The sequence below is a fragment of the Kitasatospora sp. NPDC034035 genome (assembly GCF_055575755.1).
In genome coordinates this window covers 462,565-516,448 of record NZ_JBVISA010000001.1, presented here as the reverse complement: position 1 = coordinate 516,448, position 53,884 = coordinate 462,565, and the positions used below count along the sequence as shown (strand labels likewise).

At 74.8% G+C, this 53,884-nt stretch carries 54 protein-coding genes, 1 tRNA gene and 1 pseudogene (2 of these 56 running past the window's edge); 28 read left to right on the top strand and 28 right to left on the bottom strand.

Annotated features, from left to right (window positions below; all coding sequences use genetic code 11):
• A protein-coding gene (locus ACZ52J_RS02475) for a hypothetical protein (protein ID WP_465615180.1) crosses the window boundary here: on the bottom strand, window positions 1-116 show its beginning. It extends 430 nt beyond the left edge of the window; 116 of the gene's 546 nt are visible here — the first part of the coding sequence; its start codon is at window positions 114-116; its stop codon lies beyond the left edge, outside the window.
• Window positions 117-387: 271 nt separating this feature from the next.
• Between ACZ52J_RS02475 and ACZ52J_RS02470 the strand changes: the two genes are divergently transcribed.
• From ACZ52J_RS02470 to ACZ52J_RS02450, 5 genes are all read left to right on the top strand, one after another.
• Window positions 388-1,041, top strand: a complete 654-nt coding sequence (locus ACZ52J_RS02470; protein ID WP_465615178.1) for a GOLPH3/VPS74 family protein — start codon at window positions 388-390, stop codon at window positions 1,039-1,041.
• Window positions 1,042-1,332: 291 nt separating this feature from the next.
• Window positions 1,333-1,758 carry a winged helix-turn-helix transcriptional regulator gene (locus ACZ52J_RS02465; RefSeq protein WP_465615176.1) on the top strand — a complete coding sequence of 142 codons (426 nt, stop codon included), beginning with the start codon at window positions 1,333-1,335 and terminating at the stop codon, window positions 1,756-1,758.
• Window positions 1,759-2,147: 389 nt separating this feature from the next.
• Entirely contained in the window at window positions 2,148-2,708 is a 561-nt protein-coding gene (locus ACZ52J_RS02460; RefSeq protein WP_465615174.1) for a carboxymuconolactone decarboxylase family protein, read from the top strand.
• Between the two features lie 191 nt (window positions 2,709-2,899).
• Window positions 2,900-3,193 carry a DUF1330 domain-containing protein gene (locus tag ACZ52J_RS02455; protein ID WP_465615172.1) on the top strand — a complete coding sequence of 98 codons (294 nt, stop codon included), beginning with the start codon at window positions 2,900-2,902 and terminating at the stop codon, window positions 3,191-3,193.
• A 394-nt stretch (window positions 3,194-3,587) separates the two neighbouring features.
• Window positions 3,588-3,800 (top strand): cold-shock protein, encoded by a 213-nt coding sequence (locus ACZ52J_RS02450; protein ID WP_360497374.1) that lies wholly within the window; start codon window positions 3,588-3,590, stop codon window positions 3,798-3,800.
• A 34-nt stretch (window positions 3,801-3,834) separates the two neighbouring features.
• On the opposite strand, the gene ACZ52J_RS02445 is transcribed toward ACZ52J_RS02450, so the two are convergent.
• Window positions 3,835-4,083 (bottom strand): hypothetical protein, encoded by a 249-nt coding sequence (locus tag ACZ52J_RS02445; RefSeq protein WP_465615170.1) that lies wholly within the window; start codon window positions 4,081-4,083, stop codon window positions 3,835-3,837.
• A gap of 439 nt (window positions 4,084-4,522) precedes the next feature.
• Here ACZ52J_RS02445 and ACZ52J_RS02440 point away from each other — a divergent pair, with 439 nt between their 5' ends.
• Complete coding sequence (locus ACZ52J_RS02440) at window positions 4,523-4,792, top strand: hypothetical protein (RefSeq protein ID WP_465615168.1); 270 nt, start codon at window positions 4,523-4,525, stop codon at window positions 4,790-4,792.
• 180 nt (window positions 4,793-4,972) lie between these two features.
• On the opposite strand, the gene ACZ52J_RS02435 is transcribed toward ACZ52J_RS02440, so the two are convergent.
• The 3 genes from ACZ52J_RS02435 to ACZ52J_RS02425 all read right to left on the bottom strand — a co-directional run bounded on the left by ACZ52J_RS02435 (window position 4,973) and on the right by ACZ52J_RS02425 (window position 7,560).
• Window positions 4,973-5,713 (bottom strand): VC0807 family protein, encoded by a 741-nt coding sequence (locus ACZ52J_RS02435; RefSeq protein WP_465615166.1) that lies wholly within the window; start codon window positions 5,711-5,713, stop codon window positions 4,973-4,975.
• Window positions 5,714-5,814: 101 nt separating this feature from the next.
• Window positions 5,815-6,414 carry a TetR/AcrR family transcriptional regulator gene (locus tag ACZ52J_RS02430; RefSeq protein WP_360497380.1) on the bottom strand — a complete coding sequence of 200 codons (600 nt, stop codon included), beginning with the start codon at window positions 6,412-6,414 and terminating at the stop codon, window positions 5,815-5,817.
• Between the two features lie 213 nt (window positions 6,415-6,627).
• Window positions 6,628-7,560 carry an MBL fold metallo-hydrolase gene (locus tag ACZ52J_RS02425; RefSeq protein ID WP_465615164.1) on the bottom strand — a complete coding sequence of 311 codons (933 nt, stop codon included), beginning with the start codon at window positions 7,558-7,560 and terminating at the stop codon, window positions 6,628-6,630.
• Window positions 7,561-7,713: 153 nt separating this feature from the next.
• Here ACZ52J_RS02425 and ACZ52J_RS02420 point away from each other — a divergent pair, with 153 nt between their 5' ends.
• Window positions 7,714-8,673, top strand: coding sequence for an AraC family transcriptional regulator (locus ACZ52J_RS02420; protein ID WP_465615162.1), 960 nt, complete (start codon window positions 7,714-7,716; stop codon window positions 8,671-8,673).
• A gap of 110 nt (window positions 8,674-8,783) precedes the next feature.
• Here ACZ52J_RS02420 and ACZ52J_RS02415 read toward each other — a convergent pair whose 3' ends face one another.
• Window positions 8,784-9,194, bottom strand: a complete 411-nt coding sequence (locus ACZ52J_RS02415) for a PPOX class F420-dependent oxidoreductase (RefSeq protein WP_465615160.1) — start codon at window positions 9,192-9,194, stop codon at window positions 8,784-8,786.
• 129 nt (window positions 9,195-9,323) lie between these two features.
• On the opposite strand from ACZ52J_RS02415, the pseudogene ACZ52J_RS02410 reads away from it, so the two are divergent.
• Window positions 9,324-9,719, top strand: a pseudogene (locus ACZ52J_RS02410) (pyridoxamine 5'-phosphate oxidase family protein); the annotation flags it as partial.
• An 81-nt stretch (window positions 9,720-9,800) separates the two neighbouring features.
• Here ACZ52J_RS02410 and ACZ52J_RS02405 read toward each other — a convergent pair.
• Complete coding sequence (locus tag ACZ52J_RS02405; RefSeq protein WP_465615158.1) at window positions 9,801-11,993, bottom strand: MMPL family transporter; 2,193 nt, start codon at window positions 11,991-11,993, stop codon at window positions 9,801-9,803.
• 351 nt (window positions 11,994-12,344) lie between these two features.
• Here ACZ52J_RS02405 and ACZ52J_RS02400 point away from each other — a divergent pair, with 351 nt between their 5' ends.
• Both ACZ52J_RS02400 and ACZ52J_RS02395 read left to right on the top strand, forming a co-directional pair.
• Window positions 12,345-13,619, top strand: coding sequence for a sensor histidine kinase (locus tag ACZ52J_RS02400; RefSeq protein WP_465615156.1), 1,275 nt, complete (start codon window positions 12,345-12,347; stop codon window positions 13,617-13,619).
• Window positions 13,616-14,314 (top strand): response regulator transcription factor, encoded by a 699-nt coding sequence (locus ACZ52J_RS02395; protein ID WP_465615154.1) that lies wholly within the window; start codon window positions 13,616-13,618, stop codon window positions 14,312-14,314. The genes ACZ52J_RS02400 and ACZ52J_RS02395 overlap by 4 nt, the downstream gene beginning before the upstream one ends.
• Window positions 14,315-14,466: 152 nt before the next feature.
• On the opposite strand, the gene ACZ52J_RS02390 is transcribed toward ACZ52J_RS02395, so the two are convergent.
• A complete protein-coding gene (locus ACZ52J_RS02390; RefSeq protein WP_465615152.1) occupies window positions 14,467-15,144 on the bottom strand; it encodes a hypothetical protein in 678 nt (225 codons plus the stop codon).
• A gap of 393 nt (window positions 15,145-15,537) precedes the next feature.
• Here ACZ52J_RS02390 and ACZ52J_RS02385 point away from each other — a divergent pair, with 393 nt between their 5' ends.
• Window positions 15,538-15,921: a ribosomal protein L7/L12 gene (locus tag ACZ52J_RS02385; protein ID WP_465615150.1), complete on the top strand. Its 384-nt coding sequence runs from the start codon at window positions 15,538-15,540 to the stop codon at window positions 15,919-15,921.
• 112 nt (window positions 15,922-16,033) lie between these two features.
• Here ACZ52J_RS02385 and ACZ52J_RS02380 read toward each other — a convergent pair whose 3' ends face one another.
• A complete protein-coding gene (locus tag ACZ52J_RS02380) occupies window positions 16,034-16,768 on the bottom strand; it encodes a hypothetical protein (protein WP_465615148.1) in 735 nt (244 codons plus the stop codon).
• 102 nt (window positions 16,769-16,870) lie between these two features.
• On the opposite strand from ACZ52J_RS02380, the gene ACZ52J_RS02375 reads away from it, so the two are divergent.
• A complete protein-coding gene (locus ACZ52J_RS02375; protein WP_465615146.1) occupies window positions 16,871-17,143 on the top strand; it encodes a hypothetical protein in 273 nt (90 codons plus the stop codon).
• A gap of 92 nt (window positions 17,144-17,235) precedes the next feature.
• On the opposite strand, the gene ACZ52J_RS02370 is transcribed toward ACZ52J_RS02375, so the two are convergent.
• Window positions 17,236-18,165: an LLM class flavin-dependent oxidoreductase gene (locus ACZ52J_RS02370; protein WP_465615144.1), complete on the bottom strand. Its 930-nt coding sequence runs from the start codon at window positions 18,163-18,165 to the stop codon at window positions 17,236-17,238.
• 89 nt (window positions 18,166-18,254) lie between these two features.
• Between ACZ52J_RS02370 and ACZ52J_RS02365 the strand changes: the two genes are divergently transcribed.
• A complete protein-coding gene (locus ACZ52J_RS02365) occupies window positions 18,255-18,725 on the top strand; it encodes a MarR family winged helix-turn-helix transcriptional regulator (RefSeq protein ID WP_465615142.1) in 471 nt (156 codons plus the stop codon).
• Between the two features lie 56 nt (window positions 18,726-18,781).
• Here the strand turns inward: ACZ52J_RS02365 and ACZ52J_RS02360 are convergent, their stop codons facing one another.
• Window positions 18,782-19,813 carry a glycosyltransferase family 2 protein gene (locus ACZ52J_RS02360; RefSeq protein ID WP_360497411.1) on the bottom strand — a complete coding sequence of 344 codons (1,032 nt, stop codon included), beginning with the start codon at window positions 19,811-19,813 and terminating at the stop codon, window positions 18,782-18,784.
• Window positions 19,814-20,184: 371 nt separating this feature from the next.
• Here ACZ52J_RS02360 and ACZ52J_RS02355 point away from each other — a divergent pair, with 371 nt between their 5' ends.
• The 5 genes from ACZ52J_RS02355 to ACZ52J_RS02335 all read left to right on the top strand — a co-directional run bounded on the left by ACZ52J_RS02355 (window position 20,185) and on the right by ACZ52J_RS02335 (window position 26,751).
• Window positions 20,185-21,834, top strand: a complete 1,650-nt coding sequence (locus ACZ52J_RS02355; protein WP_465615140.1) for an FAD-dependent monooxygenase — start codon at window positions 20,185-20,187, stop codon at window positions 21,832-21,834.
• Between the two features lie 71 nt (window positions 21,835-21,905).
• Window positions 21,906-22,724, top strand: coding sequence for a methyltransferase domain-containing protein (locus tag ACZ52J_RS02350; RefSeq protein ID WP_465615138.1), 819 nt, complete (start codon window positions 21,906-21,908; stop codon window positions 22,722-22,724).
• Window positions 22,725-22,918: 194 nt separating this feature from the next.
• The gene (locus tag ACZ52J_RS02345) at window positions 22,919-23,107 is read left to right on the top strand and encodes a hypothetical protein (RefSeq protein WP_360497798.1); all 189 of its coding nucleotides are present in this window, start codon (window positions 22,919-22,921) and stop codon (window positions 23,105-23,107) included.
• A 224-nt stretch (window positions 23,108-23,331) separates the two neighbouring features.
• Complete coding sequence (gene ligA, locus ACZ52J_RS02340) at window positions 23,332-25,392, top strand: NAD-dependent DNA ligase LigA (RefSeq protein ID WP_465615136.1); 2,061 nt, start codon at window positions 23,332-23,334, stop codon at window positions 25,390-25,392.
• A gap of 180 nt (window positions 25,393-25,572) precedes the next feature.
• Entirely contained in the window at window positions 25,573-26,751 is a 1,179-nt protein-coding gene (locus ACZ52J_RS02335) for a serine hydrolase domain-containing protein (protein ID WP_465615134.1), read from the top strand.
• 85 nt (window positions 26,752-26,836) lie between these two features.
• Here the strand turns inward: ACZ52J_RS02335 and ACZ52J_RS02330 are convergent.
• Window positions 26,837-26,905, bottom strand: a tRNA-Glu gene (locus ACZ52J_RS02330).
• 258 nt (window positions 26,906-27,163) lie between these two features.
• On the opposite strand from ACZ52J_RS02330, the gene ACZ52J_RS02325 reads away from it, so the two are divergent.
• Window positions 27,164-28,198: an AraC-like ligand-binding domain-containing protein gene (locus ACZ52J_RS02325; RefSeq protein WP_465615132.1), complete on the top strand. Its 1,035-nt coding sequence runs from the start codon at window positions 27,164-27,166 to the stop codon at window positions 28,196-28,198.
• 199 nt (window positions 28,199-28,397) lie between these two features.
• Here ACZ52J_RS02325 and ACZ52J_RS02320 read toward each other — a convergent pair whose 3' ends face one another.
• Both ACZ52J_RS02320 and ACZ52J_RS02315 read right to left on the bottom strand, forming a co-directional pair.
• Window positions 28,398-29,390: a DUF4232 domain-containing protein gene (locus ACZ52J_RS02320; protein WP_465615130.1), complete on the bottom strand. Its 993-nt coding sequence runs from the start codon at window positions 29,388-29,390 to the stop codon at window positions 28,398-28,400.
• Window positions 29,391-29,654: 264 nt separating this feature from the next.
• On the bottom strand, window positions 29,655-30,224 hold the full coding sequence (locus ACZ52J_RS02315) for an NADPH-dependent FMN reductase (RefSeq protein WP_465615128.1): 570 nt from the start codon (window positions 30,222-30,224) through the stop codon (window positions 29,655-29,657).
• 279 nt (window positions 30,225-30,503) lie between these two features.
• Between ACZ52J_RS02315 and ACZ52J_RS02310 the strand changes: the two genes are divergently transcribed.
• Window positions 30,504-31,175, top strand: coding sequence for a TetR/AcrR family transcriptional regulator (locus ACZ52J_RS02310; RefSeq protein WP_360497435.1), 672 nt, complete (start codon window positions 30,504-30,506; stop codon window positions 31,173-31,175).
• 55 nt (window positions 31,176-31,230) lie between these two features.
• Here ACZ52J_RS02310 and ACZ52J_RS02305 read toward each other — a convergent pair whose 3' ends face one another.
• From ACZ52J_RS02305 to ACZ52J_RS02295, 3 genes are all read right to left on the bottom strand, one after another.
• Window positions 31,231-32,283 (bottom strand): alpha/beta fold hydrolase, encoded by a 1,053-nt coding sequence (locus tag ACZ52J_RS02305; RefSeq protein WP_465615126.1) that lies wholly within the window; start codon window positions 32,281-32,283, stop codon window positions 31,231-31,233.
• 178 nt (window positions 32,284-32,461) lie between these two features.
• On the bottom strand, window positions 32,462-32,686 hold the full coding sequence (infA, locus tag ACZ52J_RS02300; RefSeq protein ID WP_360497441.1) for a translation initiation factor IF-1: 225 nt from the start codon (window positions 32,684-32,686) through the stop codon (window positions 32,462-32,464).
• A gap of 31 nt (window positions 32,687-32,717) precedes the next feature.
• Window positions 32,718-33,530 (bottom strand): GNAT family N-acetyltransferase, encoded by an 813-nt coding sequence (locus ACZ52J_RS02295; RefSeq protein WP_465615124.1) that lies wholly within the window; start codon window positions 33,528-33,530, stop codon window positions 32,718-32,720.
• 501 nt (window positions 33,531-34,031) lie between these two features.
• Here ACZ52J_RS02295 and ACZ52J_RS02290 point away from each other — a divergent pair.
• Window positions 34,032-34,322 carry a hypothetical protein gene (locus tag ACZ52J_RS02290; protein ID WP_465615122.1) on the top strand — a complete coding sequence of 97 codons (291 nt, stop codon included), beginning with the start codon at window positions 34,032-34,034 and terminating at the stop codon, window positions 34,320-34,322.
• A gap of 116 nt (window positions 34,323-34,438) precedes the next feature.
• Here ACZ52J_RS02290 and ACZ52J_RS02285 read toward each other — a convergent pair whose 3' ends face one another.
• Complete coding sequence (locus tag ACZ52J_RS02285) at window positions 34,439-35,536, bottom strand: baeRF3 domain-containing protein (RefSeq protein ID WP_465615120.1); 1,098 nt, start codon at window positions 35,534-35,536, stop codon at window positions 34,439-34,441.
• A 240-nt stretch (window positions 35,537-35,776) separates the two neighbouring features.
• Here ACZ52J_RS02285 and ACZ52J_RS02280 point away from each other — a divergent pair, with 240 nt between their 5' ends.
• The 3 genes from ACZ52J_RS02280 (at window position 35,777) to ACZ52J_RS02270 (ending at window position 41,579) form a co-directional block, all read left to right on the top strand.
• Window positions 35,777-36,997, top strand: coding sequence for an MFS transporter (locus ACZ52J_RS02280; protein ID WP_465615118.1), 1,221 nt, complete (start codon window positions 35,777-35,779; stop codon window positions 36,995-36,997).
• 176 nt (window positions 36,998-37,173) lie between these two features.
• Entirely contained in the window at window positions 37,174-39,192 is a 2,019-nt protein-coding gene (locus ACZ52J_RS02275) for an NHL repeat-containing protein (RefSeq protein WP_465615116.1), read from the top strand.
• A 155-nt stretch (window positions 39,193-39,347) separates the two neighbouring features.
• The gene (locus tag ACZ52J_RS02270) at window positions 39,348-41,579 is read left to right on the top strand and encodes an MMPL family transporter (RefSeq protein WP_465615114.1); all 2,232 of its coding nucleotides are present in this window, start codon (window positions 39,348-39,350) and stop codon (window positions 41,577-41,579) included.
• 14 nt (window positions 41,580-41,593) lie between these two features.
• On the opposite strand, the gene ACZ52J_RS02265 is transcribed toward ACZ52J_RS02270, so the two are convergent.
• Window positions 41,594-42,484: a class I SAM-dependent methyltransferase gene (locus ACZ52J_RS02265; protein ID WP_465615113.1), complete on the bottom strand. Its 891-nt coding sequence runs from the start codon at window positions 42,482-42,484 to the stop codon at window positions 41,594-41,596.
• Between the two features lie 95 nt (window positions 42,485-42,579).
• Here ACZ52J_RS02265 and ACZ52J_RS02260 point away from each other — a divergent pair, with 95 nt between their 5' ends.
• A complete protein-coding gene (locus ACZ52J_RS02260; RefSeq protein ID WP_465615112.1) occupies window positions 42,580-43,164 on the top strand; it encodes a TetR/AcrR family transcriptional regulator in 585 nt (194 codons plus the stop codon).
• Window positions 43,165-43,222: 58 nt separating this feature from the next.
• Here the strand turns inward: ACZ52J_RS02260 and ACZ52J_RS02255 are convergent, their stop codons facing one another.
• A complete protein-coding gene (locus ACZ52J_RS02255; protein ID WP_465615111.1) occupies window positions 43,223-44,560 on the bottom strand; it encodes a M14 family zinc carboxypeptidase in 1,338 nt (445 codons plus the stop codon).
• 103 nt (window positions 44,561-44,663) lie between these two features.
• On the opposite strand from ACZ52J_RS02255, the gene ACZ52J_RS02250 reads away from it, so the two are divergent.
• Entirely contained in the window at window positions 44,664-45,341 is a 678-nt protein-coding gene (locus ACZ52J_RS02250; RefSeq protein WP_465615110.1) for a hypothetical protein, read from the top strand.
• A gap of 41 nt (window positions 45,342-45,382) precedes the next feature.
• Here ACZ52J_RS02250 and ACZ52J_RS02245 read toward each other — a convergent pair whose 3' ends face one another.
• The gene (locus ACZ52J_RS02245; RefSeq protein WP_465615109.1) at window positions 45,383-47,581 is read right to left on the bottom strand and encodes an MMPL family transporter; all 2,199 of its coding nucleotides are present in this window, start codon (window positions 47,579-47,581) and stop codon (window positions 45,383-45,385) included.
• 132 nt (window positions 47,582-47,713) lie between these two features.
• Between ACZ52J_RS02245 and ACZ52J_RS02240 the strand changes: the two genes are divergently transcribed.
• Window positions 47,714-48,337 (top strand): TetR/AcrR family transcriptional regulator, encoded by a 624-nt coding sequence (locus ACZ52J_RS02240; protein WP_465615108.1) that lies wholly within the window; start codon window positions 47,714-47,716, stop codon window positions 48,335-48,337.
• Between the two features lie 37 nt (window positions 48,338-48,374).
• Here the strand turns inward: ACZ52J_RS02240 and ACZ52J_RS02235 are convergent, their stop codons facing one another.
• Window positions 48,375-49,478 carry a mechanosensitive ion channel family protein gene (locus tag ACZ52J_RS02235; protein ID WP_465615107.1) on the bottom strand — a complete coding sequence of 368 codons (1,104 nt, stop codon included), beginning with the start codon at window positions 49,476-49,478 and terminating at the stop codon, window positions 48,375-48,377.
• Between the two features lie 254 nt (window positions 49,479-49,732).
• On the opposite strand from ACZ52J_RS02235, the gene ACZ52J_RS02230 reads away from it, so the two are divergent.
• Window positions 49,733-50,101: a PRC-barrel domain-containing protein gene (locus ACZ52J_RS02230; protein ID WP_465615106.1), complete on the top strand. Its 369-nt coding sequence runs from the start codon at window positions 49,733-49,735 to the stop codon at window positions 50,099-50,101.
• A 76-nt stretch (window positions 50,102-50,177) separates the two neighbouring features.
• Here the strand turns inward: ACZ52J_RS02230 and ACZ52J_RS02225 are convergent, their stop codons facing one another.
• The 6 genes from ACZ52J_RS02225 to ACZ52J_RS02200 form a co-directional block, all read right to left on the bottom strand.
• A complete protein-coding gene (locus ACZ52J_RS02225; RefSeq protein ID WP_465615105.1) occupies window positions 50,178-50,636 on the bottom strand; it encodes an ATP-binding protein in 459 nt (152 codons plus the stop codon).
• A gap of 312 nt (window positions 50,637-50,948) precedes the next feature.
• A complete protein-coding gene (locus ACZ52J_RS02220) occupies window positions 50,949-51,341 on the bottom strand; it encodes an STAS domain-containing protein (protein ID WP_465615104.1) in 393 nt (130 codons plus the stop codon).
• Window positions 51,342-51,469: 128 nt separating this feature from the next.
• Window positions 51,470-52,372: an RNA polymerase sigma factor SigF gene (locus ACZ52J_RS02215; RefSeq protein ID WP_465615103.1), complete on the bottom strand. Its 903-nt coding sequence runs from the start codon at window positions 52,370-52,372 to the stop codon at window positions 51,470-51,472.
• Window positions 52,373-52,542: 170 nt separating this feature from the next.
• Complete coding sequence (locus ACZ52J_RS02210) at window positions 52,543-52,845, bottom strand: DUF7701 domain-containing protein (RefSeq protein ID WP_465615102.1); 303 nt, start codon at window positions 52,843-52,845, stop codon at window positions 52,543-52,545.
• Entirely contained in the window at window positions 52,845-53,375 is a 531-nt protein-coding gene (locus ACZ52J_RS02205; protein WP_465615101.1) for a RipA family octameric membrane protein, read from the bottom strand. The genes ACZ52J_RS02210 and ACZ52J_RS02205 overlap by 1 nt, the downstream gene beginning before the upstream one ends.
• Window positions 53,376-53,561: 186 nt before the next feature.
• Window positions 53,562-53,884, bottom strand: the end of a protein-coding gene (locus tag ACZ52J_RS02200; RefSeq protein WP_465615100.1) for an AfsR/SARP family transcriptional regulator. The gene runs 2,584 nt beyond the window's last position; the window shows 323 of its 2,907 coding nt (coding positions 2,585-2,907); the start codon falls outside the window, past its right edge; its stop codon occupies window positions 53,562-53,564.

Genomic DNA, 53,884 nt, shown 5'->3' with positions numbered 1-53,884 from the left:
TGGGCTCCCCCGGTGTAGGCCGGCACGCAGCTCACCAGGCTCACGGGGAGCAGCAGGCACGCCTGGATCCGTACCGACGCGACCAGTCCCACCAGTCGCAGACCGCCACCGCTCACGAAAGCGTCTCCCCCGCACCCATCTCGACACACCCGCCCGACACACTCGCCCGACGCACTTGCCCGACACACTCGCCCGACACACGCTCGACCAAGATCCGCAGGATCCTAGCGGACGGCGGCCGGGAGCACCCCGCCCCACCTGCACTCTTGGGCGCGGGGCCCGCACGCGTCCCCGGTGCGGCGGCCGGCCGGATGCTCCTTCGGGCGGAGGGCGGGTCCGTCCTCGGGGCCGATGGCGGGCGGGCCGGCGCGCCGTATCGTCGGTGCCATGAGCCGAGGACTGCATCTGGACGCCTACCTGCTGGCCTTCGACACCCGGGCCCAGTCCCTGCAGGACCGCACCCGCGCCGGGTTCCTGCTGCGCGCGGCCGCCCTGGCCGAGCTCGCCCACCGGGGCGCCGTCGCCGAGGACGGGGCGGGCCGGGTGCGGGTCGTCTCCGGCGCCGCCACCGGGGACCCCGTCCTGGACGCGCTGCTCGCCGAGGTGGGCGAGCAGCCGCGCAGCTGGAAGTCGTGGATCCGGCGGGGCCGTGAGGACACCCTGGAGGCCGTCGAGGAGCGGCTCGCGGTGCTCGGCGTGGTGACCATGGCGGACCGCGACCCCTACGGCCCGGTCGTGCCGCAGCGGACGGTGGCGATGGACGACCCGCGCGAAGCCCTGGACCTCCAGGTGCGGGTGGCCGAGCTGGTCCGCGGCGGCGCCCCGGTCGCCGGGGCGCCGTTCACCGACGCGGTCCTCGCGGCGCTGGCCGCCCACGGGCACCTGCGGCTGGTGCTGTCCCGGCACGACCGCCGGGCCCACGCCGGGCGGATCGCCGCGCTCACCGAGCGGCTCGCCGACGAGGCCCCGCACCTGGCCGGGGCGGTCGGCGGGCTGGGCCTGACCATGATTGCCGCCCAGGGCGGAATGGGCGGCGGCTGACCGCACCCCCGGCGCCCTCTCCTTCGCGGTGATGCGGGTGTTCCGGGACGAGGACGGCCTGGCCGCGCGGACCCTGGCCGACCGACCGTCGGGCGTGGTGCTGCGCCCCGACCATTCCCCGACGGGTCACTGCGTCTTGTCCTGGGCGGATCCCGCGGACCAGGAGCTTCTGTGGTTCCCGAGCAGTCCAGGCGGAGCCACGACGTCCCCTTCGTTTCGTTTTCCGAAGCAATCTCCGATGGTAGCGTTTCGGAATCCGAAGCATCAATCTTGGAGGCTGGACTCCACGCCATGCCAACCCCCAAACCCGGCAAGCCAGTTCGTGGTTCGACCACCGGTCGCCCCCTCATGGCCGCACTCGACCTGTTCGGACGGCGGTGGAGCCTGCGCATCCTTTGGGAGCTGCGCGGGGGCCCCCTCGGGTTCCGCCCCCTGCAGAAGCAGTGCGACGACATGTCCTCCAGCGTGATGCGGCAGCGCCTGACCGAACTGCTGGATGCCCACGTGGTTCACCAACTACCCGACAGCCGGTACGAGCTCACTCCACTGGGGCGGGATGCCTGCCTCGCACTCGGCCCCCTCGCCCAGTGGTCGGAGCGCTGGGCGGCGATGCTCGACCCGCAACCGGCGCACCGCAACAGCGAGCGGCCCGCCGACGGCATCTCGCGTCCCGACGCCGTGGGCGACGGGACGCTCGAGAGGGGTCCTGCCGGCTGACGCCCGCCCGGCCCGGGTTGACGGCGCACCCGGAACCTCCGCCCGGCACCCAGGTCCTCGCCACGCCGGGTGAGGTGACAGGCGTCGCCGTGCAGAGTGGGCACGCGGGCGCCGGTCGGCTCGCCCGGCCGGGTGCCGAGCACGCTCGATGACATGCGTTCACAACGGCGCTGCAACTCCTGGAAGCCTGCCGGGGCTTGGCTCGATTCCCACCGGATGCGCAGCGTCCGGCGCCGCCCGAGCAGATCGAGTGCAGCCATGACCGGGCGCCCTGAATCGGACCCTCGTACCGGTGAACCCGGCCGAGGCGTTCCGGCTTCCGTATCTCCTCCTTGCGCTTCGGGTTTCGAAGCACCATAGTGATTCGAAAACCGAAGCAGGAGGTGCTCGTGCCGCGCATCGAACCGCTCACCCCGCCCTATCCCGCGCCCGTCGACCAGGCACTGCGCCGATGGATGCCTCCCGGCGTGACACACGAGCCACTCACACTGTTCCGGGTACTGCACCGAAACCCGGAACTGGCCTCACGCATGTTCGCCCTGGGGTCCGGCCTGCTGGGCCACGGACTTCTTCCCGCCATCGACCGCGAGATCATCATCGCCCGAGTAACCGCACGCACCGGCTGCGCCTACGAATGGGGGGCACACGCCGCGACCCTCGCCCAGCAGGCCGGACTGAGCCAGGAACAGCTCCGGGCCACCACCGCCATCGACGTCGCAGCCAACACAGCGTGGCTGCCTCGTCATGCGGCACTGCTCAACGCCGTCGACGAACTGCACGACACCGCACAGCTCTCACAACCCGCCTGGGATTCCCTGGCCGTCCACTACGAAGACGCCCAACTCCTGGAGTTCCTCGTGCTGGCCGGCTGGTACCGAACCATCAGCTACCTGGCCAACGGGCTCCTCCTGGAGGAAGAGCCCTGGGGCGCCCCGTTCCCGGCGCAGTGAGCCCTTTCCAAACGAGGTTGCAGGCAGGGCTCCATCGCCAACCGATACATCGTCTTGTCTCAACGGCCCACCACAATCAGCCAGTCCCTTGCGAACCGCCCTCGGAAATGCCCGGTGATCCGTCGCCGGGGCCGATCAATCCGAGTGTCGACTCGAAGCCTGGCACGCTTGTCCGAACACAGGAGGTTTCCATGGCCAAGGGCTACTGGGTCAGCGTCTACCGCACCATTTCCGACCCCGAGAAGCTGGCCGCCTACAACAAGCTGGCCGGTCCGGCCGTCCAGGCCGGAGGCGGGCGGGTGCTCGCCCGTGGCGGCCGGGTCCTCGCCCACGACGCCGGAATCGCCGAGCGCACCATCCTGGTCGAGTTCGACACCTTTGAACAGGCGGTCGCGGCACGCGAGAGCGCGGCGTACCAGGAGGCGCTGGTCACTCTTTCCGACGCCGTCGAGCGCGACTTCCGCATCATCGAAGGCGTCGACTGACCGCCGCACTGACGTTCAGGCCGGCCTGGCGGCCCCGCCGGCCTCGTCGGCAGAACTCACGCTCACCCGAAGCGAACCGCGAACCGCGAACCGGTACTCGTACGACAGATCGGTCCAGCGAGCCAACGGATCTGATGCCCAGCGGCACGTCCGGCATCCGTCTGCCGTGTGACCCGTCGGGGCTACTTTCATGTTTTCCCGACGGGCGCACGACCGCGGGCCGATCGCCGTGGGCACCCGTGAGTCGGCGCCGCGCCGATGTGCCGCGCCGGTCCGCCCGCGGCCCCGGCGGCGCGTGATCGGCGCCAGGACGCGCATGACTTTTGGCACCCGTTCCCTCACCGAACGTGAAAGGATCGCGGTCGGCAATGGTTCGTATCGGCTAGGGGAAGACATGGCGGAGCGTCAGAACGGCACGGTCAAGTGGTTCAACGACGAGAAGGGGTACGGGTTCATCACCCCGGAGTCCGGGCCCGACCTGTTCGTTCACTTCCGTGCGATCGAGGGGGGCGGCTTCAAGTCCCTGGTGGAGGGTCAGAAGGTCACCTTCGAGGCCGTCCAGGGCCAGAAGGGGATGCAGGCCGACAAGGTCCAGGTCGTGCAGTAGGCGCCTGCTCCGAGCGGGCGGTCGCGGCCGTGTCCTATGCACGGGCGCCCGCGGCTTCGACCGCCCGCCGGCGGGTCACGCGCCCGGCCGCCGCCGCGGTGACCACGGTGACGAGGGCGCACAGCGCGGCGGTCCCGCCGATCCGCGCCCACGGGAGCACCGTCGACGCGCGGGCCGCGAGCCTGCCCGGCGAAGCGTGCTGGGTCACCGCGGCCAGGACGGTCGCCACGGCGGCGAGGACGGTGCCGACGACCACCGCGCCGGCTGCCTCGGCCGCGGCCACCCCTCACGATCCGGCCGCACCTCGCACCGGCCGGGCCGAGCAGGGCGAACTCCCGCCGCGTCGGCGCCGGCCGACGTTAGGGCCGCGGGCGACGTCGATGCCTCCGGGCCGGCCCCGATCTCGACTCCGAGGAACCCTGACCCGCCCGCGACCGCCGGTGCCGGCGCCGCAGTCCCGGCGCCGCGGTCCCGGCGTCCAGTCCCGTCGTTTTCCCGGGTACGTGGAAGGGCCCACGCGTCTGCTCCGCCCGACTGATCCGCGGGAGGCGCCCGTCGGATCCGCATTCCCGCAGGTCGGCTCGGTGTTTCTGACGAGCTGTAAGGTCCGGTCGGACGGCGGCAGCGCTTGCGGGGGGGGGTCGCGCGCATGGCTGTCTGAAGTCGTGGCGGGCCGATCGGCGCCGCCCCTTTCAACGTGAACTCCGTGGAGGAGATTTCCCATGCGTGCTTTCAAGCGTGTTCTGGCCGTCGCCGCTCTCACCACACCGCTCGTCATCGGCTGCGCCGGTCTGGCCTCGGCCCATGAGGGCCTGAGCGCGGACTTCGGCAAGGGCGGGTTCATCGCGAACCAGAACGGCGCCGGCGTCGGCGCTGTCGAATCCGCCGTCTCCCCCGACGGGATCTCGCACGCCGCCTTCTGGATCTGGGCCGACGACAACGGCGTCTCCGGCTCGTTCACGGGTTCGGGCGCCAGCTGGAACAACGGCTGACGAAACCCGCGCCGCCGGCGGTCCGAGACCGTTCACCGCCCGGCCGGACAGGCTCGGGCGGACGGCGGACGGCGGGCGGACGGCGGACGGCGACGCGCGGACCCCGAAGGGATCGATCCGCGCGCCGCCCCGGCCCTCGCCCCAGCCCCCGCCGACGGCTTGCCGTCGGACCTCCTGCCGTCAGACCTTCAGGCCGTGGCGGTTGACGTACCAGAAGTGGAAGCCGAACAGCCCGCCCAGCACCGCCACCCACTGCAGCGAGTTCACCAGCGGCACCAGGTCCACCGGCAGGGTGCAGGCCAGCGTCACCCGGATCCCGGCGTCCACGGCGAACCCCAGGCCCCAGACCGCGGTGAGCGTGCGCAGATGACGGCGGAAGACCGCGTCGTGGTCCCAGTTCCCCGCCCACTCCTCGGCGCCCGCCTCACCGAGCTTGGCGGCGACGATCGAACGCGCCGCGGTCAGCATGAACGGCCGCCGCGTCGCCAGGGTGCCCAGCACCCAGAGCCCGAGCACCCCGAACACCCAGCTGTCGCGCACCAGCAGCACCCGGGGGCTGCCGCTGACCATCGACATCAGCGTGCCGACCACGATCATCAGCAGCGTGAAGACCGGCATCACCTCGACCCGGCGGCTGCGCACCATCCCGAGCACCAGCCACGGCACCAGCAGCAGGCCGCTGATCAGCAGCGCCGCCCACTGGCTGAACCCCACGCCGTGCAGCACGTAGAACCCGCCGAGCGGCAGCGCCAGTTCGAAGACCAGCGACTTGGCCAGCGCCCGCTTGGCGGCACGGCCCCGCCGGTCCGCGCCCGGCGCGGCGCCCTGCCCGTCGGTTCCCTGCTGGTCGGTTCCCTGCTGGTCGGTCCCCTGGTCGGCCTGCTTGTTCACGATCTCCCCCATCACACTCGACCTTCCCATGGCTGTCTCTCCCCTGTCCTGCTGCGACCTGTCGAGCCCGCTGTTCCCGCTGTTCCCGCTGTTCCGGCTTCTCCGGCTGTCCGGCCGTTCCGGCTGTTCCGCTACGGTTCGGCGCGGGTGGCCCGGTCGAAGATGTCCGCCAGCTCGCGGCCGGCCTCGGCGACGTCGAAGTCCGGATCCCCCACCCAGCGCAGCACCACGGCGTCGATCGACCCGCGCAGCGCGACGAGCATCAGCCGGGGGTCGAACTCCCGGAACTCGCCCGCCTCCTGGGCCGCGCGGATCACCTGCTCCTGGCCCTCCATCGTCAGCTGCTGGGAGGCCCGGTAGTCCGCCGCGGTGGGATCGTCCCCGCCGAGGTTGGGCAGCACCTCGATCAGCGCCTTCAGGTGCCGGGGCCAGAGCGCGAGCAGCTCGACGCTGGACTCGATGTACGCCCGCAGCCGGGCACGCGCCCCCTCGGCCGCGCCGATCCTGGGCGCCATGAACCCCGTGGACACCCGGGTCACCTCGGCGACGACCTCGTGCATCAGGTCGTCCTTACCCGCGAAGTGGTACGAGATCATCCCGGTGCTGCTCAGCCCGGCCTGCTTCGCGATCCGGCTGAACGACGCCTTCGCGTAGCCCAGTTCGGCGACCACGTCGATGGCGGCCTGCACGATCTGCGCCCGGCGCCCCGATTCGGTGAACGTCCGCCCCATCCCCACGCCTCCTTGCCCGTGCAAGCTGATTCTTGCTTGCCTGAGCAAGACTGTAGAGCAATTTGCTCGCCTGAGCAAGAACTTGCGCAGGCGAGCAAAGGGACGTGCGGATGAGCGGGAAGAGGTGCCGGGCGGAAGGTGCCGGGGGGCGCGCGCGGGGCGCCGCAGCCGGGGTCGGGGCGGGCGCGCGGGGGCCCGCGGCCGCCCGGCCCGTCAGCGCACCCAGTCGGCCGCGAAACCCGCGCCCGCCCGGCTGACCCTCACCGCTCCCGCCCCCGCGAAGTGCGCCGGGATGACCAACTCCCGCTCCGCTGCGGCCCGCTCCAGGATCCGCAGCCGGCTGGCCGCCGCCTGCGCCGGGTCGAGGCAGAAGCAGCTGCTGCACGAGGGGTGTGCCAGCTGGACCGGTGAGTGCATCAAGTCCCCCACGAACACCGCCCGTTCGCCGCCGGACTCGACGCGCAGCACGGACGAGCCGGGCGTGTGCCCCGGCGCCTCCTCCAGCACCAGCGCCGAGTCGATGCGCAGCGACCCCGACCACTCCACGGCCTGCCCGGCCGCCAGCACCGGCGCCACGCTGTCCTCGAACACCAGGTCCCACTCCGCCCACCGCGCCGGGTCCGCCGCGCCGCCGCTGCGGGCCGGGTGCCCGGCGGCCGGGTCGAAGAATTCCCGGTCGGCCGCCGGCAGAAAGTACTGCGCGTTCGGGAACGTCGGGGCCCAACTTCCGTCCTGCTCGGTCGTGTTCCACCCCACGTGGTCGGCGTGCAGGTGGGTGTTCACCACCACGTCCACCTCCTCCGGCCGCACCCCCGCCGCCGCCAGCAGCTCCGGGAAGCGCCCCTCGCGCCGGTGGAACATCGGCGTCGCCGGGCGCTCGCGCCCGTTGCCCACCCCCGTGTCCACCAGCACCGTCCGGCCGCCGCTGCGCACCACCCAGGTCTGCAGCGCGCCAAGGTAGGCGCCGGAGGCCGGGTCGTAGTGCTCGGGTGCCAGGGCGGCGTCGCTGTCTGCGGCGGCGACCCAGGCCGGCTCGCCGAGGTCGGGCACGATCGCCGCCGCCGGCGCGAACGGCCCCTGGAACTCCAGCACCCGGATGATCTCCACGTCCCCCAGTACGATCCGCTCCACGGTTCGGCCCTCCATCTGTTGATCCGTCGGTTCGCTGTCTGCTCGTCGAGCCTAGGAAGCCCGGGTGAGCCGCTCAATGCGCTGATGGCTCGCTCCGATACGCGAACGGCTCATCCTCGGTGCCCGGCGGTCGCGTTCCGGGGACGGCGCCACGGCTACGATGGCCGGGTGGACGTGGTCAGTGACGCGATCGCCGCCGTACGGGCGGGCCGGCCCGCCTCCAACCGGCTGCGGGTGGCGGGGCGTTGGGGTGTCCGGGTCCCCTCCTACGCGGGCGCGGGCTTCCACGTGGTGCTGGCCGGCGACTGCTGGCTGCTCGCCGACGGCGGCGAGCCGCTGCGGCTGGGGCCCGGCGACGCGGTGCTGCTGCCGCACGGCAGCGGACACGCCCTGTCCGACGAGGAGTTGACGGCCGCCGGGGCGGCGCGCCTGCCGGAGCTGGACTCCCTGCTCGGCCCGCACCGGCGCCCGGGCGGCGCGCCCGCGCCGGAGGCCGCACCCGCCGCGAACGTCCCGGACGTCCCCGGTGCGGCCGACCTGCTGTGCGGCAAGTACCGCCTCGACCACGGGCTCGGGCACCCCCTGATGCGCGAGCTGCCCGAGGTCGTCCACCTGCCCACCCGCACCGGCGAACACCCCGAACTACGGTCCGCCGTCGAGCTGTTGAGCACCGAGCTGACCACCGCCCGGCCCGGCGGCGAGCTCGCCGTACCCGGCCTGATCGACCTGCTGCTGGTCTACCTGGTGCGGGCCTGGACCACCCGGCGCGGCGCCGACGGCTGGGGCGCGGCACTGACGGACCCGGTGGTGGCGGCCGCGCTCGCCGCCGTCCACGAGGACCCGGCCCACCCGTGGACGGCCCAAGCCCTGGCCGCCCGCGCCGGCGTCTCGCGCGCCACCCTCACCCGCCGCTTCACCACGCTCACCGGCCGCCCGCCGATGGCCTACCTCACCTGGTGGCGGATGACCCGGGCCGCAGGCCTGCTGCGCGACACCGCCGACCCGCTGGAGGCCGTCGCCCGCAAGGTCGGCTACGCCAGCCCCTACGCGCTCTCGCACGCCTTCACCCGCCAGTTCGGCACCACCCCCGGCCGCTACCGCACCACCCGCACCGCCCTCGTCGCCTGATCCCGCGCCGCCCCCGCGAACGGCGGGAGCCCGGTGCCCGCGCGGCGGGGGTGGACGGGGCGCGGCGCGCGGCGCGCGGGCGGCCCGGTGACGGCCGGTCAGGCGGCCGGTCAGGCCGCTGCGGTGCCGACCGCCTTCGTGGGGGTGATCCGGACGACGACGCGGAGGACCTCCTCCGGCAGGTCGAGGTACTCCTGGCCGGCGCCCGGGCCCTCGTACTGTTCGGCGAGGGCGACCGCGACGGCGCGGCCGGTGTCCTCGGCGACGGTGGCGAGGCCGCGTATCTCGACGTAGCGCAGCGGGTTGGCGGGGTCGTAGACGGTGAGGCTGGCGCGGGGGTCGCGGCGCAGGTTGCGTTCCTTGCGGCGCCCGGCGGCGGTCGAGACGAGCACGTCGTCCCCGTCGCGGCCGACCCAGACCACCGAGGTCTGCGGGCTTCCGTCCGGGTTGAGGGTCGCGAGGACGGCGGGAATCGGCGCGTCGAGCAGTGCGCGGACGGCATCGTTCAGTGTGGTGGTCATCCGGGCGAGGCTAGCGTCGTCCGGCCTTGCGCGCAGCCGGGTTCGGCCGCCTCGGGTTCGCCGTCCGGGTTCGCCGTCCGTGGTGCTTTCCGCGGTGAGCACGGAGGCGGGCAGGAGAGAGTGTGAGGCCGGCTCGCCGGGGACGTGGACCTGTGGCTCGCCAGCGCCTCGCCGGACGGCGTCCCGTACCTGGTGCCGCTGTCTTTCGACTGGGACGGCGAGGCCCTGCTGGTGGCCACCCCCGCGAACAGTCCGACCGGCCGCAACCTGGCCGCGGGCCGTACCGCCCGGCTGACCCTGGGCCACACCCGCGACGTCACCGTGGTCGACGGCGAGGTGGAGGTCCTCGCGATCGACGCGCTGCCCGGCCCGGGGGGCGACCGGTTCGCCGCGCGCACCGGCTTCGACCCGCGCGAACTCGCCACCCCCTACCGCTGGTTCCGCATCACCCCGCGCCGCGTCCAGGCGTGGCGCGAGGCGGACGAGCTGGCCGGTCGGGAGCTGATGCGCGGCGGCCGCTGGCTGGTGTGGCGGGCGGTCGGTCGAGCGGGCGCGAGCCGGGGGCGGTCCCGCCCCCGGCTCATCGGTCAGCGCCCCACTCGCCGGTCAGGGCACCGGGACGCGGTCCGGCTCCGGGGCCGGCTCGGCCCGGTGGTGGTGGCGGGCCGGGCGGACGGGCCACCAGAGGGCGCGGCCGAGCAGAGCGGCGAGGGCCGGCACCAGGACCAGGGACAGGACGGCGGCGGAGAGCAGGATGCCGAGCGTCAACGCGAAGGCGACCTGCTCGCTGCCCGGGGTCGCGGCGAGGGTGGCGAAGGAGCCGGCCAGGACCAGGCCGGCCGTGGCGATGGTGGGCGTGGTGTGCCGCACGGCGCGGGCGACGGCGGTGCGGGGCGGGCCGGGGCGGTGCATCTCCTCGCGGATCCGGTCGGTGATGAGGATGTTGTAGTCGGTGCCCAGCGCCACGACGAACAGGAACAGCACCAGCGGGAGGGTGAAGCTGACGCCCGGTTCGCCCAGCCCGTGCTGGAACAGCAGGGTCGCGGCGCCGAGGGTGGCGGCGAAGCCGAGCCCGACGGAGAGCATCAGGACCACCGGGGCGAGCAGGCTGCGCAGGAGCAGCAGCAGGATCAGGGCGATCAGGGCGGCCGCGACCGGGAAGACGACCGCCAGGTCGTGGTCGACGGCGGTGGAGATGTCGGCGAAGATCGCCGCCGTGCCGCCCACGTGGGCGCTGGTCCCGGGGGGTGTGTGGGCGGCGACCGTGGCGCGGACCGGGCCGGCGGCCAGGTCGCGGGCGCGCCCGCTCCGCGGGTCGGCGGTCAGGTAGAGGTCGATCCGGGCGGCGCGCCGGTCCCCGTTGAGGACGGTCCCGCCCACCTTGCCGACGCCGTCGACCTGGGTGAGGGCGCGGGAGAGGCCGTCGAGCCGGCCGGGGTCGAGGGTGGTGCCGTCCGTGGTGACGACGTAGACGCTCGTCGGGTCGGAGACGCCGGCCGGCAGGGTGCGGGAGATCTCGGCGGCGGTGGCGGCGGCCGGGGTCTCCTCGCCGGCGCCGCCCAGGCCGTAGTCCATCCGGATCCCGGTCATCCCGGCGGCCAGCGCGCCGAGCAGGGCGACGGCGGCGAGCAGCATCGGCAGCGGCCGCCGGGCGACGAGCGCGCCGAAGCGGGCGGCGAAGCCCTCGCCCGGCTGCCGGCGCAGGCTGCGCGAGGGCCAGAACATGCCGCGTCCGCAGGCGGCGAGCAGGGCGGGCATCAGGGTGAGGCTGCCCAGCAGCATGACCAGGACGGCGACGGCGATGGCCGGGCCGAGCGAGCGGAACTGGCCGAAGCTGGCCACGCCGAGGGTGGCGAAGGCGGCCACGATGGTCAGCGCGGCCGAGGTGATCGCGGTGCCCACCCGGGCGGTCACCTGGGCGGCGGCCTCGCGGGCGGGCTGCTCGGGCCGGGCCCGCAGGTGCTCGCGGAAGCGGAAGAGCAGGAACAGCAGGTAGTCGATGCCGATGCCGAGCAGGACCACGGAGACCAGCCCCGGGGTGGAGGCGTCGAGCTTGAGGCCGGTCAGCGTCGCGACGCCGGCCACGGCTCCGCCGGCCACGCCGCCGATCATGGCGACGGCGAGCAGCGGCAGCAGGGCCGCCGCCACGCTGCGGAACACCAGCACGTTGAGCAGGACGATCAGCCCCATGAGGAGCGCGCTGCCGATCGTCGCGGCGGTGCGGTGGGAGTCGGCGGTGTCCGCGGCGTCGGCCAGTCCCCCGGTGAACCCGGTGCGCATCCCGGCCTCGGCGAGCTGGGCCCGGGTGGCGTCCCGGAAGGTCCGGTAGACGCCCTGGACGCCCTCGTCTGCGGCGTTGCCGGTCAGTTCGACGGCGAGCAGTTCGAAGCTCCGGTCGGGTGCCACCATGGCCGGGGCGACCCGGGGGGTCTGGGAGTGGTCGGGGACGAGGAAGGCCGGCTGGTCGTCCTTCCTGGGCATGACGACCCGGCGCTGGGCGAGCTTCGCCGCCTCGGCCTCGATCCGCTGCTGGTCGGCGGCGCCGAGCGCCTTGCCGTCGGTCCTGGCGACCAGCACGGTGACCGTGGTGGCGTCGGGCCTCATCCCGAAGTTCTCCTCGGCGATCCGCAGCGCGGCGGCCGAGTCGTAGCTCTTGGGCAGGAAGTCCCCGGTCTGGGACTGGGTGACGCGGGCGAGCAGCATCGGGCTCAGCCCGGCCAGGGCGATTCCCAGCACCACCCAGAGGGTGATCACCCTCCACGGGTTCCTGGTGGAGTATCCGGTCAGTGCGCGGATCACGATTTCCTCCGGCGGTGGACGCGAGCGTCCGCAAGGTCAGTCTCGGCTCCGGGGGTTCCCGGCCGGGTTCCAGACCATCACCCGGGGTGGGGTGCGGACGTCCTTGCGACGGACGATCCGCACCGGGGCCCCAGCTCCTCGGCCGGGCCAGGACCCGGGACCGTGGTCCTGGTCCGCGCTGTCGTGATCGGCCGTGGGGACCATGCCGGGGCGGGGTGGGCCGATGCCACAATGGCGGTCATCGGCCCTGATCAGGGCTGATGAGGGACCGGCCTCGGCGTCGGGACCGGTGGCGGTATCGGGTATCGGGTGTCGGAGGCGCGGCGGAGGCCGGGCACGGAGGGGGAACGGATGGGCGGGCGTCAGCGCCCCGCCGCGGATGCGGCACACGGGGCGGGCCGGAGCCCGGGGCCCGGCGGCGTGGTGGACCCGCCACCGGACGCCGACAGCGCGCCGTGGACCCACACCGATGCGCTGGTGGCCGTCGGCGCCTGCACGCTCGACCTGCTCAACTACCTGCTCTTCAGCGAGTTGGACGGGGTGCGCAGGGTGAGCGCCCCGGGCCTGCTCCTCATCGCGCTGTCGGCCCTGCCGCTGCTCGTCCGGCGCCGCCACCCGGTGCCGGCGCTCGCCGCGGTCCTGGCCATCGAGGCCGCGCTCGACCTGTCCGCACCGGCGAGCACCCACTTCGGCGCCGTCCTGATCGTCGGCCTGTACTCGGTCGCCCGGGCCCGCACGGGCCCGGCGACGGCCGCCGCCGCGGCGGCGACGACGGTGCTGACCGTTCTGAGCCAGAGCCACCTGCGCGTCCCGTCCTGGCAGGCGCTCGCCGCCACCCCATGCTCCTGCCTGCTCGTGGCCGGCGCCGGCCTCGCCGTGTCGCGCTGGCAGCGGGAGGTGACGGCCAACCGCAAGCTGCTGGCCGACCAAGCGGTGGCCGACGAACGCCGCCGCATCGCCAGGGAGTTGCACGACATCGTGGCGCACCACATCACCACCATGCAGCTGATGGCCGGCGGCGCCCGGGCCAACCTCGCCCACCCGGAGGTGGTCCGGGACGCCCTGGTCACCCTGGAGTCCTCCGGGCGGCTGGCCCTGCGGGAGATGCGCCAGCTTCTGGACGTCCTGCGGGCCGGCGACGAGCCGGACACCGCCCCGCCGTCGCCCCAGCCCGGGGCGGAGGACCTCGGCCGGCTGGTGGACGAGTCCCGCGTGGCCGGCCTGCCGACCGACTTCAGCGTCCACGGGCCCCCGCGCCCGCTGCCGCCCACCGTCGGCCTGACGGTGTTCCGGATCGTCCAGGAGAGCCTCACCAACGCCCGCAAGTACGCCGGGCCCGCCCGCGCGACCGTACGCCTGACCTACGGTCCGGACCGGGTCACCGTCGAGGTGCGCGACGACGGGGGAACGGGCGACGGCGACACCACGCCCCGGGCAGTGGCGCCGACCGGCGGCCGGAGCGGGTACGGCCTGATCGGCATGCGCGAGCGCGTCGCCCTGCACGGCGGCACCCTGCGGACCGGCCCGCAGCCCGAGGGCGGCTTCGCCGTACTGGCCGACCTGCCACTGGCCCCGGACGAGACGGCCGACGCGGCCGTCCAGCACGGAACGGCGGCGGCCCGGTGAGCGCGGCGGCACCGGGCATCCGGGTCCTCATCGCCGACGACCAGCCGCTGGTGCGGCGCGGCCTGTCACTGATCCTCTCCCCCGACCCGTCCTTCGAGGTGGTGGGCGAGGCCGAGGACGGGGAGCAGGCCGTCGCCGCCGCCCGCCTGCTGCGCCCCGACGTCGTGGTGATGGACATCCGGATGCCCGTGCTGGACGGGGTCGGCGCGACCCGGGAGCTGGCCCGCACGCTGCCCTCCTGCCGGGTCCTCGCCCTCAGCACCTTCGACATGGACGAGTACGTGGTGGCCGCGCTGCGCGCCGGCGCCCACGGGTTCCTGCCCAAGGACGTCTCGCCGGAGGAGCTGGGCGCGGCGATCCGCACCGTCCACACCGGCGAGGCGGTGGTCGCCCCGCGCCTGCTCACCCGGCTGATCTCCACCTACGTCCGGGCCCCGCTCGGCTCCCCGCCGCCGGTCACCGACACGGGCGCGCTGACACCCCGGGAGGTCGAGGTGTGGCGGCTGATGGCCACCGGCCTCGACAACACCGAGATCGCCCGGGCCCTGGACATCAGCCTGTCGACGGTGAAGAACTACATCACCAGCATCTTCGGCAAGCTCGACGTCCGGGACCGCGCCCAGGCGGTCATCGCGGCCTACGAGTCCGGCCTGGTCACCGCCCATACGGGAGGCGGTGCGGGGGGCCGCGGGTAGCGGGGAACGCAGCATGGCCTGGCTGAGGAAGTCCACCGCGCGGTCCGCCGGCGACCACGCGGATCTCACCTCCTTCGCCTGCACCGCCGCGCGCTGCCGGCACGGGCTCCTCGTCTGGTCCGCCTGAGCACCTCGCCGCCGGGCGGCCCCGGCTACCGGCCGGCCGTCTTCGGGGCCTCCAGTTCGGTGTGGTGGACGGTGAAGCCGCCCCGCAGGACGGGGGCGAACGGGGCCGGGGCCATGCAGGTGCCCACCACCGGCTGGTAGGGCTTCCCGTCGGCGTCCACGTCCATGTTGGCTATGCCCCAGGAGAACCCGAGTCGGCCGTCGTCGTGGCCGCTGCCCTGGTAGATGCTCAGGCCGATCCGCTGGCCGACGTTGCCGACGTCCGACGTGGTGACGACGGCGGTCAGCGTGGCGACCGGGCCGCCGGTGGTCAGGCAGTCCACCTCGGCCTCGGCGCTGTAGACCTTCCCGGTGTCGGCCGTGCGGTGGGAGAAGCGGACGGTGCCCCGGGCGTCGGTGGGCAGGCCGTCGGCCACCTGGGTGCCCGGGAAGCGGTGGGTGTACGGGGCCGCCTGGGCGTTGACGGTGAACCAGATCTCGTCGGCCGGGGCGAAGGCGTACGAGATCCGGGCCGTGCCGCTGACGCTCGCCGGGCGCGCGGCCCGTCCGTCCTGGTGAGCGGGCGGGTTGGTGGCGGTGGCGGAGGCCGGGGCGACGCCCGTGAGCGCCGCCAGGGCCAGCCCGGCAGCGGCGGCGCCCCGGGCGGCACGGGTGACGCGGGTGATGCGGGTGCCGACGCGGGCGCGGATACGAATGCGGAACATGGTGGACTTCCCTCCCCCTGGCAGCCCCGGTGGCCGCCGTCTCGATGCCCCCAAGCCTGGCCGCCGCACCCCCTCGCGGACATGTGCCGATCGGCATAAAAGTCCCGCTCTTCCCGCCCTTCTGCCCTGCCGATCGGCAGGGCAGAACACCCGGGGCGGACGCTCGTACGACCGGTGCGGCCCGTCCGCCTTCCGGCGGGAGGTGCGCAGGAAGTCGGACGGGCCGACTTCCTGCGCGGGTTCGGCGGGCCCTACGCGCGGGAGTCGGCGCCGGCGGCGCGGCGGTAGGTGGTCACGTGGACGCCCGTCTTGCCGCGAAAACCCGTGGCCGACGGTCCGCCAGGAAGCTTGACTGGCGGCGGGCACCGGCGCCGACCCGACGAGGAGGGATCCATGGAGGACCCGGACTTCACCGTCCTGCTGACCGGTCCCTCCCCCGGCGGCGCGGAAGCACTCAAGGCGGTCCACGCGGTCACCGGGCTGGGCCTGTGGCGCAGTCAGCAGCTGCTGGACGGCGCGCCCACCACCGTCGCGTCGGGCGTCCCGTACGACCTCGCGGCCCCCGCGGCGCAACGGCTGCGCGAGGCCGGGGTACCGGCCGTCATCCGGTGCGGCTGGTGCCGGCGCACCCTGCCCGACGACGACTCCCCCGTCGAGCCCGGCCCGTGCGCGTCTCCGTACTGGCCCGCCGCCCATTGCCAGGCCAACTCCCTGACCAGCTGCGACTGCGGCTTCTGCGTCGAATACGGCCCTCTGCCCGGCCACGCCGGCCGCTGAAGCCGCTGAAGCCTGAAGCAGAGGCAGCCTGCGGCCACAGGGCCCCGGCCCGACGGCCGGGTTCGCGGCCCGCGACGCAACCGGCTGCCATCCACCTCACGTACGGCGCCGGTCAGCGGCCTCGCCACCACCGTCGGCGTGGGGCCTCCGCCGGCGGCGCGCTGTCGGGGGTCGGACCGGCAGGGGTCGGGCCGGAGGGGGGCGGGCCATCGAGAGCCGGGCCGGCGGGGGTCGGGCCGGGGAATGGGGGCAGGGTCCGGAAGCTGTCGTCGAGGACGGTGCTCGCGCCGACCCGGGTGAGCGTTTCCCGGACGAGGGTCAGCGGGTGTGTCGGGAAGTGGGCGTCCCATTCCTGGAGGTCGGCGACGTGGTACGGCAGCGGGCCGCGCAGGTCGGGGTCGTAGGGGTGGGGGCGGACGAAGGCGTCGAAGCCGACCCGGTCGGCCACCACCGCTTCGCGCATGCCGCTGACCGGGCCTTCGGCGGCCTGCACCTTCAGCACCACGCTGCACCGGTCGCGCGGCACCGTCCACGCCCCGACGAACACCTGCCCGCGGCCGGCCGCCTTGGGGATCTTGACGAGCTGCCACAGGCCGGGCACCCCGCCCAGCTCGCGCACCTGCGCCTCGATCAGCGCGGCCCCGCTCTGCGCGGTGTTGCGGGCCAGTTCGCGCAGCAGTCGCTCGCCCGCGTCGAGCGGGGCCACCAGGTCCGGCACGAGCGCGAAGTCGTGGACGGACAGGACCACCCCTCGCGCGTCGTCCCACACCCGGTTCGTGCCCCCGGCGCCGCCCTCGTCCGCGCGTGGGACGAAACCGGCCAAGTCCAAGCTGATGATCGCACTCATGGCGGTCATCATCCCGCCCCGGGCCACCCGGGGCACCTCCCTTGCCCCGCCGGGCGACGGCCGTGGTGATCGTCACCGGTCCGCACCCGCGAGAATGGACGGGTGACCGACAGTCAGCTCCCCCGAGGCATCACCGCCCTGATCCCCAGTGCCCCCGCCCCGGCCACGCCCGGTGAACGGGCGGCCTCGCAGCTCCTCCACCTGCGGACCGCGGAGGTACCCCTCCCGCTCCTGGCCGCGGCCGCGGAGCTGATCGCCCCGCAGCTGGAGAGCGCGGACCCGGTCACCCGCGAGGCCGCCGCCGACGTCCGCGCCCGCCTGCTCGCCACGCTCGACGGCGCCGGGCCGCGCGCCGTCCGGCCGGGCACCGGCTGAGGCGGGCACCGGCTGAGGCGGGAGGCCGTGCGGGCCGGGGGCGGGGTCGGTCACGCCCCCGCGCTGCGCGGCCGACGCCCCGCTCCCCCGGGTCAGCCGTTGCGCAGCGGCCGGATGATCTCGTCGACCAGCCACCGGGCCACGCCCGGCGGGTAGGGGCTGCGCAGGCTGAGCACGAGGTGGGTGAAGCCGGCGGCGGTCAACTCGGCGAGGGCGGCCCGGTCCTGGGCCGGGTCGTCGTAGGAGACGATGTACTGGACGGAGCGCGTGATCGTGCGCGGGTCGCGGCCGATCGCGGCGCAGTGGGCGTCGAGGACGCGGCTGCGTTCGCGCAGGTGGTCGACGGTGTTGTGGGGCGGGCCGGGGATGTTCCAGATGTCGGCCTGTTCGGCCGCCAGGCGCAGCAGGCGCGTTCCCCAGCCGCCGATGAGGATCGGTGGGCCCGGGCGCTGGACGGGCTTGGGGTGGTTGCGGTTCCCGTGGAGGGAGGTGTAGCGCCCGTCGAAGTCGAAGACGTCCTGGGTCCACATGCCGCGCAGCACGGTGAGGGTTTCGGCGAGCCGGTCGATGCCTTCGCGGGGCGGGACGAGGTTCAGGCCGTATCCGGCGTACTCCGCGGCGGCGGGGTTCTCCCCCGCGATGCCGCCGGCTCCGGGCGGTTGGTGGGTGCCGCCGACGCCGAGGCCCATGACGAGGCGTCCGTGCGAGATGACGTCCACGGTGGTGGCCATCTTGCCGAGGAGGGCGGGGTGGCGCAGGCGGTTGCTGGTCACCAGGAGGCCGAGGCGCAGTCGGCGGGTCGAGGCGGCGAGGGCGCTGAGGAGGGTCCAGCCTTCCAGGACGTCACTGTCCTTGGGGCCGGCGATGGGCATGAGGTGGTCCCATAACCAGGCGTCGGCGATGTCGGGGAGGTCGTCGGCTTCCTGCCAGACGCGGAGGATGTCGGTGTAGGGGACGCGCATGGGGGTGGTCTTGAGGCCGAAGGTGATCGGCTGCGCGGGTGGTGCGGTCGACGGCGTCATAATCGTCAGCCTAATTGATCGTCAGCCATGCTGACCATCAATGGGGCTGAGATACTCTCGCGGATATGTCAACGGATATGTCAAGCGATGTGGACTCCGGGCCCCTGTCGGCCCGCCTCGGCTACCTGCTCAAGCACACCCACCTGCGGTACGCCGAGGCGTCGGCCCGGGCGCTGGCGCCGCTCGGCCTCGACGGCCGTGAACTGGCGGTCCTCGCCGTCCTGGGGGCGGAGGTGCCGCTCTCCCAGCAGGACGCGGCCGGCCTCCTCGGCGTCGACCGCACGACGATGGTCGCCCTCGTCGACGCCCTGGAGGCCAAGCGCCTCGCCGAGCGCACCCGCAGCCCCGAGGACCGCCGCAAGAACGTCGTGCGGCTCACCCCGCAGGGACGGGAGCTGCTGGTACGGGCCGAGCGCGTCCACGTCGAGGCCGAGGCGCGCTTCCTCGCGCCGCTGGCCCCGGCCGAGGCGGACCTGTTCCTGCGCACCCTGCGCACCCTCGGCGCCGGGCCGGAGGCGGACGGCGGCGAGGCGGACGGCGGCGGAGCGGACGGCCGGTAGCACCGCGCGGCACGGCGGCCATAGCCGTCGCCGTCGCCGTGGCCGCGCCCCCGGCCTCAGGTGCGGGCGGCGGCCTGGCGGGTGCGGCGGGCGAGGCGGTGCAGGCGCTGGACGGCGACGAAGCGGTGCATCCGGTCGGCCAGCGTCAGGCGGTACTTGAGCCGCAGCTGGCTGTTGAGCCCGGCCAGCCGCTCGGGGCCGATGGCCCGCAGCAGCCGGCTGACGTGCTGCTGGTAGGCCTCGCGGTAGGCGCGGTCGCCGTCCGGGACGGACCAGAAGAACATCGGGATCTCTTCGACCAGGCAGTTGTGGTCGTAGGCGCGCAGGTGCTCGGTGAAGGCCGGTTCGGGGCGGGCGAGCAGCCATTCCCGGACCAGTTCCATCGAGCGGACCCGGTCGACGAGGCCGCGCGGGTCGGTCTTCTTCTGGGTGATGGACAGGTCGCCGTCCTCGCGCACCCGCCAGTGGTAGATCGGTTCGGCGAGCACGTCGACCCGCTTGGCGAGGAAGTGGTGGGGCACGCTGACCGGGGCGTCCTCGTACAGGATGCCCTCGGGGTACAGGATGCCCGCGGCGTCGAAGAAGGAACGCCGGTAGACCTTGTTCCATGCGGTGCGGTCGGTGACCAGGGCGGGCAGTTCGCTGACGTGGGTGCCCAGCCGGCTCTCGCGGAAGGCGCGGCGGTGGCCGTGCGAGGGGGTGAGGCCGGTGGTGCGCAGGCGCAGCGCGTTGCCGGTGACGAAGTCGGATCCGCTCTCGTCCAGCGTGCGGATCATCAGCTGGTACGCGTGCGGGGGCAGGGTGTCGTCACTGTCGACGAAGGTCAGGTACTCGGTGCCGGGGGTGAGGTGGCGCCAGCCGGTGTTGCGGGCGGCGCCGAGGCCCTTGTTCTCCTGCCGGACCAGCCGGAAGCGCGGGTCCCGGTCGGCGTAGGCCTTGGCGATGGCGGGGCCGTCGTCGGTCGAGCCGTCGTCGACCAGGACGCATTCGAAGTCCTCGAAGGTCTGGGCCGCGATCGAGTCGAGGCACTCCTGGAGGTAGCGCTCGACGTTGTAGATCGGGACGACGACGGACAGGCGGGGGGCCATCACGCGGCCTTTCGCTCAGAAGCGGACGGGGCCGGACGGCCCGGGCGGGTACGCACCGCCGACGGCCGATCACCGGCAGTGGCCCGAATGTAGGGATTGTACAAGGCCGCTGGTCGAACGATGAGTGGAGTCCAGGGTGCGGATCGGTGGAGCAGCCGTGTCCGGCGTTCACTGTTCGCCGACGCCCGGTACTCGTACGGAGGACCCCGCCCACCGGGCCCGGACACGGGACCTGGACACCGGACCTGGACACCGAGGCCCCCGGCGGGCCCGGCCGAGGCGTCCGCCGGCCCCGCCGGGCGGAACACCAGGGCGGAGGGCAGCCTGGGGATACGGCGGCACCGCCGGTGCCGGGCAGCCGAGGAGCGCGCGTGGACGACACCGACGTACTGGTCGTGGGGGCCGGACCGGTGGGCCTGACCGCCGCCGCCGAGTTGTGCCGCCGCGGCGTGCGGTGCCGGATCGTCGACCGGCTGGACGCCCCGCAGCCCTACGCCAAGGCGGTGGGGATCCAGCCCCGCACCCTGGAGGTCTGGGACGCGATGGGGCTGGTGCGCCGCGTCCTGGACGAGGCGGTGCCCCTGCTCGGCCAACTCGCCTTCGTCGACGGCGCTCCCGGCCCGCGCATCGACCTCGACCTGCCCGCCGACGTGCCGTACCGCTTCGCGGCACTGCCCCAGGACGCCACCGAGCGGCTGCTCGCCGAGCACCTGGCCGGCTACGGCGCCGTCGTCGAGCGCGGCACCGAGGTGCTCGGCCTGCGGCAGGACGACGACGGCGTGCACGCCGCCCTGGCCACCCCCCGGGGGCCGCGCGAGCTGTCCGCGCGCTTCGTCGTGGGTTGCGACGGCGCCCACAGCACGGTGCGCCACGCCGCCGGGATCGGCTTCGGCGGCGACGCCTTCCCCGAGCAGTTCATGCTCGGCGACGTCGAACTCGACTGGGACCTGCCGCCCGGCTACGCCGTGCGCGCCACCCGCGCCGCCGCCGACGGCACCGCCGCGGACGTACTGGTGTGCGTCCCGCTGCCCGGTCGGCGCCGCTACCGGGTGTCCATGACCGTCCCGCCCGAACTCGCCACCGCCGCCGACCCCGTGCGCGGGGTCGCGCACGGGCTGGAGGGCGGCCACGCCCCCGAACTGCGGCACATCCAGCAGGGCTTGGACCGGCTGGCGCCGCGCCCCGTCACCGCCTCCGCGCTGCGCTGGTCCTCGGTCTTCCGGATCAGCCACCGCCTCGCCGACCGCTACCGCAGTGGCCGCCTGCTGCTGGCGGGCGACGCCGCCCACATCCACCCGCCCACCGGCGCCCAGGGCATGAACACCGGCATCCAGGACGCCTGGAACCTCGCCTGGAAGCTCGCCCTCACCGTCCGCGGTGCCGCCGCCGACACCCTGCTCGACAGCTACCACGCCGAACGCCACCCCGTCGGCCGGGAGGTCGTCGCCCGTACGGTGCGCCACGCCCGCGCGGGCTTCGACGCCGACCCCGAGGACCCCGCCACCCCGCTGCTGCGCGAGGCCCAGCTCCTGGTCGGCTACCGCGACGGACCGCTGACCGAGCCCGCCCCGGGCACCCGCCCCGCCCCCGGCGACCGCGCCCCCGACTGCCCCGGCCTCACCCGCCCCCTGACCGCCTACCCGCAGCGCCTGCACGAGCTGCTGCGCGGCACCCACCACATCCTGCTGCTGTCCGCGGGCCCCGCCACCGACACGCGGACCCTGCGCGCCTGCGCGGCCGCCGCCCACGCCGCCGCCCACGGCCTGCTCGACGTGTACGCCGTCCTCGCCCCGGACTCCCCCAGCGCCCCCGCGTCCCCCACGGCCTCGTCCCCCGCCGCCCCGGACGGCCTGCGCCTGCCCGTCGTCCGCGACACCGGCGCCGCCTTCCACGCCGCCTACCGGCCCGGCGACGGCGAGGCCGTCCTCATCCGCCCCGACGGCTACCTCGCCGCCCGCCTGCCCGCCGCCGACCCGGCCCGTCTGGTGGCCCACCTGCGTCGCACCTTCGCCCCGGCCTGACCGCCCGGCCTGCGCCGAGGGCTTCCCGGGCGTGCCCTGCGGCGGGCGGGCGGCTGCCTAGAGTGGGCGCCATGAGCGACCCGCGCCCCACCTCGGCCTTCCACGCGGCCAACGCCGACCCCGCGGCCACCGACCGGCTGACCGCCGCCCTGGACGTCCAGGGCGCCAACGCCGGTGTGCGGCGGCTGCGCGAGTGGGCGCACGCGCGCCTGGCCGCGCACCCCGGCGAGCGGGCGCTGGACGTCGGCTGCGGGACCGGCTCGGAGACCCGGGTGCTGGCGGCGGCGGTCGCGCCGGGCGGCGACGCGACCGGCCTCGAGCCCAACCCCGGCCTGCGGGCCGTCGCCGAGCGGCGCGCCGCCGACGCGGGCAGCCCGGCCCGGTTCGTGGACGGCGACGCGCTCGCGCTGCCGCTGCCCGACGCCGACGTGGACGTCGTCTGGTGCGAGCGCGTCCTGCAGCACCTGGACGACCCGGCGCGGGCCGTCGCCGAGATCGCCCGGGTGCTGCGCCCCGGCGGCCGGGTCGCCCTGCTCGACACCGACTGGGCCACCTTCGTCCTGCACCCGGCCGACCCGGAGATCCGCCCCGCGCTGGCCACCGTCACCCAGGCCACCGCCGCCACCCCGGACGCCGGACGCCGCCTGGCCGGCTGGCTGACCGCGGCGGGCCTGACCGTCGACGGGCTCGGCTCCGACGTCCTCCTGCACGACCCGCGCACCGTCAGCCGGCCGATCGTCCGCGGGCTCGCCACGGCGGCCCTCGGGCGGGACCTGATCACCGAGGAGCAGCGCGACCGGCTCTACGCCGGCCTCGAGGCCGCCGCCGGGCAGGGCGCCTTCCACCTGTCGGTGACGATGTTCGCCGCCGTCGCCCACCGCCCCCGCTGACCGTACGGGCGCGGCGGGCGCGGCGGGCACGGCCGGGCCGTTGGCGGTCAGCCGGAGTCGTCCCAGGCCGCGCATTCACTCGAACGGAGTAACTTGGTCGTGTTCCACCCGTCATGGTCCGGCCGTCGGAACGACCATCGAAGGACCGTGCGTACGGGCCACCAGGCGATGAGGTGATGGACATGCGGGAATCGATGAACGAGGGCGTGCCGGAGTCGGCGTCCGGAATGCAGCGGCAGCTCTACACCGGATCGGAGCGTCCCTTCGATCCCGAGGACCTCGTGATGGTGTCGGGCCGCGACGTCACCCCCGGCCGCCTCGAGTGGGCGCGGCAGGAGATCGAGCGCAAGGGCGCCGCTGCACTGGAGCGCTACCTCCCCTGAGCGCAGGCGGGGCCGGCGGACGCGGCGCGGTGGTGCGCCCGTTCGCCGGTGGCACCGCCCTCTGCCCGCCGTGACCGGACGGGCTCCCATGACCGGACGGGCCGGCCGCAAGGGCGGGGCCGGGACGGCCGGGGACGCGGCGGCGGGAGCGGGGCGCGGCCGGTCGCGCCGGTGGTACGGCCCGCCGCCGTCGAATGTCAGTGCCAGTGGCGATGATGCTGCCCATGAACGACGCCGCTCTGCTCACCCCCGGCGACTACGCCGATGCCGTTGCCACCGCCGTCCGGGCGGCCGCCGCCTACTACACCGACGGCGGTACGCCGCTCGGTGACGACGAGTACGACGCCCTGCTGCGTGCCGTCGCGGCCTACGAGCAGGCGCACCCGGGCGAGGTGCTGCCGGACTCGCCCACCGGGAAGGTCGCGGGCGGTGCGGTCGGGGGCGACGTGCCGCACAGCGTGCCGATGCTGTCGCTGGACAACGTCTTCTCGGCCGAGGAGCTCGCGGACTGGGCGGGCGGGCTGGAGCGGCGCCTGGGCCGGCCGGTGGCCGCCTGGTGCGTGGAGCCCAAGCTGGACGGTCTGGCGGTGGCCGCCCGCTACCGTGCCGGGCGCCTGCACCGGCTGATCACCCGCGGCGACGGCCTGGCGGGCGAGGACATCAGCCACGCCGCCGACGCCGTGCTGGGCCTGCCCGCCGTGCTCGCCGAGCCCGTCGACGTCGAGCTGCGCGGTGAAGTCCTGCTCACCCGTGAGCAGTTCGAGCACGCCAACGAGGTGCGCACCGCCCACGGCGCGGTCCCCTTCGCCAACCCGCGCAACGGCGCCGCCGGCACCCTGCGGGCCAAGGACCGGCCCTACCGCGTCGAGCTGACGTTCTTCGGCTACGGCGCGGTCGGCCTCGACGACGACCTCACCCACAGCGCCCTGCTGGAGCGCCTGGCCGCCCTGGGCGCCAACACCGCAGCCACCACCGCCGCCCACCCGCAGCGCTGCGCCACGCTGGAGGAGGCCCAGCAGCGGGTCGGCGAGATCGCCGCGCTCCGCTCCGAGCTGCCGTTCGGCATCGACGGCGTCGTGGTCAAGGCCGACTCCTCGGTGGACCAGCAGGACGCCGGCTCCGGCTCGCGCGCGCCGCGATGGGCCGTCGCCCGCAAGCTCGCCGCCGAGCACAAGGTCACCCGGCTGCTCGACGTGGAGTGGAACGTCGGCCGCACCGGCATCATCGCCCCGCGCGCCGTCCTCGAACCGGTCGTCATCGACGGCGTCACCGTCACCTACGCGACGCTCCACAACCCCGCCGACATCACCCGGCGCGGCCTCATGCTCGGCGACCGGGTCTTCGTCTACCGCGCCGGGGACGTCATCCCGCGCGTCGAGGCGCCGCTGGTCGACGAGCGCACCGGCGACGAGAAGCCGATCGCCTTCCCCGAGGCCTGCCCCCGCTGCGGCGACACCATCGACACCACCGAGCAGCGCTGGCGCTGCGCCCGCGGGCGCAACTGCCAGGCCGTCGCCTCGGTGATCTACGCGGCCGGCCGCGGCCAGCTCGACATCGAGGGCCTGGGCGGCACCCGCGCCGTCCAGCTCGTCGAAGCCGGCCTGGTCACCGACCTCGCCGACCTGTTCTCCCTCACCCGCGAGCAGCTCCTCGGCCTGGAGCGGATGGGCGAGACCAGCACCGACAACCTGCTCGCCGCGATCGAGACCGCCCGGTCGCAGCCGCTCAACCGGGTGTTCTGCGCGCTCGGCGTGCGCGGCACCGGGCGCACCATGTCCCGGCGCATCGCCGCCCACTTCGGCTCCATGGCCGCGATCCGCGCCGCCGACGCCGACACCCTGGCGGCGGTGGACGGCATCGGGGCGGAGAAGGCCCGGGTCATCGTCGCCGAACTCGCCGAGCTCGCACCGCTGCTGGACCGCCTCGCGGCCCGGGGCGTGGGCACCGCCGTCACCGTGCCGCAGGCGCCCGCAGCGGCGTCCGACGCGGCGGACGCCGATGGCCCGGTGGGGCAGGACGCGGCCTCGGGCCCGCTCACCGGCGAGGCCGTCGTCGTCACCGGCTCCATGACCGGCCCGCTCGCCGCGCTGTCCCGCAACGAGATGAACGAGCTCATCGAACGCGCCGGCGGCAAGGCCTCCTCGTCCGTCTCCAAGCGCACCACCCTGCTCGTCGCCGGCGAGAAGGCCGGATCCAAGCGCGCCAAGGCCGAGGAGCTCGGCATCCGCGTCGTCACCCCCGACGACTTCGCCGTCCTGGTCGCCGACCACCTGCCCCAGGGCTGACGGACGGACGGGCCGGCGCCCGGCGGGTCACGGCGGCCGGGGCGCTCGGCTGGGCGGGTCACGGCGGGCCGTCGGCCGTTTCCGCCGGGCGTCGGCGGGTGATCCCTTGCGGCCGGGGCGGCGGTGCACCCCCGCCGCCGAGCCACCCCGATCCACCCGAGCCGTCCGGAAGGCCCCGCCGTGTCCCTGCGCTCCCGCCGTTCGCCGCTGTCCCGCCGCCCCGGGCGCGCGGTCGCCGCCCTGCTCACCGCCGCGCTGGCGCTGGCGCCCGCCGGGGCCGCCGCGGCCGCGCCCCGCGACGACGACGACCTCGCACTGCGGGCCCGGCTGCAGGAACTGGTCGACCGCCCGGACGGCCCGCCCGGCGCCATCGCGGTGCTCCGCGACGGCGAGCGGGTGCGGGTGTTCCGGGCCGGGGTGGCCGAGGTCGGCACCGGCCGGCCGCCCCGGCCCGACGACCACATGCGCCTGGCCAGCGCCGCGAAGGCGTTCAGCGGCGCGGTCGCGCTGCGCCTGGTCGACTGCGGGCTGCTCGGGCTGGACGACACGCTCGCCCAGCGGCTGCCCGCGCTGCCCGCCGCCTGGGGCGCGGTGACGCTGCGCCAGCTGCTGAACCACACCAGCGGGCTGCCGGACTACAGCGCGGCACCGGAGTTCGTCGACCTGATCCGCGCCGACCCGCACCACCGGTTCGACTCCCGGCACCTGCTGGACTTCGTCGCCGGCCAGGACCTGGAGTTCGCCCCCGGCTCCCGCTACCACTACTCCAACTCCGACAACATCGCCGTGGCCCTGATGGCCGAGGCCGCGACCGGGCAGCGCTACGAGGGCCTGCTGGACTCCCAGGTCTACCGGCCGCTGGGGCTCACACAGACCAGCCTCCCCTCCGGCTACCGGCTGCCCGAGCCGTACCTGCACGGCTACGCCGTCCAGCCGCCCGAGCCTGCGCAGGACGTCAGCACCCTGTTCGGCGCCTCGGGCGCCTGGGCGTCGGGCGGCCTGGTGTCCACCCCGAAGGACTTCAGCGCGTTCGCGGCCGGGTACGCGGGCGGCCCGCTGATCAGCGACGCGACCCGCCGCCGGCAGCGGGTGTTCGTCGCGGGTGCCTCCGAGCCGGCCGGCCCGGGGGCCAACCGCGCCGGGCTGGCGATCTTCGAGTACACCACCCGGTGCGGCGTGGTGTACGGGCACACGGGCAACACCGCGGGCTACACGCAGTTCGGCGCGGGCACCCCGGACGGCCGCCGCAGCGTCACCGTCTCCGTCACCGAGCAGGTCAACCAGACCGGCAACCCGGACCTGCTGGCACAGCTGCGCGCGGTCGAGGAGGACTTCGTCTGCGCGCTGCTGGCCGGCTAGGGCCCGGAGCCGCCGGCCGGCCCGGGGGCGCGGAGGAACGCAGCAGGGGCGGAAGTCGCATGCGACTTCCGCCCCTACCGATGGGAGCGCCGGGCTCGGATCGAACGAACCCCTCCCGCTGAAAGCGGGCGTGCTACCACTGCACCACCGACGCCTGTCCGGCGGTTCCCCGACCGCTTCCGCGATCTTGTCCCGCCGACAGGGAAGAAGCTACCAGCCCATGATCGGAAGAGGAAAATCGGCGGCCGCCCACCTCCCGACCGCCACCCGCCCACCTCCCGACCGCCACCCCCGCACTCGTCGTACCGTCACCGTCCCCTTACGCTCTGGCAAGTCGCCGCAGGGTTTGGCGCCGTCAGCGGCAGGCCTCGTCGGCGGGCCGCAGGACGAGCACGGAGGAGGGAACGGGAGCGTGAGCGCGAGGACGGCGAGTGTGTTCCGGGGCGAGGACGTGCCCGCGAAGGAACGGTTCGACTGCTGGCGGGAGCTGATCGGACGGACCCGGGACAGCGAGATGACCAGCGCTCACGCCGACGACTTCACGGCGGAGATGCGGCGCCTGGAGCTGGGGCCGGTGACCCTCCTCAGATCGTCGTTCCCGCCCGCGCGGTTCCGGCGCACCGCCGGCAGGGTGCGGCGCTCGGACCCCGGGGTGTACCACCTGACCATGGTCCTCGACGGGGGCCTGTCGCTGACGCACGGCGACCGCGACCGGACAGCCGTGTTCGGCCCGGGCGAGCTGTACGTGCTCGACAGCTCGCAGCCGTACGACGTGCGGGGCCTCGGCGCACGCGCCACCGACCGGGGCCCCCGCCGGGTCGAAGCGGTGGGCGTCGACTTCCCCGTGTCCGCGCTGCCGCTGCCGCCCCACCGCCTGCGCACCCTGATGGGGCGGGCGTTCTCCGGACGGGAGGGCACCAGCGCGCTGCTCACCGAGTTCATCGTCGGCCTCGACCGGCAGGCCGCCGCCCTGGGACCGGCCGAGGCGCCCCGGCTGGGCACGGTCGTGGTCGACCTGGTGGCCGCCTGGCTGGCCCGGGAACTCGACGCCGAGGCGGCCGTGCCGGACGACACCCGGCAGCGGGCCCTGCTGGAGAGCGTACGGACGTTCATCCTGCGCAACCTGCACGACCCCGAGCTGTCCCCGCCCGTGATCGCCGCCGCGCACCACATCTCCGTCAGCTACCTGCACCGCCTCTTCACCCAGCAGTCGCAGGGCGAGACGGTCGCCGCCTGGATCCGCCGCCAGCGGCTGGACAAGGCCCGCCGCGACCTGACGGACCCGGCCCTGCGCGCCGTGCCCGTCCACGCCCTCGCCGCCCGCTGGGGCATCCCCCGCGCCTCCGACTTCAGCCGCGCCTTCCGGGCCGCGTACGGACTCCCGCCCGGCGAGCACCGCCGCCAGGCGCTGTCCGAGCACACCGGCGGCGGAGGCGCCGGAGAGTAGACGCAGCGCCAAGGGACTGTCGACGCAGCGCCAACTCGGCCGGGCCGCGCCCTGGCATCCTCCACGAGGAGACGAACCGGCGACCCGGCACGCCACGGGGGAGCGTGCCGGGCCGCCGGTCGTGCCGTGCTGTGCCGGGCTGTGTCGTGTTGGGCCGGGCCGTGCCGTGGTGCGCCGTGCCGGGGGGCTGCGGGCGGGGTCAGCCGCCCTGGGCCGGCGGCCGGGTGGCGGGCGGCTTCGCTCCGGCGTCCTCCCTGGCCCAGGCGCCGACGCCGAGGCGGCCGGTGGTGCCCAGGTCGAGTTCCGGGGTGACCATCACGGGGGCCGCGTCCGGGGTGGCGCGGACCCGGACGTAGGGGATGTTCACCGGGGCGCCGTCCCCGGTGGTGTTGCGCCACACCAGGGTGGCGCGGGCGCCCTCGCCCGGGCGCAGCGCGATCTTCTGCGGCGGGTTGTCGGCGCCGGTGCCGGTGGCGATCTCGGCGCCGCCGGAGAGCAGCCGGACCCCGTCGACGGGGTGGTGCTCGGGGTCGAGCAGTTGCAGCGTGGGGTAGCCGTCGAGGGCCAGCGTGGCGGTGCCGCAGTTGCGCAGGTGCAGGCCGGCGACGCGCAGGCCCATCGCGGCGTCGCCCTCGTCCGCGTACAGGCGCAGGCCGGAGGCCGGGCAGGGGCCGTCGGGCTGCGGGGCTTCGGCGCTGGGCACGCTGCGGACCTTGACGATCTTCACCTGGGACGCGGCTGCGCCCGGCAGGGCCGGGCCCGGGCCGGACAGGTCGATCCGCCTCTTCTCGGTGGTTCCGGGGGCGAGCGCGGCGACGGTGTGGGTCACGGTGTCCAGGGCGGCTCCGGCGGCCGAGAGCCGGTTGAACACCACGGTGACGTCGGACGGTTCACCGTTCGGGTTGGCCACCTCGTACTCGGCGCAGGCCGGGCTCGCGGCGGTGATCCGCACGCCGTCCCGCGCGAGTCCGGACGGCGCTTGGGCGCCGCCGGCGGGCGCGGGCAGCGGCGCCCCGCAGGGTGTGGCGCCGGCGGAGGCCGCCGGGGTGGCGAACGCCCCGGCCGCGCCGCTCGCTCCGGTCGTCCGGGTGCCGCAGGCGGTGAGCAGGGCGGCGGCGACCACGGCGAGGGTGACGGCCGCGGCGGGCCGACGGGCCGACGGCGGCGGGGTGGGCTTCTCGGACTCGCGCATCGGCCGAGTCGATCACGCTTCGCCCTCGAACGGCTGTGAGCCGGGCCACTCCCCGTGCAACAGGTCGGCAATGGTCCGGGGTTCCGGGTGTGCGGCGCGGCGGCCGGCCGTATCGGACGGTTCGTCAGCCCAGGTGCCTGGCAGGGCAGTTCACACGCGGGCGGCCCCGGCTCCCCCCAGGAGTGTTCCGGGCGGCCGGGGCCGGGCCGTCGGGCGTCAGGCGTCAGGCGTCAGGCGTCAGGAGTCAGGCGTCAGGAGCGGGCGTCAGGAGCGGGCGTCGATCTTGCCCTGGAGGGCGATGAGCAGGTCCTTGAGGATGCCGATGGTGACCTCGTCGGTCAGCTCGCCCTGGTCGCCGAAGCGCTCGTGGGAGCGGAAGGCGACCAGCTCGGGCTTGACCACCACGTCGCTGTCGGTCCAGACGAAGACCTGACGGAGCGCGAGCTGGGCGCGGACCGAGCCGAAGTTGGTCGGCGCGGCGCCCATGATCGCGGTGGGCTTGCGGTGCAGCGGCAGGCCCTCGGTCTTGGTCCAGTCGGTGCTCAGCCAGTCCAGGGCGTTCTTCAGGACGCCGGGGATGGAGTAGTTGAACTCCGGGGTGGCGATGAGCAGGCCGTCGGCCTCGGTGACCTTGCGGCGCAGCTCCTCGACGACGGCCGGGCGCTTGCCGGGGTGGTCGAGGTCGTAGTCGTACGGCGGGATCTCGCGCAGGCCGTCGTAGATCTCGATCTCCATGCCGGCCGGGTTGAACGTGCGGGCGGCGCGCAGCAGCTGGGTGTTGTGCGAGTCGGCGCGCAGCGAGCCGGAGATGGCGAAGACCTTGGACGCGCTCATGACGTGCTCCTTGCAATGGGTACGGGTGTGACCGGCAGGCCGAACTCGTCGGCGTTCGCTGGTGGGCGGCTGCCGCTCGTCGTCGTCCCGACGCCGAGAAATCTAAACGGTTCAGTTCAGTGCGTCAACCATACGGTTCAGTCTTTTGCGGTGAACTGAATCGTATGGTTCAGTCCGGGCGGCGCGTCGCGCGCATGGACTTGTACCGGACAGTTCAGTTCTTATACTGATCAGTACCGTTTCCTCCGCCCTCCGCAGACCCCCTCCGAGGAGCACCCGATGGCCGCCGACACCGCAGGGCCCACCGACGAGTTCGGCCTGCCGATCATCCCGGGCCCCGCCGACGCCGCCCAGCGGCGCCGGCGGGCGATCATCGACGCCGCCCTGGCCGAGTTCCTCAAGGAGGGCTACTCCGCCGCCTCGATGGACGCCATCACCGCACGCTCCGGCGTCTCCAAGGCCACCATCTACAAGCACTTCGGCAACAAGGAACGGCTCTTCCTCGCGGTGATCGGCGGCTTCCTGCCCACCACCTACGAGGGCCTCAAGCCCCACAACTCCACCATCGCCGAAGCCGCCGACCTGCGCTCCGCACTGATCACGCTCACCCACGACTGGGCCCGCATCGTGCTGCGCCCCGACATCATGTCCCTGCGCCGCCTGGTGATCGGCGAGATCGACCGCTTCCCGCAGCTGGGCCGGCTCTGGTACCAGGTCAGCTACGAGATGAACAACGCCCCGCTGGTCGAGGCCCTCACCGAACTGGACCGCCGCGGCCTGCTCGCCGTCCCGGACCCGAAGCTCGCGGTGCAGCAACTGGTGGCCTGCACGGTGGGCGTGCTGCAGCTGGTGCACACCTTCAGCCCCGGGGCCGGGCCGGACGAGGCGGAGACGTGGCGGACGATCAGCTCCGGCGTCGACCTGTTCCTGGCCGAGTACGCGAAGCGCTGACCCGGCGGCCGCCCGGCGACGCGTCACAGGCGGCCGGCGTCACAGGCGGCCGGCGTCAGAGGCGGTCGGCGTCCAGGACGGCCCGGGCGAAGGCGTCGGGCGCCTCCTGGGGCAGGTTGTGGCCGACGTCCGCGAGGGTGCGGTGCAGGTAGGGGCCGGTGAAGTACGGGCGGTAGCCGGAGCCGTCGCCGGGGGCGGTGAAGGGGTCCCGCCCGGGGTCGAGGGTGACGGTGGGGACGGCGATGCGCGGCCGCGCGGCGAGCCGCTGCTCCACGCGGTCGTAGCGGTGCTCGCCGTCGGCCAGGCCCAGGCGCCAGCGGTAGTTGTGGATGACGATCGCCGGGTAGTCGGGATTGTCGAAGGCGGCGGCGGTGCGGGCGAAGACGGCGTCGTCGAAGGCCCAGGTCGGGGAGACGCTCTCCCAGACCAGGCGGCACAGGTCGCGCCGCTTGTCCCGGTCCTCCATGGCCTGGCGCCCGCGCTCGGTGGCGAAGTAGAACTGGTACCACCAGGTGTGCTCGGCGGCGGCCGCCAGCGGCTCCTTCTGCTTCTCCACGTCGGTGATCAGGTACCCGCTGACCGACACCAGCGCCTTGACCCGCTCGGGCCACAGCGCGGCGATGATGTCGGCGGTGCGCGAGCCCCAGTCGAAACCGGCCAGCACCGCCCGGCCGATCCCCAGCGCGTCCATCAGGGCGACGATGTCCAGCGCGACCGCCGCCTGCTGCGCGTTGCGCGGCGTACGGGCGGACAGGAACCGCGTCGAGCCGTGCCCGCGCAGGTAGGGGACGATGACGCGGTAGCCCTGCGCGGCGAGCAGCGGGGCGACGTCGACGTAGCTGTGGATGTCGTACGGCCAGCCGTGCAGGCAGATGACCACGGGGCCGTCCGCCGGGCCGTCCTCGGCGTAGCCGATGTCCAGCACTCCGGCGCGGACCTGCGCCAGCCGGGCGAACCCGGTCCGCCCGGCGGCGGCGCCGCCCGGCACGGCCTCCAGGACGGGGGCCGCCGGTGCGGCCTCCGCGGCCTGGGACAGGGCGGCCAGGGACAGGGCGCTCGCGCCCGCCCCCAGCCCGACGGCCCTGGTGAAGGTGCGCCTGTCGATCATGCTCGTTTCCTCCGTCGCGCGGTGGCGTCAGCCGATGCCACCGCGGACCGGCGGCCGGCACCACCCACTGTGGCCCGCGAAACGGTCAAGCACATCAGTCACTTGACTCTCAGTCACCGACCGACGCCACCGTCACCGGCCGCGGTCACCGACCTGAGCCGCCGGCCGCAGCCACCGGCTATGACCGGTAGCGGTAGCGGATGCGGCCGCGGGTGAGGTCGTAGGGGCTGAGCTCCACGAGGACCCGGTCGTGCGGGAGGATCTTGATGTGGTTCTTGCGGACCTTGCCGCTGATGTGGGCGAGCACGATGTGCCCGTTGGGCAGTTCCACCCTGAAGGTGGCGTTGCGCAGGCACTCGGTGACGGTGCCTTCGACTTCGATGCCGTCTGCGGTCTTGCTCATGGCTCTCACCTCTCCGTTCGGTGTTGGGGTGTCAATGGCTTCGGTGGCGGGCGAGTTCGAGGGTGCTGCCGGCGCGGCGGGCGCCGATGCCCTCGAAGAGGGCGGTGGCGGCCGTGTTGGACTCCGTCACCTCGGCCCAGGCCGAGGTGACGCCGTCGCGGTGCAGCGATTCCAGTGCGTGGGCCAGCAGCGCCCGGGCGATGCCGCGGCGCTGGTGGTCGGCGCGGACGGCGAGCAGCCCGATCCGCGGCCGGCGCAGCGGCGCGATCCGGAGCAGCCCGACGTAGCGGCCGTCCTGCCGTGCCACCGCGTACTTGGCGGGGTCGACCACGGTGCTGCACGCCGGCCGGGGCAGCACCTGGGCCGGCATCGCCGGCCAGCCGATGCCGGCCTCGACCTCCTCGTGGATGACGCGGTCCAGGGCGCGCAGCGGATCCTCCTGCGCCTCGCCGGCGGGCACGATCGTCACGCCCGCCGGGGGCCGGACCGGGCCGAGCCCGGTGGCCTGCGGGTCGGTGGGCAGGAGGTAGCACCACTCGCGGCGTACGGTCGTGAAGCCGGCCCGCTGCCAGGCGGCCGTGGTGTCGTGGTCGGCCTCGTCGGTGACGGTGTGCAGCGGTTCCGGCAGGTCGGCCGACATCGCGGCGGCGATGCGGTCGAAGACCGCGCCCTGCCATGCGTCGACGCTGACGAAGAGCCGGCCGTCGGGCCGGCGTGAGGCGTCGCCGTGGCCGACCACGCGGTCGTCCTCCACGGCGTGCCACTGGGTGTCCGAGATCCGCGTGACCGCGAGCGCGTGGTCGTCGGCGGCGGGGATGTCGGGGGTGGGGTGCGAAGTGTTCATGGTGTTGCCCTTCGGGAGTGCCTGGTCTGAGGCGCTCCCGGGCGACACCTGTGTCAATCGCCCGCCGTGGCGGAAAGGGGGAGCACCCACACGGATACAGCCTTCATGGGTGACACCTCCTCGCGTTTTTCTCACGGCTGCGCAGACCGTAGCAGTCGGCGGTGTGCCCGGCCAACCGGTTTACGGGCGGCGGCGGTGCGGCGGCGGTACGGCGGCCCGCGCGGGGACGCCGACCGGGTGCCACGTCCGGGCCGCGGGCCTTGCGCCGCCGGGTCACCGCGGCCGTCCCGCAGGGTGAGACGCCTTGTCCCACCCCGGCGGGTTTCTGCCAGCATGCGGGGCATGCAGCAGCAGCTGATTACCAGCGGCAGCGTGCCGGCACCGCGCCGGGAGGAGTGACCCTCCCCCGGCCCACCGCCCGCACGCAGACCTCTCGCACTCCGCGAGGGGTCTTTCTGCTTTTCCGGCCCGCCCGTCCCATCCACCGACAGGACCGCCGCCATGGAACACACCCGGATCACCGTCACGCTGCGCCCCACCACCGGGACGCTCGCACGGCTCGCCTCCACCCTCAACAACCACCGGGTCCTGGACCTCGCCTTCAGCACCGTGGCGCCGGCCTCGGCCCGGGCGGTCGTCCGTGTCCCGCGGCGCGAGGCCGTACGGGTGCAGCAGAAGCTGCGCAGGATGGTCGACGTGCTCGACGTGGCCCTGGAGCCGGCCGACCCCGACAGCGGCGCGGCCTCCCGGGTCCCGGCCCCTCAGGTCCCCGCCGCAGCGGCCGCCGGGTAGCCGACCCCGCCGCCGGTGTCGCGTATCCGCTCTCCTGGCAAGCCGGTTGGGACCGGCACGCCCGTCGGGACCGGCACGCCCGGCACGCGCGTGGGGCCCGACGCGCGGAAGGCGGGTCAGTAGCGCAGGGCGGCGGCGATCCGGTCGCTGTCGGCGAGGGTGCCGTCGGGGACGAAGCTGACCCGGGCGCCGGTGTCGAGGCCGCGCTCGATGACCTCGTCGACGATGTCCTCGCGGACGCCGGCCTGGCCGGCCTCGGCGGGGACGAGGTGCTCGCCGTCGTCGCGGACGGTGGCGCGGTAGTTCTCCTCGACCACCAGCAGGTCGATCCGGCCCTCGCCGGCGGCCCGCCAGACCTCGTCCAGGCCGGCGGCGAAGCCCTGGCGGCCGCGGGCCTTGTCGAGCAGGGCGAGGGCGTCGGCGACCTCGCGCTCGGCGCGGGCGCGCACGGCGGGCTCGACCACCCGGCGGACGGTCTCGGCGTCGGCCTGGGCGAGGCCGCCGTGCGGGATCTGCGCGGTGGCCTGCTGGGCGATGGGGCCGACGGTGTCCAGCAGGGCGAGCGCGGCGGCCTCGCCGACCACGTACAGCGGGCGGGGGTCGGCGGCGAGCAGTTTGCCGATCCCGGCGTCGGCCTGGCGCAGGAAGGTCTTGGTCTCCTCGTCGCGGAAGGTGCTGGGCGTGTCGCCGATCTGCTCCTGCCGTTCGGGGTCGGGGTTGTCGTGGACGCGCACCAGCGGGAAGCCGTTGCCGGTCTCCTCGGCGACCCGCTCCTGGGTGCCGCCCCACAGCGCCACCCGGTCGGCGGCGATCGCGACCACCCAGTGGGGGCGTTCGGCAGCGTGCGCGGCGACCAGGTTGCGGGTGAGGAAGGTGTCGGACAGGACCACCCGGGCGGGGGCGGTGCGCCCGAGTGACCAAATCCGGTGCTCGCCGGGCGCGGCGAGGATCGCCAGGCCGTCCTCGGCGCGCACCAGGTCGACTTCGCTCAGGGCCCGGTCGAGCTGCTCCAGGACGTCGATCCGCTCGGCGCGGGAGACCGCGGGGTCGGCCTGGACCTTCTCCTTCGCTTCGGCCAGCAGGTTGCGCAGCCGGACCGGGTCCTGCGTCTTGTCCGGTTCCCGGCGGTGGGTGGGCATCAGGATCGACACCGCCGGGTAGGGCCGGGGCCGGCGCAGCTCGGCGAGGACGGCGGGGCTGAGGGCGGGGTGCATGGAGACCCTTTCCGAAGGCGGTTCGGCCTTCTGTGCGTGGACGCGCGAAGCCTGGCGCTGCTCCCGATCGCCCTCAATGTACCGATGTGCGGCTTTTACGGCGCGCGTCAGCGGTCTGGACCACTGGCCGGACGGTCACGGCGCGCGCACCCTACTCGCGATTGCACTTATTGCGCGCGTGCAACTATTGTTGAAGCACGCTAGCCGCTCACTCAAGCAATCACAGAAGGGTTCGGGCCTTTGCCTCTCGCTCTCCTCGCCCTGGCCATCGGCGCATTCGGGATCGGGACCACCGAGTTCGTGATCATGGGCCTGCTGCCCCGGATCGCCGGCGACTACGGCGTCTCCATCCCCCACGCGGGCCTGCTGGTCACCGGCTACGCCCTCGGCGTCGTCATCGGCGCGCCGCTGATGACCGCCCTCGGTACCAGGATCAACCGCAAGACGATGCTGATGCTGCTGATGGGCCTGTTCGTGGTCGGCAACCTGCTCTCCGCGTTCGCGCCGAGCTTCCCGCTGATGCTGGCCGGCCGCATCGTGACCTCGCTGGCCCACGGCGCCTTCTTCGGCATCGGCTCCGTCGTCGCCGCCGACCTGGTCGCCCCCGAGAAGAAGGCCGGCGCCATCGCCACCATGTTCACCGGGCTGACCGTCGCCAACATCGTCGGCGTGCCGCTGGGCACCTTCATCGGCCAGGCCGTCGGCTGGCGCACCACCTTCGGCGTCGTCGCCGCGCTCGGCGTGGTCGGCCTGCTCGGCATCGCCAGACTGGTGCCCGCGATGCCGCGCCCCGAGGGCGCCCACCTGCGCCGCGAGCTGACCGCCTTCCGCAACCCGCAGGTGCTGCTCGCGATGGCGATGACCGTGCTCGGCTTCGGCGGGGTCTTCGCCGCGATCACCTACATCGCCCCGATGATGACCCAGGTCGCCGGCTACTCCGACGGCGCGGTCACCTGGCTGCTGGTGCTGCTCGGCGTCGGCATGTTCCTCGGCAACCTGCTCGGTGGCAGGTTCGCCGACCGCCGGCTGATGCCGATGCTGTACACCGCCCTCGGCGGCCTGGCCGTCGTCCTGGCGCTGTTCACCCTGACCGCGCACAGCAGGATCCTCGCCGCCGTCACCCTCCTGCTCGTCGGCGCCCTCGGCTTCGCCACCGTCCCCCCGCTGCAGAAGCGGGTGCTGGACCAGGCCCACGGCGCGCCCACCCTGGCCTCGGCCGTCAACATCGGGGCCTTCAACCTCGGCAACGCGCTGGCCGCCTGGCTCGGCGGGATCGTCATCACCGCCGGCCTCGGCTACACCGCCCCGAACTGGGTCGGCGCCGCCCTCGCCGCCGCCGCGCTCGTCCTCGCCCTCTGGTCCGCCGCCCTGGAACGCCGCGACCAGGCCCGCGCCGCCACGGCCACCGCCCCCGAGCAGGACCGCTCCTTCGCCGGCGCCGCCCCGGCGCAGCTCGGCTGACGCCCCGTCCACCGGGGCCGCCCGCGCCGCCGCCTCGCCCGTACCGGGCAATTTCCGCCGCGTCCCGCGGCCGGTCGCGCGCGGGCGGCCCCCGGATGTGGCAGGCAGGAGGGCGGCGGCCCCGCCCGTGACGGGCGCACGGGCCGCCGTTGCCCTGCGACCGAACGGAGCCCCCCATGCGCCGACGCCGCGGCGTCCTGCTGACCGCCGCCCTCCTGGCCCAGCTCGCCGCCGGACCCTCCCACGCGGCGGCCGCCGCCCCCGCCGGGTGGGAGACCGTCGACCGGTGCGGGGTGGTCCGCAGCGGCGACACCCCGCTCGGCGGCGCCGAGGTGACGCTCTACCAGGCCGGGGACGGCGAGGGCGCCGCGCCACGGGTGCTGGCCCGCACCCGCAGCGCCGAGGACGGGCGCTTCACCCTCGACTACCGCCGCCCGCACGACCCGCGCGCCGTGCTGTACGTGCTCGCCGGCCTCGGGCACCCGGGGGAACGCACCGCGCAGGACGGGGCCGCGCTGGAGGGGGCGCCGCAGGACGGGCCGGCCGTGCTCGCCGCCGTGCTCAGCGGGGCCGACGCCCCACCCGAACTCGTCGTCAACGAGCGCACCACCGTCGCCGTCGCCTACGCCCTGGCCCGCTTCACCGGCCCGGCCGGCGTCTCCGGCCCCCGCCCCGGGCTGCCGAACGCCGCCGCCGTCGCCCACAATCTGGCCGACACCGGCACCGGCGACATCGCCGCCCCCCTCGCCACCGCGCCCAACGGCGCCCTCACCTCGACCATGGCCGAGTTCAACACCCTGGCCAACCTGCTCGCCGCGTGCGTCACCGGCGACGCCTGCGAGCAGCTGTTCGACCTGGCCCGCCGCCCCGGCCACGACCGGCCGCGCGACACCCTGCGGGCCGCCGTGGACATCGCCCACGACCCCGGCCACAACGCCGCCGCCCTCTTCGCCCTCGCCGACACCACCCCCCGCTACCGGCCCGCCCTGCCCGCCGCCCCCGACGCCTGGACCCTCGCCCTGCGCTACGACGGCAACGGCCACGAGCTCGACGGCCCCGGTAACCTCGCCTTCGACGCCGACGGCAACGCCTGGGTCACCAACAACTACCGCTACGGCGCCGACCCCGCCGTCCCGGTCTGCGGCGGCCGCACCGTCCTCACGTTCACCCCCACCGGCCGGGACGCCCCCGGCGCGCCCCACCGCGGCGGCGGCCTGTACGGCGCCGGCTTCGGCATCACCGTCGACGCCAGGGGCAGCGCCTGGGTCGGCAACTTCGGCTTCCAGGGCCGCGGCTGCCCCGTCGACCCGACCCCGCTGGAGCGCAGCGTCTCCCAGTTCGCCCCCGACGGCGCCCCGCTCTCCCCGCCCGAAGGATGGCGCACCGGCGGCATCGCCCAGCCGCAGGGCATGGCCGCCGACCGGGCCGGCACCGTCTGGGTCGCCAACTGCGGCGGCGACAGCGTGACCCGGATCCCGGACGGTGACGCCACCCGCGCCCGGGAGGTGCCCACCCCCGCGCTGAGCAAGCCCTTCGGCGCCGCCGTTGACCCCGCCGGGCGGCTGTGGGTCAGCGGCAACGGCAACGACAGCGTCCAGGTCCTGGCCCCCGACGGCACCCCGGAGCGGACCGTCACCGGCGGCGGCCTGCGCCGCCCGCTCGCCGTCGCCACCGACAGCAAGGGCTACGCCTGGGTCAGCAACAGCGGCATCCTGCCGGTCCCCTGCGCGGACACCACCGCGGACGACTTCGCCGACGCCGTCGCCGCCGAGGCCGGACCGCGCCCGGGCGCCTCGGTCACCCTGATCGGGCCCGACGGCACCCCGGCGCCCGAACCCTTCACCGACGGCGGACTGTTCCTGCCCTGGGGCATCGCCGTCGACGGGGACGACACCGTCTGGGTCGCCAACTTCGGCGGCCACCGCGTCGCCCGCCTGTGCGGCACCGACCTCACCGCCTGCCCGCCCGGCTACCGCACCGGACAGCCCCTCTCCCCGCCCGACACCGGCTACCCGAGCGACGGGCTGGAGCGCAACACCGGCCTGCAGATCGATCCCTCGGGCAACGTCTGGCTGGCCAACAACTGGCGCACCGTCCCCGTCCGGACCAACCCCGGCGGCCACGAACTGGTCCTCCTGATCGGCGCCGCCGCCCCCGTCACCACCCCCGGGCTCGGCGGCCCCGCCCGGCCCTGACCCCCCAGCCCACCAGCCCGCCGTTCCCGACGGCCCCGGACGCCACGCCGGGGCCGTCGGGACGACTACCCGCCGGTACCCGGGGGCGGTCCGGCCCCGCCGGGAACACTGCGCCGATCCGGCGCACCAGCGCGCAGCAGACCCGGGAGCCGTCCATGCCGCTGTCCGCCCGCCCCGTCCCCTCGGCCGCCGAGCGCCCGACCAGGCGGGCGGCGCTGCGCCGCCTGGGCGAGTGGTGCGCGCGCCACTCACTGATCGTCATCGTCCTGTGGATCGTCGCCCTGGCCGGCATCCAGGCCGCCAACAAGACGGTCGGCGGCACCTACTCGGACGACTTCTCGCTGCCCGGCACCCAGGCGCAGCAGGGCCGCGACGTCCTGCAGGCGCACGAGCCGGCCGCCGCGGGCACCAGCTCCCAGGTGGTGCTGCACGACGCCGCGCCGCTGACCGGCTTCCAGCCGCAGATCGCCCAGGCGGTCGCCTCGCTGCAGCAGCTGCCGCACGTGATCGCGGTGCAGAGCCCGCTGCCGCCGCCGGGGCAGCCGGTGGCGCCGGGCGGTCCGCTGGCCGCCGACGGGCTGACCGGGTACATCACCGTCCGGTTCGACACCACGCCGACGCTGCTGGGCACCGACTACCTGACCGGGGTGGACGAGGCGGTGGCGCCGCTGCGCCAGGCCGGGGTGCAGGTGGAGTACGGCGGTCCGCTGGGCGAGCTGGCCCGGCCGGCGCCGGACGACCGCTCCAGCGAGGCGATCGGCTTCGCGGTGGCGATCGTGGTGCTGCTGGTGGGGTTCGGCAGCGCGATCGCGGCCGGGCTGCCGCTGGTGACGGCGCTGTTCGCGGCGGTGGTCGGGCTGGGGGCGCTGGGGCTGATCGCGGCGCTGTCCACCTTCGCGACGGTCGCGCCGACCCTGGCGACGATGATCGGCATCGGGGTGGGCATCGACTACGCGCTGTTCCTGCTGACCCGTCACCGGCAGAACCTGATGGACGGCGTGGACCCGGTGGTCTCGGCCGGGCAGGCGGTGGCCACCAGCGGGCGCGCGGTGCTGGTCTCCGGCTGCACGGTGATCATCGCGCTGTCCGGGCTGTCGGTGTCGGGGATCTCCTTCATCGCCAAGCTGGGTGCCGCGGCGGCCGTCACCGTGGTGTCGGCGGTGCTCGGCGCGCTGACCCTGCTGCCGGCGCTGATGGGGCTGATCGGGCGGCGGATGGACCGCTTCGCCGTGCGCCGTCCGATCGCCGAGTCCGGCGGCGCCGAGGGCGCGGAGGGCGGGAGCTGGCACCGCTACGCCCGGCGGGTGGAGGCGCGCCCCTGGCGGTACCTGGTGGCCGGGGTGGTGGTGCTGGGGGTGCTGTCGATCCCGCTGTTCTCCATCCAGCTGGGCCACATCGGCGACGGCGCCGACTCCACCGACTTCACCGACCGGCGCGCCTACGACCTGATGTCCCAGGCCTTCGGTCCGGGCTCGAACGCGCCGCTGACGGTGGTGGTGGACCAGAGCGCCGTGCCCGCCGAGACGCGGCCGGCCGTGTCGGCCTCGGTGCAGCAGGCCCTCACCGGCCTGCCCGGCGCCGCCAGCGCCACCCCGCTGCAGACCAGCCCGGACGGCGCGGTGCTGTTCGGCACCGTCATCCCGGCGAGCGCGCCGCAGGACCGCGCCACCACCGACCTGGTCAACCACCTGTCGGACACCGTGCTGCCCGACGCGGTGGCCGGCACCGGCGCGAAGACCTACGTCACCGGCAACACCGCGGCCCAGGTCGACTTCCTGGACATCGTGTCGAGCCGGCTGGTCCTGATCATCGCGGTGGTGGTCGGGCTGGCCTTCCTGATCATCCTGGCGGTCTTCCGCGGCCCGCTCGTCGCGGTCAAGGCCGCGGTGCTCAACCTGCTGTCGATCGCGGCCTCGTACGGGGTGGTGGTGGCGGTCTTCCAGTGGGGCTGGGGCGGGCCGGCGCTCGGGGTGGCGGGGAAGGTCCCGATCGAGAGCTACGTGCCGATGATGATGTTCGCGATCGTCTTCGGGCTGAGCATGGACTACGAGATCTTCCTGCTCTCGCGGGTGCACGAGGCCTGGCTGCGCACCGGGCGCAGCCAGGACGCGGTGGCGCACGCGTTGGAGATCACGGCCCGGGTGATCTCCTGCGCCGCGCTGATCATGGTCAGCGTGTTCGCGGCGTTCATCGTCAGCGACAACGTGGTGATCAAGATGATGGGGCTGGGCCTGGCGGTGAGCGTGCTGGTGGACGCCACGATCGTGCGGCTGCTGCTGGTCCCGGCGGTGATGACGCTGCTGGGCGCGTCGGCCTGGTGGACGCCGCGCTTCCTGGACCGGATCCTGCCGCACATCGACGCCGAGGGCGAGGGCGAGCAGGCGTAGGGCGCCCGGGGCGGTCAGGGGCGGGTGGCGGTGACCAGCCAGGCGGCGGTGCGCAGCCGTACGCCGTCGGGTCGTTCGTAGGGGGCGAGGGCGGTGGTGAGGGCGGCGCGGAGGCGGTCGGTGCCGGTGGGGGTGTCGGTGTCGCCCGGGTGGGTCCGGTCGAGTTGTTCGGCCAGGTCGCGGGCGGGGCCGGAGCCGAGGAGGTGGTCGGCGGCGTCGGCGGTGTCGCGGCCGAAGTGTCCGTGGGCCTCGGCGGGTTCGGTGCGGATGTCGGTGAGGGCGGCGGAGCCGAGGACGCGGTGGATCTCGGCGGGGTCGGCGAGGGAGAACATGCCGGGGCCGGCGGGCGGGGCGTCCTGCTGCTTCGGGAGAGGGAGGGCGGCGCGCGTCTCGTCGAGGACCCGGACCCATTCGGTGCGGGCGGGGTCGGCCACGCAGACGAAGGCGAGGCGGCCGCCGGGGCGCAGGGCGCGGGCGATGTTGGCGAAGGCGGCGACGGGGTCTTCGAAGAACATGATCCCGAAGCGGCTGATCGCGACGTCGAAGGCGGCGGTGGGCAGGGGATGGATCTGGGCGTCGCCCTGTTCGAAGGCGATCCGGCCGGAGGGGGTGTGGTCCGGGTCCTGGTCGGCGGTCAGGGCGCGGGCGCGGGCCAGCATCGGGGCGGAGAGGTCGAGGCCGAGGACGGAGCCGTGGGTGGCGGCTCGGGCGGCGCGGCGGGTGGTGTGGCCGGCGCCGCAGCCGATGTCGAGGACGCGGTCGGCGGGGGTGATCGCGGCGGCGGCCAGGAGCAGCGGGTCGAAGCCTTCGTTGACGGCGTCCCAGCGGTCGTGGTGGTCGCTCCAGTGCTGGCCTTCGTCGCCGTTCCAGGCGTGGGACTGGGCGGTGTTGACGGGTGTGCGCATGGGTTCGCTCCTGTCGGACACTAGTATGGGCGATCGCCCATAGCAAGGTATGGGCACTCGCCCATACTGCGCAAGACCCGTTCCGGAGGACCTGGATGTCACCACGCGGCGTAGCGATCCCCGACGTGCGGGAACGGCTGTTCACGGCGGCCGAGCGCGTGCTCGCCCGCGAGGGGCCGGCCGGGCTGACCAACCGGTCCGTCACCGAGGAGGCCGACTGCGCGAAGGGGCTGCTGTACAACCACTTCGCCGACCTGGACGACTTCATGGCCCAGCTCGTCCTGGACCGCTTCGCGCGGATCGCCGCCGAGGTCGCCCCGCTGCCCGGGCGGGCGGGCAGCGGGGAGGTGCGGGAGAACCTGACCGGCGCCGCGCTCGTCCTGCTCGGCACCACCGGGCCGGTGATCGCGGCGGCCGCGCTCGCCCGGCAGGGCGCCACGCAGCGGGTGCGGCTGGCCTGGGAGGCCGGCGCGCCCGGACCGGACGCGGTCGAGGGCGCGGTCGTCCGCTACCTGGAGGCCGAGCAGCGCCTGGGCCGGGTCCGCGCGGACGCCGACTGCGCGATGCTCGCGCTCGCCCTCGTGGGCACGGTCCACCACCTGCTGATGTACGGGGACCGGTCGGCCGACGGCGCGCAGCTGGTCCGGCGACTGGTCGCCGCGCTGGTCACCGAGGCCTGACCCGACGGCCCCGGCCGCCCTCCCGCCCGGGCCCTTCCGCCCGGGACGGCCGGGCCGGTCAGGCCGTCAGGTGCAGCTCCACGGCGGCCTGGACGATGTTGGCCTGGTGCTCGGCCTGGCGGGCCACCGGCAGCCAGGCGGGCCGGAAGCGCCGCTGGTAGCGGGCGCACCAGTCCTGTAGGAGGGCGTCGAGGCGGGCGGTGTCGGGGGCCAGGCGGGCCCCGGCCGGGTCGACGACGCGCCGCAGCAGGGCGGCGGCGCGCACCGGGATGCGGTGCGCCCACAGGTCGATGCCGGCCAGTTTCGCCCGGGTCATCAGCCCCGGGCCCAGCAGGCGCCGGCCGAGCGCCCGCGGGTCCCATTCGTCGGCGAGCTGCCGGGAGGCGGTCAGCGGGCTGCGGACGGCGCGGAGCAGGGCGGTGTCCCGGTCGGGCAGGTGGGGCAGGGCGGCGTCCAGCAGGTCGGCGAGCAGGGCGGTGCGGGTGCGCAGCCGGTCGGCGCTGGCGGTCAGGCGCTCGGGGGCGTCGTCGGCCGGGCGGGTGTCGCCGAGGCGGTCGCTGGTCCAGGCGGGTACTTCGACGATGACGGTCTCGCCGCCGTGGCGCTGCGGGGCGAACCAGGTGGAGGCCCGGACGCCGCCGGTGTCACCGGCCCTCTCGGCGCGGTGCGGTGTCAGCATGCCGGTGCTGCTCTCCTGGCGGTCGATGTGGTGGGGCTCCATCAGGAAGACGCCGGGGCCGGACTCGCGCAGCCAGAAGGTGTCGTAGGTGCCGGTCTCGACCGGGATGCCGAGGGCGGCGGCGGAGGTGGCGAACGGGGCGGCGAGGTCGGCCGGGTCGCGGGTGGCCTGGAGGAAGGTGCCGCCCACGTCCATGCTGTGCAGGGTGAACTGGAGGGTGGGCCGCAGTTCGTCGATCAGGTCGAGCAGGGCCCGGCTCTCCGGGAGGCGGCCGCCGACCGCCGGGGCCCATTCGGGTTGTTCCTCGGCGGCGGGGCGGAAGTAGCCGGCGAAGTACTCGGGCAGGGTGCGGGCGGTGAGGGCGCCGCGTGCGAGGTGCGCGCCGTCGGGGTCGAGGCAGAGCAGGAAGTTCCAGGTCGCGGCGGTGCGCAGGGCGGGGCGGGCGAGGACCCGGTGGGCGAGTTCCACGGTGCTGGCGCGGCCGGCGAACTCGTCGGCGTGCGCGCCCGCCACGACCAGGACGTTGCGCTCGGCGCGGCCGACCGACAGGAGCGTGAGCGGGCGGCCGGCCCGGGAGGTGCCGACGGTGCGCACCCGGCAGAGGTCGGGTCGCAGGGCGGCCAACCGGTGGGCGGTGTCGGCGAGTTCGGCGAGCGTGGGACAGCGGTCGTGGAGCAGTACCGCCTTGCCCGCGCCGGTCGATGTGTCGGTCAGCATCCGGCCCCCTGTGGTCGTCTCCCCGGGCTCGGAGCGTACGACGGACGGGGGCGCGGCGGGAGTTGTCCGCACGACCCTTGAGTTGACATATCATCCGATGATCTTGGAAGCCAGGGACGGGGAGTACGGCATGGCCGCGCACATCGGCACCACCGCACGGGGGTTGGGCATCGGCATCGCATCGGTCGTACTGGGCGGCGCGCTGACCGCCTGCGGCTCCGGCCCGGTCTCCGGCGAACTGGCCGCCGGTGCGCAGAAGTGGCCGGACTTCCAGACCGTGCTCTCCGACAAGGTCGCGCTGAAGCAGACCCTGCCGGGCCGTGCGGCCATGCCCGGCTGGGAGGTCCACAACAACCGGGTCTCCGTCGAGGACGGCACCGACAAGGACTGCCCGGGCTGCAAGCTCGACGGGACCGCCGACTTCGAGGACGGTCCCGTCACGGCCACGTTCAAGATCACCACCTTCGCCACCAAGGACCAGGCCGACGCCTACCTCGCGATGACCGCGAAGGAGTTCGAGACGAAAGCCGGCAAGACGGCCTCCAAGCTGTCGGTGCCGACCATCGGCAACGAGACCGTCGCCTTCAGCGGCACGCACGGCAGCAGCGCGCGCAACGTCATCCTGATGCGGGTGGGCACCACCTTCGCGGGCGCCATGCTGGAGGACTCGGCGGACGTGCCGAAGCTGCGGAAGCTGGCGACGATGCTCGCCCGGCGCGTCGAGCAGGCCGCCGCCGGGCAGGCCGTCGACGCCGCGCTGGAGGCGGCGGACTCCGACTGAGCAGCGAGGCGGGACCGGCGGCGGGCGCGGGCACGGGGGGCTCACGCCCCGGTTGCGGCCGCCGCGGGGACGGTGTGCGGTGCGGCGGGGTGCTCCCGGTGGCCGTCGCCCTCGATGTCGACGTGCGGCAGGAGGCGGTCGAGCCATCGGGGCAGCCACCAGTTCCCGTCGCCGAGCAGGACCATGGTGGAGGGGACCAGCAGGCCGCGGACGACGGTCGCGTCCAGGGCGACGGCGGTCGCCAGGCCGATGCCGAACATCTTGACGACCGGATCGTCGGAGAGCAGGTAGCCGAGGAAGACGGCGACCATGATCAGGGCGGCCGAGCTGATGATCCGTCCGGTGCCGGCGAGGCCGGCCACCACGGCGCGCCGGTTGTCCCGCTCCCGCAGGTAGCCCTCCCGCACGGCGCTGAGCAGGAAGACCTCGTAGTCCATCGACAGCCCGAAGAGCACGGCGAACATCAGCAGGGGCACGTAGCCGGGGATCGGCACGGCGCCGTCCAGGCCGATCAGCCGGGCACCGTGGCCCTGCTGGAAGACGGCGGTGAGCACACCGTAGGCGGCGGCGACCGAGACCAGGTTCATCACGGCCGCCTTCGCCGCGACGACCGGCGAGCGGAAGGCCAGCAGCAGGAGCAGGCCCGCGACGGTCAGGACGAAGCCGACGACCAGCGGCATGCGCTGCGCGATCCGCGCGTTGAGGTCCGCCTGGGCGGCGGGGGTGCCGCCGACGTGGACGACCTGGCCGCTCCCGGTGGCGGCGGGCAGCACGTCCGAACGCAGCCGGTGGACGAGGGCGGTGGTGGCGGGGTCGGAGGGGGCGGTGGCCGGAGTGACCTGCCAGCGGACGGTGCGGCCGTCGGCGGCGAGCGCGGGCGGGCTGACGGCGGCCACGCCCTCCGCCCCGCGCAGCGCGGTGGTCACGGCCGCCGCCCGCGGGTCGCCGGCTCCCCCGGCCGCCGGGGCGGGCAGCACGTCGACGACCTGGAGCACGCCGCCCACACCCGGGCCGAAGGCCGCGGCCATCCGGTCGTAGGCGGTGCGGCTCATGCTCCCCGCGGCCTTGCTGCCCGCGTCCAGCCGGCCCAGGTGCAGGCGGGCGGCCGGGACGGCGAGGGCGCCGAGCAGGGCCAGGCCGGCCAGCAACAGGGGCCAGGGCCGGGCCGCGACCAGGGCGGCGACCCGCCCCCAGCCGCGCGGGCGCCCCTCGGGGGCGGGGGCGGCGGGCCGGGGGGTCAGCCGACCGCCCAGCAGGACGAGGACCGCGGGCAGCAGCGTGAGGTTCACGCCCAGCGCCGTCACCACGGCGATCGCGGGGGCGAGCGCCAGGGCGTACAGCAGCGGCAGTCCGCCCAGGGCCAGTCCGGCGAGCGCGGCGACGACGGCGCTGCCGGCGAAGGCCACGGACTTGCCGGACCCGGCGGTGGTGCGCACGGCGGCGTCCTCGATCCCGACCCCGGCGGCGCGCAGGTCCCGGAAACGGGTTAGGCCGAAGAGGGTGTAGTCGATGCCGACGCCCAGGCCGATCATGGCGGCGATGGTCTCGCCCGCCTCGGGCACGTCCATCAGGTGGCCGACCAGGCCGAGGACGGGCAGCGCGATGCCGAGGCCGATCACGCCGGCGAGCAGCGGCAGCGCGGCGGCGACGAGACTGCCGAGGGTGAGGGTGAGGATCACCAGGGCGGCGCCGAGGCCGATGGCCTCGCTGCGCCCGGTGCTCCCCTTGTCGACCGCGGCGGCCAGGTAGCCGCCCGGGGTCACCTCGATGCCGGCGGCGGTGGCCGGGGCCGCCGCGGCGAGCACGGCATCGGTCGTCGCGGGCGTCACCTCCCGTCCGGAGACGTCGAGTTCGACCGACAGGTAGGCGGTGTGGCCGTCGGCGCTGATGCTGCCCGCGCCGGCCGGGTCGTCGGGCGTGGTGACGGCGACCACGTGCGGCACCGCCGTGATGGCCGCGGCCGCGCTGCGCACCGCGGCGGCCGCGCCGGAGTCGGTCAGGGTGGCGGCGCCGGCCGGGGTGTGGAGCAGGACCGGCTGCTTGCCGGAGGCCGAGCCGGGGAACGCGCGGTCGGCGATGTCCTTGGCGGCCTGGCTGTCGCTGCCGGGGATGGAGACGGCCTCGCTGGTGACGCGCCCGAACGTGGCGAGGGCGGTGAGCGCGGCGGCCGTCAGCAGCAGCCAGGCCGCGAGGACCCGCTTGGGTCTGCGGGCGCACCAGCGCCCCACAGTGGTGAACATCGGCGGCGGACAGCCCTTTCCCGTGCGGCGGGCAGCCTCGACCGACCCCCGCCAAACTTATTGCACTCCTCGTGCAATGCGTACACTTGCACTCGCGGTGCAAAAATGTCAACGAGAGGGCGAGGAGCCCACGTGAAACGGTCCGAAGCCGCCGCGCCCGTCCCCGACGGGCGCACGGAACGCGGGCGGCAGACCCGCGAGAAGATCGCCGACGCCGTGCTGTCACTGCTCGACGAGAACCAGGCCCACTTCCCCGCCGACAAGGTGGCCGAACGGGCAGGCGTCTCGCGCCGCCTGGTGTTCCACCACTTCGCGGACATGGCCGAGCTCGCCGAAGTGGCCGTCGACCGGCGCCTGGAACAGCTCGCGGCCCAGATCAGGCCGCTTCCCACCGAGGGGCCGCGCGAGCTGCGCGTGGCAGCCCTCACCGAACAGCGCGCCCGCATCCTGGAGGGCGTCACCCCGGCCAGACTGGCCGTCATGCGGCTGGAGAACCCCTCCTCGCGGATCCAGGAGGCCGTCCGGCAGATGCTGGACTTCGCGCGCCTGCGCCTCACCCAGGTCTTCGCCGCGGAACTCGACCCGCTCCCCGAGCCCGCCCGCACCGACCTGCTCAACGGCCTGGACGCGGTGACCACGTGGAGCACCTGGCACCACTGGCGCGGCTGCGGCCTGGACGTCGAACAGGCGCGCCACACCATGGCCGCCACCGTGCACGCGCTCCTCGCCGCCGCCGGGGCGCCCGCGCGGGGATGAACCGCCGCCCCGTCCGGGCCGCCCGGCCCGGTGCCGGTCACGGCCGGGGCGGGCCCTGGGGAGGGCGGGGCGCCTCGTCGGCGGCCCGGGGGTCCGGGACCTGCGGGCGCGGGCCGGGGGCCTGCGCCACGGACAGGCGGGGCAGGGCGTACGGGTGGTGGTCGCGCAGGAAGCCGACCAGGTGCTCGCGCAGCTCGCAGCGCAGTTCGAACGCGTCGGCGCCGTTCGCGGCGGTGGCCAGCACCCTGACCACGATGGTGGTCGGGGTGGTGTCGACCACCTGTAGGGCGCTGCCCTCGCCGTCCCACAGCGCGTTCTTCGCCAGGAACGCGTCGAACTCCTCCCGCAGCTGGGCGACCGGGGCGTGGTGGTCGAGGTGGAGCAGCGCGGTGCCGGTGATCCGGCTGGAGCGGCGGGACCAGTTCTCGAAGGGGCGGCCGACGAAGTAGGACATCGGCATCACCAGTCGCCGCTGGTCCCAGGTCTCGATCACCACGGCCGTCAGGGTGGTCTCCTCCACCGTCCCCCATTCGCCGCCCACCACGACCACGTCCCCGATCCGGGCGAGGTCGCCGAAGGCCAGCTGGACGCCGGCGAAGACGTTGGCCAGCGTGCTCTGGGCCGCCACACCGGCCACCACGCCGACCAGGCCGGCGGAGGCGAGCAGGCTCGTGCCGATGCCGCGCACCGCCGGAAAGGTCATCAGGACCGCGCCCAGCGTCACCAGGGCGACGATCGCCTGGCCGATCCTGCCGAGCAGGTCGGCCTGGGTGCGGGCGCGGCCGGCCCACGCCGGGTCGCGGCGGTGCACGGCGAGCCTGAGGGTGCTGTCCACGAGCAGCGCCACCACCCGGGCGCACAGCCACCCGCCGGCGGCGATGGCCAGGATCACCGCCAGGTGGCGCAGCCCCTCGCGGGCGGCGGCCGGCGCGGCGACCCACGGGAGGGCGCCGAGCAGGAGCAGGCACGCTGTCAGAGCCAGGATCGGCAGCCGGCACCTGCGCACCAGCTTCGGCACGCCGGTGGTGCCCCCGCGGGCGGCCAGCCGCCGTACCGCGAACTGCGCGATCCGGTCCAGACCGTACGCGGCGAGGACCGCCGCGGCGCCCGCGAGTGCCAGGCGTACCAGACTCCACCACATCGTCCGTTCTTCCCTTCCGCCCCGGGCCCCGACGGGTGGGCGGTCCACGCCGCCCGGCCCGGTGCCGCCTGCTCGTTTTTCCCGGCGCGGCCCAACCATTCCTGCCGGCGCGACGACAGGGGGCGGCCCCGGGCGGGCCCGGGCGCGGGCGCGGCATGGAAGCGGCGCTGCGGGGCACGCGGTCATCGCGCGTACGCGCGGGGCCGGGCACCCGTCCGGCCCGCACCACGGCACGAAAGGGAAGGGAACGGGACATGAGTGGGGACGTCGACATCTGGGAGTTCCGCAGCGCCAGCGGCCACACCGCCGGCACCGACCTCATCGGGTTCCACGTGGAGGCCGAGGACGGCCCGATCGGCAAGGTGGACAAGCTGTCCGAGGAGGTGGGCGCCCAGTACCTGGTGGTCGACACCGGCCCCTGGATCTTCGGCAAGCGGGTGCTCCTGCCGGCCGGCACCGTCGCCCGCATCGAGGTCGGGGAGCAGAAGGTGTACGTCGACCGGACCAAGGCGGAGATCCGTAACAGCCCCGACCTCGGCGACGAGACGGCCGAGGCGGAACTCGACGCCCGCGACCGGTACGGGCTCTACTACGGCCCGTTCTACAGCGGTCGCATCCTCTGAGGCGCATCCTCTGAAACGCGCCCGCGTCCGCTGACCGCCGGCCGCCCGCCCGCCGTGCGCGGGAGGGGCGGCCGGGTCAGGCGCGGGTCAGGCGCCGGGCGTCGAACTCGGCCCAGATCGTCTTGCCCTGGCTGTGCGCTTCGGCGCCCCAGCGGTCGGCGATGCGCTGCACGATGACCAGGCCGTGGCCGCCGGGCAGGGCCGGCACGTGGGGCAGACACGGGACGGGCATGGCCGGGCTGCGGTCGCTGACCTCGACCCGCAGCCGGGCCCCGGTGGCGTCCAGGACCAGCTCCAGCGGGCCGCCTCCGTGCAGCATGGCGTTGGCCACAAGTTCCGCCACCAGCAGGACGACGTCCGCGGCGGCGCCCTCGCCGGTGCACGCGTACCAGTCGGCCAAGGCGCCGGCGGTGAAGGTCCTGGCGTGGGCGACCGGCTTGGGGAGCCCGGCCAGGGTCAGCCGTCTGCGCTGGCCGCCGACGGGCAGCGCGGTCCCGGCCCGGTGCGGATCACCATCGAGGGTTCCCCGGCTCATCTGATATCTCCGTGGATACTCCCGGCTTCAGCCAGGGAAGGAAATGGATCGCCCGCGTAGCGGGTCATGGACAGCCGTTTCGCCGCCAGGGCGGAACAGCATGTTGATATGTGATCATCCGTCAGGTAGTCACACGGATTGCTGTGAGGGCACCCTTTCGGATCGACGGCGGTTCGCATGGTCGGATTCCCGGTGCTTTCCGGATTATGCACCGCCACGGCCCCGGGCCGTGGCGCGAACGGCACACCCGGGCCGCGGCCCGGACGGCGCGCCCGGTGCGCCGCCCGCGCCGGGAGGACCGACCGCCCCGGCTCAGGCCTCCAGGGCCGCTGCGACCGACTCGTGGAGGGAGAACACGGCCTGCGCGCCGGTCAGTTCGAGGACCCGCATGACGGTGGGTGACACGGCGGCCAGGTACAGGGCCACCCGCTCCTCCCCCGCCGCGAGGCGCGTCTTGAGCAGCAGGTTCAGGCCGGAGGAGTCGCAGAAGCCCACGCCGGCGAGGTCGATCACCACCGCGCGGGGGCGCTGCGCGACCAGGGCGGTGAGCGCGTCGGCGGCCGGTGCGAGCGTCTCGATGTCGAGGTCGCCCACCAGGACGCACACCACCGCGCCGCAGGCCTCGTGACGGGTCCGCACCGCCAGCTCAGGCCGGGGCGGGGAGGCCGCCAGCACGATCTCCCTCTGGTCGTCGGATGGCGTCATCGTCGTCCCCTCCCTGTCCGTGCCCTTCGACCATACGGAGGTCGCGCCCGTCGGCCAAGCAGGGGGTCGTGGATCGGTGCCGCCCCGGGCGGGTTGCCCGCCCGGGGCGGGTTCGCCGCGGCGCACGGTCAGGCGTCCTCCAGTCCCTCGCGCAGCTGCCGCAGGGTGCGGCTGAGCAGCCGGGAGACGTGCATCTGGGACAGCCCGAGGCGGGCGCCGATCTGGGACTGCGTCAGGTCCTCGCAGAAGCGCATCGAGAGGATGAGGCGCTCGCGCTCGGGCAGGGCGGCGACCAGCGGCTTGAGCGCCACCAGGTCCTCGACGAGGGAGAGGTCCGGGTCGTCCTCGCCGAGGCGCTCGCCCAGCGGGCCGGGGCCCTCGTCGTCCTCCGTGCCGGTGTCCAGGGAGCCGGCGGTGTGCCCGTTGGCGGCGGTCAGGCCCTCGACCACCTCCTCCGCGGAGAGGTCGAGGTGGCGGGCGAGTTCGGCGACCGTGGGGGCCCGGTCCAGCTCCTGTGCCAGGCTCTCCTGGGCCCGGGCCAGGACGATGCGCAGCTCCTGGAGGCGGCGCGGCACGTGGACGGCCCAGGTGGTGTCGCGGAAGTGGCGCCGGATCTCGCCGAGGACGGTCGGCATGGCGAAGGTGGTGAACTCGACGCCGAGGCCGGGGTCGAAGCGGTCGATGGCCTTGATCAGGCCGACCGCGCCGACCTGCAGCAGGTCCTCCTGGGGCTCGCGGTGCGCGGTGAAGCGGCGGATCGCGAACCGCACCAGGGACAGGTTCATCTCCACCAGGGTGGCGCGGACGTAGGAGTACTCCCGCGTCCCCTCCTCCAGGGTGGCGAGCCGGCGCAGCAGCACCCGGGTGAGCTGCCGTGCGTCGGCCGGGGCGATCTCGCGCGGATCGTCGGCCGCGGCGAGCTGCGGTGGGAGCAGGTCCCGCAGCCCCCCGTCGGGCACGGCCGCGGGGGCCGACGGCTCACCCGTCGACGGCTCGGCGGAAACGGGCAGTTCACCAGTGGGCACGGCCATCGGATTCCCTTCCTCGTGTCGGCACGGTCGAACCGCCCGGTTACCCGGTGACAGCCGGTCGATGCGGCCATCCGGGGTGGAGGTTTCGTGAAACCCGGCGGCGGCTGCCCGGCGTGACCGGCGGCCCGGGCCCGCGGCGGCGGCACTGCCCCGTCCGCGGGCCCCGGTCCTCAGCGGGCCGTGGGGTGGTGGAGTTTGCGGGCGGCGGTGCGGATGGCCAGCGTGTAGGGGGTGTCCAGGGCGCGGGTGGGGGCGTCGAGTTCGTCGAAGGGCACCAGGGCCTGGTGGGTGTCGTCGGTCGACTGGGTCCAGGCGGTCCAGGCGTTGTGGACGTCCTCGTCGGTGACCTGGTCGCCCTTGGCCTGGAGCAGGACGGCGTAGAGGCGGAAGAGGTCGTCGGAGCCGGCGGGAGGTCTCGCCTCCGAGGGCAGGCAGGCACGGATGAGATCGGCGATGGGATCGAGGTGGCTCATCAGGCCAGTGTGCCGGTGACCAGGGTGCCGGTGAGCAGGATCAGGTGGGCCGCCGCGAAGACGACCGGCACGGCCCGCTCGGTGGTACCGAGTTCGGTGTAGTGCTTGCGCCACCGGCCGCTGCGGGTCGCGTTCCTGAGGGTGTCCCACTCGTCGGTGTAGATCCGCGTCGCGAGTTGCTCCTCCAGGGCGTTGATGATCTTGAACTTGGCGGCGTTGAGGTCCCGGTAGCTGCGCAGCTGCATCCACCAGGCGACGGAGAGGGTGATGCCGGCCAGGGCGACGGCGGTGGGCACCCACCACGGGGACTCGGAGAGCCTGGGTATGCCGAAGCCGATGAGGGTGACCAGGGCGGTCTGCACGGACAGGAAGAAGGTGTTGGCGGTGCCCCGGCGGGCCGAGACGCGGTCGGCCATCTCCACGGCGAGTTTGTACAGCTCCAGCAGTTCGGTCTGGCGGTTCCACTCCGGCGGCACGGTCATCGCGCTTCCCTCGGTCGGGCGGGCGGCGAGGACGAACCGTTCGGGCACGGTGCCGCCCCCGCCGACACTGATGCGACGTCACTTTCCCTGTGGCGGACGGTTCTACCGGTGGCGGAGGGTTTTATCGGCGGCTGGGGTTCTGCCGGCGCGGGACGGTTCTGCCGGTGGCGGAGGGTTTTACCGGCCTCGGGTCAGCGCGCGGGGGCGGGCCGCAGGCGGTAGGCGTCGCCGCGGTCAGCGGCCGCCCGGGGCGGGCGCCCCGGGGGTGGCCGTCGCGGGAGCCGGCACCGTCGCGGTGACCGTCGCGAGGGCCGTGGCCGCCGCGGTCGGGAGGGCGTGCAGGGCTGCCAGGGCGCCCGCCTCCCCCTCCCCGAACCGGTGGGCGCGGGCCTCGCGGACGGCGGCGTCGAGGTGGTGGGCGGCTTCCTCCGGGTGGCCGGTGGCGGCGAGGGCCCGGCCGTAGAGGGTCAGCAGCAGGACCCGGCGGGCGGCGGGGAAGGGGGGTTCGGCGACGGCCAGGCCGCGGGCGGCGTGGTGGGCGGCCTCCTCGGGGGCGC

Excerpts from the sequence above, each read along its gene's own strand:
- ACZ52J_RS02470 (WP_465615178.1), top strand. The coding sequence starts at position 388 with ATGAGCCGAGGACTGCATCTGGACGCCTACCTGCTGGCCTTCGACACC.
- ACZ52J_RS02465 (WP_465615176.1), top strand. The coding sequence starts at position 1,333 with ATGCCAACCCCCAAACCCGGCAAGCCAGTTCGTGGTTCGACCACCGGT.
- ACZ52J_RS02455 (WP_465615172.1), top strand. The coding sequence starts at position 2,900 with ATGGCCAAGGGCTACTGGGTCAGCGTCTACCGCACCATTTCCGACCCC.
- ACZ52J_RS02450 (WP_360497374.1), top strand. The coding sequence starts at position 3,588 with ATGGCGGAGCGTCAGAACGGCACGGTCAAGTGGTTCAACGACGAGAAG.
- ACZ52J_RS02440 (WP_465615168.1), top strand. The coding sequence starts at position 4,523 with ATGCGTGCTTTCAAGCGTGTTCTGGCCGTCGCCGCTCTCACCACACCG.
- ACZ52J_RS02435 (WP_465615166.1), bottom strand. The coding sequence starts at position 5,713 with ATGGGAAGGTCGAGTGTGATGGGGGAGATCGTGAACAAGCAGGCCGAC.
- ACZ52J_RS02430 (WP_360497380.1), bottom strand. The coding sequence starts at position 6,414 with ATGGGGCGGACGTTCACCGAATCGGGGCGCCGGGCGCAGATCGTGCAG.
- ACZ52J_RS02425 (WP_465615164.1), bottom strand. The coding sequence starts at position 7,560 with ATGGAGGGCCGAACCGTGGAGCGGATCGTACTGGGGGACGTGGAGATC.
- ACZ52J_RS02415 (WP_465615160.1), bottom strand. The coding sequence starts at position 9,194 with ATGACCACCACACTGAACGATGCCGTCCGCGCACTGCTCGACGCGCCG.
- ACZ52J_RS02400 (WP_465615156.1), top strand. The coding sequence starts at position 12,345 with ATGGGCGGGCGTCAGCGCCCCGCCGCGGATGCGGCACACGGGGCGGGC.
- ACZ52J_RS02390 (WP_465615152.1), bottom strand. The coding sequence starts at position 15,144 with ATGTTCCGCATTCGTATCCGCGCCCGCGTCGGCACCCGCATCACCCGC.
- ACZ52J_RS02385 (WP_465615150.1), top strand. The coding sequence starts at position 15,538 with ATGGAGGACCCGGACTTCACCGTCCTGCTGACCGGTCCCTCCCCCGGC.
- ACZ52J_RS02380 (WP_465615148.1), bottom strand. The coding sequence starts at position 16,768 with ATGAGTGCGATCATCAGCTTGGACTTGGCCGGTTTCGTCCCACGCGCG.
- ACZ52J_RS02370 (WP_465615144.1), bottom strand. The coding sequence starts at position 18,165 with ATGACGCCGTCGACCGCACCACCCGCGCAGCCGATCACCTTCGGCCTC.
- ACZ52J_RS02360 (WP_360497411.1), bottom strand. The coding sequence starts at position 19,813 with ATGGCCCCCCGCCTGTCCGTCGTCGTCCCGATCTACAACGTCGAGCGC.
- ACZ52J_RS02350 (WP_465615138.1), top strand. The coding sequence starts at position 21,906 with ATGAGCGACCCGCGCCCCACCTCGGCCTTCCACGCGGCCAACGCCGAC.
- ACZ52J_RS02345 (WP_360497798.1), top strand. The coding sequence starts at position 22,919 with ATGAACGAGGGCGTGCCGGAGTCGGCGTCCGGAATGCAGCGGCAGCTC.
- ligA (WP_465615136.1), top strand. The coding sequence starts at position 23,332 with ATGAACGACGCCGCTCTGCTCACCCCCGGCGACTACGCCGATGCCGTT.
- ACZ52J_RS02320 (WP_465615130.1), bottom strand. The coding sequence starts at position 29,390 with ATGCGCGAGTCCGAGAAGCCCACCCCGCCGCCGTCGGCCCGTCGGCCC.
- ACZ52J_RS02315 (WP_465615128.1), bottom strand. The coding sequence starts at position 30,224 with ATGAGCGCGTCCAAGGTCTTCGCCATCTCCGGCTCGCTGCGCGCCGAC.
- ACZ52J_RS02310 (WP_360497435.1), top strand. The coding sequence starts at position 30,504 with ATGGCCGCCGACACCGCAGGGCCCACCGACGAGTTCGGCCTGCCGATC.
- ACZ52J_RS02305 (WP_465615126.1), bottom strand. The coding sequence starts at position 32,283 with ATGATCGACAGGCGCACCTTCACCAGGGCCGTCGGGCTGGGGGCGGGC.
- infA (WP_360497441.1), bottom strand. The coding sequence starts at position 32,686 with ATGAGCAAGACCGCAGACGGCATCGAAGTCGAAGGCACCGTCACCGAG.
- ACZ52J_RS02295 (WP_465615124.1), bottom strand. The coding sequence starts at position 33,530 with ATGAACACTTCGCACCCCACCCCCGACATCCCCGCCGCCGACGACCAC.
- ACZ52J_RS02290 (WP_465615122.1), top strand. The coding sequence starts at position 34,032 with ATGGAACACACCCGGATCACCGTCACGCTGCGCCCCACCACCGGGACG.
- ACZ52J_RS02285 (WP_465615120.1), bottom strand. The coding sequence starts at position 35,536 with ATGCACCCCGCCCTCAGCCCCGCCGTCCTCGCCGAGCTGCGCCGGCCC.
- ACZ52J_RS02275 (WP_465615116.1), top strand. The coding sequence starts at position 37,174 with ATGCGCCGACGCCGCGGCGTCCTGCTGACCGCCGCCCTCCTGGCCCAG.
- ACZ52J_RS02270 (WP_465615114.1), top strand. The coding sequence starts at position 39,348 with ATGCCGCTGTCCGCCCGCCCCGTCCCCTCGGCCGCCGAGCGCCCGACC.
- ACZ52J_RS02265 (WP_465615113.1), bottom strand. The coding sequence starts at position 42,484 with ATGCGCACACCCGTCAACACCGCCCAGTCCCACGCCTGGAACGGCGAC.
- ACZ52J_RS02260 (WP_465615112.1), top strand. The coding sequence starts at position 42,580 with ATGTCACCACGCGGCGTAGCGATCCCCGACGTGCGGGAACGGCTGTTC.
- ACZ52J_RS02255 (WP_465615111.1), bottom strand. The coding sequence starts at position 44,560 with ATGCTGACCGACACATCGACCGGCGCGGGCAAGGCGGTACTGCTCCAC.
- ACZ52J_RS02245 (WP_465615109.1), bottom strand. The coding sequence starts at position 47,581 with ATGTTCACCACTGTGGGGCGCTGGTGCGCCCGCAGACCCAAGCGGGTC.
- ACZ52J_RS02235 (WP_465615107.1), bottom strand. The coding sequence starts at position 49,478 with ATGTGGTGGAGTCTGGTACGCCTGGCACTCGCGGGCGCCGCGGCGGTC.
- ACZ52J_RS02230 (WP_465615106.1), top strand. The coding sequence starts at position 49,733 with ATGAGTGGGGACGTCGACATCTGGGAGTTCCGCAGCGCCAGCGGCCAC.
- ACZ52J_RS02225 (WP_465615105.1), bottom strand. The coding sequence starts at position 50,636 with ATGAGCCGGGGAACCCTCGATGGTGATCCGCACCGGGCCGGGACCGCG.
- ACZ52J_RS02220 (WP_465615104.1), bottom strand. The coding sequence starts at position 51,341 with ATGACGCCATCCGACGACCAGAGGGAGATCGTGCTGGCGGCCTCCCCG.
- ACZ52J_RS02215 (WP_465615103.1), bottom strand. The coding sequence starts at position 52,372 with ATGGCCGTGCCCACTGGTGAACTGCCCGTTTCCGCCGAGCCGTCGACG.
- ACZ52J_RS02210 (WP_465615102.1), bottom strand. The coding sequence starts at position 52,845 with ATGAGCCACCTCGATCCCATCGCCGATCTCATCCGTGCCTGCCTGCCC.